The sequence below is a fragment of the Peribacillus cavernae genome (assembly GCF_003989135.1).
In the GTDB taxonomy this organism is placed as follows: Bacteria; Bacillota; Bacilli; order Bacillales; family DSM-1321; genus Peribacillus; species Peribacillus cavernae.
In genome coordinates this window covers 1-52954 of record NZ_RYZZ01000028.1, presented here as the reverse complement: position 1 = coordinate 52954, position 52954 = coordinate 1, and the positions used below count along the sequence as shown (strand labels likewise).

Annotated in this window: 54 protein-coding genes and 1 rRNA gene; 1 reads left to right on the top strand and 54 read right to left on the bottom strand. The window is 42.5% G+C overall.

Annotation, left to right across the window (positions count from 1 at the left end; translation table 11 throughout):
• Positions 1–459 precede the first annotated feature (459 nt).
• The 42 genes from lysS to metG form a co-directional block, all read right to left on the bottom strand.
• Positions 460–1944, bottom strand: coding sequence for a lysine--tRNA ligase (lysS, locus tag ELQ35_RS16515; protein WP_126866151.1), 1485 nt, complete (start codon positions 1942–1944; stop codon positions 460–462).
• A gap of 210 nt (positions 1945–2154) precedes the next feature.
• Positions 2155–3153 (bottom strand): tRNA dihydrouridine synthase DusB, encoded by a 999-nt coding sequence (dusB, locus tag ELQ35_RS16510; RefSeq protein WP_126866140.1) that lies wholly within the window; start codon positions 3151–3153, stop codon positions 2155–2157.
• Between the two features lie 32 nt (positions 3154–3185).
• Positions 3186–3398: a helix-turn-helix domain-containing protein gene (locus ELQ35_RS16505; protein ID WP_126866138.1), complete on the bottom strand. Its 213-nt coding sequence runs from the start codon at positions 3396–3398 to the stop codon at positions 3186–3188.
• The gene (gene folK / locus ELQ35_RS16500; RefSeq protein ID WP_126866136.1) at positions 3350–3877 is read right to left on the bottom strand and encodes a 2-amino-4-hydroxy-6-hydroxymethyldihydropteridine diphosphokinase; all 528 of its coding nucleotides are present in this window, start codon (positions 3875–3877) and stop codon (positions 3350–3352) included. Before folK ends, ELQ35_RS16505 begins: the two co-directional genes overlap by 49 nt.
• 1 nt (position 3878) lies before the next feature.
• On the bottom strand, positions 3879–4238 hold the full coding sequence (gene folB / locus ELQ35_RS16495) for a dihydroneopterin aldolase (RefSeq protein WP_126866134.1): 360 nt from the start codon (positions 4236–4238) through the stop codon (positions 3879–3881).
• Entirely contained in the window at positions 4231–5067 is an 837-nt protein-coding gene (gene folP, locus ELQ35_RS16490; RefSeq protein ID WP_126866132.1) for a dihydropteroate synthase, read from the bottom strand. Before folP ends, folB begins: the two co-directional genes overlap by 8 nt.
• Before the next feature lie 16 nt (positions 5068–5083).
• Positions 5084–5944 carry an aminodeoxychorismate lyase gene (pabC, locus tag ELQ35_RS16485; RefSeq protein WP_126866130.1) on the bottom strand — a complete coding sequence of 287 codons (861 nt, stop codon included), beginning with the start codon at positions 5942–5944 and terminating at the stop codon, positions 5084–5086.
• 125 nt (positions 5945–6069) lie between these two features.
• On the bottom strand, positions 6070–6678 hold the full coding sequence (gene pabA, locus ELQ35_RS16480; protein ID WP_126866128.1) for an aminodeoxychorismate/anthranilate synthase component II: 609 nt from the start codon (positions 6676–6678) through the stop codon (positions 6070–6072).
• Positions 6675–8117 carry an anthranilate synthase component I family protein gene (locus ELQ35_RS16475; RefSeq protein WP_126866126.1) on the bottom strand — a complete coding sequence of 481 codons (1443 nt, stop codon included), beginning with the start codon at positions 8115–8117 and terminating at the stop codon, positions 6675–6677. The genes pabA and ELQ35_RS16475 overlap by 4 nt, the downstream gene beginning before the upstream one ends.
• Positions 8118–8240: 123 nt before the next feature.
• Positions 8241–9164, bottom strand: coding sequence for a cysteine synthase A (cysK, locus tag ELQ35_RS16470; RefSeq protein WP_126866124.1), 924 nt, complete (start codon positions 9162–9164; stop codon positions 8241–8243).
• Positions 9165–9365: 201 nt separating this feature from the next.
• Positions 9366–10244, bottom strand: coding sequence for an Hsp33 family molecular chaperone HslO (hslO, locus tag ELQ35_RS16465; RefSeq protein ID WP_126866122.1), 879 nt, complete (start codon positions 10242–10244; stop codon positions 9366–9368).
• 25 nt (positions 10245–10269) lie between these two features.
• Positions 10270–11052 (bottom strand): type III pantothenate kinase, encoded by a 783-nt coding sequence (locus ELQ35_RS16460; protein ID WP_126866120.1) that lies wholly within the window; start codon positions 11050–11052, stop codon positions 10270–10272.
• A 180-nt stretch (positions 11053–11232) separates the two neighbouring features.
• Positions 11233–13293, bottom strand: a complete 2061-nt coding sequence (gene ftsH / locus ELQ35_RS16455; RefSeq protein WP_126866118.1) for an ATP-dependent zinc metalloprotease FtsH — start codon at positions 13291–13293, stop codon at positions 11233–11235.
• Between the two features lie 117 nt (positions 13294–13410).
• Entirely contained in the window at positions 13411–13953 is a 543-nt protein-coding gene (hpt, locus tag ELQ35_RS16450) for a hypoxanthine phosphoribosyltransferase (RefSeq protein ID WP_126866157.1), read from the bottom strand.
• Positions 13954–13955: 2 nt separating this feature from the next.
• Positions 13956–15377 (bottom strand): tRNA lysidine(34) synthetase TilS, encoded by a 1422-nt coding sequence (tilS, locus tag ELQ35_RS16445; RefSeq protein WP_126866116.1) that lies wholly within the window; start codon positions 15375–15377, stop codon positions 13956–13958.
• Between the two features lie 121 nt (positions 15378–15498).
• The gene (locus ELQ35_RS16440; RefSeq protein WP_126866155.1) at positions 15499–16491 is read right to left on the bottom strand and encodes a protein kinase domain-containing protein; all 993 of its coding nucleotides are present in this window, start codon (positions 16489–16491) and stop codon (positions 15499–15501) included.
• A complete protein-coding gene (locus tag ELQ35_RS16435; RefSeq protein WP_126866114.1) occupies positions 16460–17197 on the bottom strand; it encodes a vWA domain-containing protein in 738 nt (245 codons plus the stop codon). The genes ELQ35_RS16440 and ELQ35_RS16435 overlap by 32 nt, the downstream gene beginning before the upstream one ends.
• 112 nt (positions 17198–17309) lie before the next feature.
• Positions 17310–19784: a stage II sporulation protein E gene (spoIIE, locus tag ELQ35_RS16430; protein ID WP_126866112.1), complete on the bottom strand. Its 2475-nt coding sequence runs from the start codon at positions 19782–19784 to the stop codon at positions 17310–17312.
• Between the two features lie 427 nt (positions 19785–20211).
• Positions 20212–20658, bottom strand: coding sequence for a S1 domain-containing RNA-binding protein (locus ELQ35_RS16425; RefSeq protein ID WP_126866110.1), 447 nt, complete (start codon positions 20656–20658; stop codon positions 20212–20214).
• Positions 20659–20737: 79 nt separating this feature from the next.
• On the bottom strand, positions 20738–21124 hold the full coding sequence (locus ELQ35_RS16420; RefSeq protein ID WP_126866108.1) for an FtsB family cell division protein: 387 nt from the start codon (positions 21122–21124) through the stop codon (positions 20738–20740).
• Between the two features lie 12 nt (positions 21125–21136).
• Complete coding sequence (gene yabQ, locus ELQ35_RS16415) at positions 21137–21769, bottom strand: spore cortex biosynthesis protein YabQ (RefSeq protein WP_126866106.1); 633 nt, start codon at positions 21767–21769, stop codon at positions 21137–21139.
• On the bottom strand, positions 21766–22074 hold the full coding sequence (gene yabP / locus ELQ35_RS16410) for a sporulation protein YabP (protein ID WP_126866104.1): 309 nt from the start codon (positions 22072–22074) through the stop codon (positions 21766–21768). Before yabP ends, yabQ begins: the two co-directional genes overlap by 4 nt.
• A gap of 66 nt (positions 22075–22140) precedes the next feature.
• On the bottom strand, positions 22141–22413 hold the full coding sequence (locus tag ELQ35_RS16405) for an RNA-binding S4 domain-containing protein (protein ID WP_126866153.1): 273 nt from the start codon (positions 22411–22413) through the stop codon (positions 22141–22143).
• 23 nt (positions 22414–22436) lie between these two features.
• On the bottom strand, positions 22437–23912 hold the full coding sequence (yabN, locus tag ELQ35_RS16400) for a bifunctional methyltransferase/pyrophosphohydrolase YabN (RefSeq protein WP_126866102.1): 1476 nt from the start codon (positions 23910–23912) through the stop codon (positions 22437–22439).
• Positions 23913–24064: 152 nt separating this feature from the next.
• A complete protein-coding gene (spoVT, locus tag ELQ35_RS16395; RefSeq protein ID WP_126866100.1) occupies positions 24065–24601 on the bottom strand; it encodes a stage V sporulation protein T in 537 nt (178 codons plus the stop codon).
• A gap of 192 nt (positions 24602–24793) precedes the next feature.
• Positions 24794–28327 (bottom strand): transcription-repair coupling factor, encoded by a 3534-nt coding sequence (mfd, locus tag ELQ35_RS16390; protein ID WP_126866098.1) that lies wholly within the window; start codon positions 28325–28327, stop codon positions 24794–24796.
• A 129-nt stretch (positions 28328–28456) separates the two neighbouring features.
• Complete coding sequence (gene fin, locus ELQ35_RS16385; protein ID WP_126866096.1) at positions 28457–28687, bottom strand: anti-sigma-F factor Fin; 231 nt, start codon at positions 28685–28687, stop codon at positions 28457–28459.
• A 100-nt stretch (positions 28688–28787) separates the two neighbouring features.
• Complete coding sequence (gene pth / locus ELQ35_RS16380; protein ID WP_126866094.1) at positions 28788–29348, bottom strand: aminoacyl-tRNA hydrolase; 561 nt, start codon at positions 29346–29348, stop codon at positions 28788–28790.
• Between the two features lie 202 nt (positions 29349–29550).
• Complete coding sequence (locus ELQ35_RS16375) at positions 29551–30183, bottom strand: 50S ribosomal protein L25/general stress protein Ctc (protein WP_126866092.1); 633 nt, start codon at positions 30181–30183, stop codon at positions 29551–29553.
• A 305-nt stretch (positions 30184–30488) separates the two neighbouring features.
• Positions 30489–31442, bottom strand: coding sequence for a ribose-phosphate diphosphokinase (locus ELQ35_RS16370; RefSeq protein WP_126866090.1), 954 nt, complete (start codon positions 31440–31442; stop codon positions 30489–30491).
• A 17-nt stretch (positions 31443–31459) separates the two neighbouring features.
• The gene (glmU, locus tag ELQ35_RS16365; RefSeq protein WP_126866088.1) at positions 31460–32833 is read right to left on the bottom strand and encodes a bifunctional UDP-N-acetylglucosamine diphosphorylase/glucosamine-1-phosphate N-acetyltransferase GlmU; all 1374 of its coding nucleotides are present in this window, start codon (positions 32831–32833) and stop codon (positions 31460–31462) included.
• A gap of 241 nt (positions 32834–33074) precedes the next feature.
• Positions 33075–33368 (bottom strand): septation regulator SpoVG, encoded by a 294-nt coding sequence (gene spoVG, locus ELQ35_RS16360; protein WP_126866086.1) that lies wholly within the window; start codon positions 33366–33368, stop codon positions 33075–33077.
• A 117-nt stretch (positions 33369–33485) separates the two neighbouring features.
• Positions 33486–33860 (bottom strand): RidA family protein, encoded by a 375-nt coding sequence (locus tag ELQ35_RS16355; RefSeq protein ID WP_126866084.1) that lies wholly within the window; start codon positions 33858–33860, stop codon positions 33486–33488.
• A gap of 32 nt (positions 33861–33892) precedes the next feature.
• Positions 33893–34717, bottom strand: a complete 825-nt coding sequence (gene purR / locus ELQ35_RS16350) for a pur operon repressor (RefSeq protein WP_126866082.1) — start codon at positions 34715–34717, stop codon at positions 33893–33895.
• A gap of 62 nt (positions 34718–34779) precedes the next feature.
• On the bottom strand, positions 34780–35649 hold the full coding sequence (ispE, locus tag ELQ35_RS16345; protein WP_126866081.1) for a 4-(cytidine 5'-diphospho)-2-C-methyl-D-erythritol kinase: 870 nt from the start codon (positions 35647–35649) through the stop codon (positions 34780–34782).
• 288 nt (positions 35650–35937) lie between these two features.
• Positions 35938–36114 carry a small, acid-soluble spore protein, alpha/beta type gene (locus ELQ35_RS16340; RefSeq protein ID WP_126866080.1) on the bottom strand — a complete coding sequence of 59 codons (177 nt, stop codon included), beginning with the start codon at positions 36112–36114 and terminating at the stop codon, positions 35938–35940.
• 120 nt (positions 36115–36234) lie between these two features.
• Positions 36235–36486, bottom strand: coding sequence for a biofilm formation stimulator Veg (gene veg / locus ELQ35_RS16335; RefSeq protein WP_126866078.1), 252 nt, complete (start codon positions 36484–36486; stop codon positions 36235–36237).
• A 345-nt stretch (positions 36487–36831) separates the two neighbouring features.
• Positions 36832–37710 (bottom strand): sporulation peptidase YabG, encoded by an 879-nt coding sequence (gene yabG / locus ELQ35_RS16330; RefSeq protein WP_126866076.1) that lies wholly within the window; start codon positions 37708–37710, stop codon positions 36832–36834.
• Between the two features lie 145 nt (positions 37711–37855).
• Entirely contained in the window at positions 37856–38746 is an 891-nt protein-coding gene (gene rsmA, locus ELQ35_RS16325) for a 16S rRNA (adenine(1518)-N(6)/adenine(1519)-N(6))-dimethyltransferase RsmA (protein WP_126866074.1), read from the bottom strand.
• On the bottom strand, positions 38739–39302 hold the full coding sequence (gene rnmV, locus ELQ35_RS16320) for a ribonuclease M5 (protein ID WP_126866072.1): 564 nt from the start codon (positions 39300–39302) through the stop codon (positions 38739–38741). Before rnmV ends, rsmA begins: the two co-directional genes overlap by 8 nt.
• Positions 39303–39464: 162 nt before the next feature.
• Positions 39465–40232 carry a TatD family hydrolase gene (locus tag ELQ35_RS16315; protein WP_126866070.1) on the bottom strand — a complete coding sequence of 256 codons (768 nt, stop codon included), beginning with the start codon at positions 40230–40232 and terminating at the stop codon, positions 39465–39467.
• A gap of 253 nt (positions 40233–40485) precedes the next feature.
• Positions 40486–42483: a methionine--tRNA ligase gene (gene metG / locus ELQ35_RS16310; RefSeq protein ID WP_126866069.1), complete on the bottom strand. Its 1998-nt coding sequence runs from the start codon at positions 42481–42483 to the stop codon at positions 40486–40488.
• A 637-nt stretch (positions 42484–43120) separates the two neighbouring features.
• On the opposite strand from metG, the gene ELQ35_RS16305 reads away from it, so the two are divergent.
• Positions 43121–43405 (top strand): transition state genes transcriptional regulator AbrB, encoded by a 285-nt coding sequence (locus tag ELQ35_RS16305; RefSeq protein ID WP_126866067.1) that lies wholly within the window; start codon positions 43121–43123, stop codon positions 43403–43405.
• A 136-nt stretch (positions 43406–43541) separates the two neighbouring features.
• On the opposite strand, the gene rsmI is transcribed toward ELQ35_RS16305, so the two are convergent.
• From rsmI to rrf, 12 genes are all read right to left on the bottom strand, one after another.
• Positions 43542–44432 (bottom strand): 16S rRNA (cytidine(1402)-2'-O)-methyltransferase, encoded by an 891-nt coding sequence (gene rsmI, locus ELQ35_RS16300; protein ID WP_126866065.1) that lies wholly within the window; start codon positions 44430–44432, stop codon positions 43542–43544.
• A complete protein-coding gene (locus ELQ35_RS16295; protein WP_126866063.1) occupies positions 44410–44697 on the bottom strand; it encodes a GIY-YIG nuclease family protein in 288 nt (95 codons plus the stop codon). The genes rsmI and ELQ35_RS16295 overlap by 23 nt, the downstream gene beginning before the upstream one ends.
• A complete protein-coding gene (locus tag ELQ35_RS16290; RefSeq protein ID WP_126866061.1) occupies positions 44687–45427 on the bottom strand; it encodes a tRNA1(Val) (adenine(37)-N6)-methyltransferase in 741 nt (246 codons plus the stop codon). Before ELQ35_RS16290 ends, ELQ35_RS16295 begins: the two co-directional genes overlap by 11 nt.
• Before the next feature lie 135 nt (positions 45428–45562).
• Complete coding sequence (yabA, locus tag ELQ35_RS16285; RefSeq protein WP_126866059.1) at positions 45563–45934, bottom strand: DNA replication initiation control protein YabA; 372 nt, start codon at positions 45932–45934, stop codon at positions 45563–45565.
• A gap of 17 nt (positions 45935–45951) precedes the next feature.
• Positions 45952–46779, bottom strand: a complete 828-nt coding sequence (locus tag ELQ35_RS16280) for a PSP1 domain-containing protein (protein WP_126866057.1) — start codon at positions 46777–46779, stop codon at positions 45952–45954.
• Positions 46772–47779: a DNA polymerase III subunit delta' gene (gene holB / locus ELQ35_RS16275; protein WP_126866055.1), complete on the bottom strand. Its 1008-nt coding sequence runs from the start codon at positions 47777–47779 to the stop codon at positions 46772–46774. The genes ELQ35_RS16280 and holB overlap by 8 nt, the downstream gene beginning before the upstream one ends.
• Before the next feature lie 15 nt (positions 47780–47794).
• Entirely contained in the window at positions 47795–48235 is a 441-nt protein-coding gene (locus ELQ35_RS16270; protein WP_126866053.1) for a YaaR family protein, read from the bottom strand.
• Between the two features lie 25 nt (positions 48236–48260).
• Positions 48261–48590 carry a cyclic-di-AMP receptor gene (locus ELQ35_RS16265; protein WP_126866051.1) on the bottom strand — a complete coding sequence of 110 codons (330 nt, stop codon included), beginning with the start codon at positions 48588–48590 and terminating at the stop codon, positions 48261–48263.
• Positions 48591–48739: 149 nt separating this feature from the next.
• Positions 48740–49378, bottom strand: a complete 639-nt coding sequence (gene tmk, locus ELQ35_RS16260; protein ID WP_126866049.1) for a dTMP kinase — start codon at positions 49376–49378, stop codon at positions 48740–48742.
• Positions 49379–49446: 68 nt separating this feature from the next.
• Positions 49447–50886, bottom strand: coding sequence for an aminotransferase class I/II-fold pyridoxal phosphate-dependent enzyme (locus ELQ35_RS16255; protein ID WP_126866047.1), 1440 nt, complete (start codon positions 50884–50886; stop codon positions 49447–49449).
• Between the two features lie 163 nt (positions 50887–51049).
• Complete coding sequence (locus ELQ35_RS16250) at positions 51050–51256, bottom strand: sigma factor G inhibitor Gin (RefSeq protein WP_246026101.1); 207 nt, start codon at positions 51254–51256, stop codon at positions 51050–51052.
• Positions 51257–52563: 1307 nt separating this feature from the next.
• A 5S ribosomal RNA gene (gene rrf / locus ELQ35_RS16245) occupies positions 52564–52680 on the bottom strand.
• Between the last annotated feature and the right edge of the window lie 274 nt (positions 52681–52954).

Genomic DNA, 52954 nt, shown 5'->3' with positions numbered 1-52954 from the left:
CAAACTCTCCGAAGAAATGTCTGACTTGCTCATTTGCTTTTAAAGTGTATGCTCACCTTTAAAATTAACGTTGGCGCTTTGTTTTGTTCAGTTTTCAAAGAGCAAGTTCTTATGGCTTCTCTTAGAAGCGACTTTATTAATATACCATTTTACCATCATATGAGTCAAGAGGTTTTTAAAAAAATTTGTAAGTTTGTAATCTCTGTGCAACTCATTTGCAACAACAGATATAAATATACCATCATTATAATAAGTGCACAATATCTTTTTTAAAGTTTTTCTAACATAATAAAAACCCTAATAAAAACAATCGCTCTTTGTTTATTTTTTCGGCAACGATTTATTTTTCATAGATATTTAATCCATAAAAAAACCGGTCCACACAAGTCTCTTAGAGTCGAGTAAATTGCTGACTTTCCTCTAAAAAACTTGAAAGACCGGCCCTGGACGATAATGTTATTACCGATGACGCATTAATGGGAATAACAATACATCACGGATGGATGGTGAATTGGTCAGCAGCATGATTAGGCGATCCACGCCTATACCGAGCCCGCCTGTTGGCGGCATGCCGTATTCTAGCGCTTCGATAAAGTCATCATCCATCTCGTGCGCTTCATCATTTCCTTCCTCGCGTTCCTTTAATTGAGCCTCAAAACGCTCGCGCTGGTCAATTGGATCATTAAGTTCAGTGAAGGCATTTGCATGCTCACGACCTACAATGAATAACTCAAAACGATCCGTAAAACGAGAGTCTTCCTCGTTTTTCTTAGCCAGCGGGGAAATTTCAACCGGATGTCCATAAACAAAGGTAGGCTGAATCAATTTCTCTTCAACTACCTGTTCAAAGAATTCATTCACGATATGGCCGAATTCCATGTTTTCTTTCACTTCAATTCCGTGTGCTTTGGCTAACGCATGAGCCTCTTGCTTGCTCATTTGCTTCCAGAAGTCTACGCCAGTGTACTCTTTAACGGCATCTACCATGTGAAGTCGTTTCCACTCAGGCTTTAAGTTCACTTCGTATTCACCATATTGAACAGTAGTAGACCCTAGTACTTCCTGCGCGATATGAGCGATGAGGTTTTCCGTTAAGCTCATGATATCCCCGTAGTCAGCGTAGGCTTCATATAGTTCGATCATGGTAAATTCGGGATTATGTCTCGTGGATACACCTTCATTACGAAATACGCGGCCGATTTCATAGACTTTTTCCAATCCACCCACGATCAATCGTTTTAAATGGAGCTCAATTGCTATTCTCATGAATAATTCCATATCAAGCGCGTTGTGATGAGTAACGAACGGACGCGCGGCTGCTCCTCCGGCGATGGAATGCATCATCGGCGTTTCAACCTCCAGATAGCCATGGTCGTCTAAGTAGCGGCGCATCGCCTGAATGATACGGCTTCGCATAATGAAAGTTTTTTTGCTTTCCTCATTTGTCATTAAGTCAACATAGCGCTTGCGGTATCTTTCTTCGACATCCTTTAGTCCATGGAACTTATCTGGAAGCGGACGAAGCGCTTTTGTTAAGAAGATAAAATCATTTGCTTTTATCGAGAGCTCGCCAACCTTCGTTTTAAAGACGGTCCCGCTCACACCAACCAGGTCGCCAAGGTCAGTCTGATCAAAAACTTTATAGTTTTCTTCGCCGACAGCATCGACACGGACATAAATTTGAATTTGGCCGCTGATATCCTGAATATGGGCAAACCCAGCCTTCCCTTTACCACGCTTAGTCATTACCCGTCCAGCCAGAGTAACCTCGATATTTTTGTCATCTAATTCTTCTTTACTTAAATCACCGTATGCTGTTGCAAGCTTTTCAGCAAGGTGTGTGCGGTCAAATCTGCGTCCGAACGGATCTTGTCCATTGTCTCGCATAGCCTGCATTTTCTCACGCCTTACTTTGAGCTGGTCATTTAATTCCTCATGACTCATGATCATCATCTCCATCTTTATTATCGCTGCTTTATATAGTAGTTCGATCGCCGAACTTTGCATTCCTTTTATATTTTCACACAAAGTAATCGAATCGAACAGTCTTTTATCTCAAAAAACTCTGTTATTTGCCCATATAAAAACTGCCAGGAGTACTGGCAGTTCGGATTAAGCGTATTATAGGTAAAGGTGCAGATAATGTCAAATGCCTTAGACTGCCTGAATGTTTTGTTCCTTTGCCTCTACTTCTTCGACAAGTCCATGAAGAAGCGTTACAACATCTTCTCTTGTGTTACACTCATTAATGCCTTTTCTTGCTCTTGCGTTGCCGCCGATTCCTTTTAAATACCAAGCCGCATGCTTGCGCATTTCACGGACTGCAACGTTTTCGTTCTTCAGGGCAATCAAGCGATCCATATGCAGGAGGCAGACATCGATTTTTTCACGTGCCGTTGGCTCATCCATTAATTCGCCTGTTTCGAGGTATTTAATCGTACGATAAATCACCCATGGATTGCCGAGTGCAGCGCGGCCGATCATAACACCATCAACACCTGTTTCTTTTAGCATCCGTTCCGCATCCTGTGGCGTTTCAACATCACCGTTACCGATGATTGGAATGTTGACAGAGTTTTTGACTTCACGGATGATACCCCAATTTGATTTTCCTTCATACATTTGAACACGCGTTCTTCCATGCAGGGAAACAGCTTTCCCGCCGGCCCGTTCAACTGCCTGAGCATTCCTGACCGCATAAATATGATCTTCATCCCAGCCCATGCGCATTTTAACGGTGACTGGCTTATCAACTGCATCTACCACGGCAGAAACCATTTCATAAATTTTATCAGGGTCAAGAAGCCATTTTGCACCTGCATCACATTTTGTGATTTTCGGTACCGGGCAGCCCATATTGATGTCAATAATATCAGCATTGGTGTTTTTATCGACAAACTGAGCGGCCTCGACCAATGATTCCTTTTTTCCGCCAAAAATCTGCAGGCTGAGCGGCTTTTCTCTTTCATCTATATAAAGCATATTCATCGTTTTTTCATTTTTATATACAATCCCCTTGTCGCTGACCATCTCAGCACAAACAAGGCCAGCACCGAATTCCTTTACCGTTAAACGGAATGCGGAGTTGCAGACCCCTGCCATCGGTGCGAGGACGACCTGGTTTTTCATTTCAATATCGCCAATCTTTAACACGTTATGTTCCTCCTTTGTTGAAGTGAATTCTATTATTTAACTTCCGGCGGCCTTAGCTCATCAAGTGAAACATCAAGCATTTCAGCCACCTCTACCAAAAAACCATCCGTCGGTTTTCGGCTTCCCCTTTCGACTTCACCCAGCAGCGAAACGGAAACGCCCATTTCTTTCGCAAATCCTTCCTGCGTATATCCCTTTAGCTTTCGAAAAGCGCGAATGCGTCTGCCCCATTTTTCCGCTTCCATAATCGAACTCCTTCTTTATCCTTTATCTCGTCCAGAACTTCATGCATTGGTGTCTCCATCTTCGGAAGCATGATGTCTGGGTCTAATTCCAGCAAGGGAATGATTACAAATGCTCGTTCTAGCATCCGAGGATGAGGAACAGAAAGATTCTCTGTTTCAATATTTTCGTGATTATACAGCAAAATGTCAAGGTCCAATGTACGAGGGCCCCAGTGTATTTCCCTTTTTCTCCCAAGGATTTGTTCTACCTTTAAACACTTTCCCAATAATTCTTCAGGTCCATAGGATGTTTTCACCTTGAGAACAGCATTTAAAAAAAGGGCCTGCTCAAGATACCCTACCGGATCTGTCTCATACAGCGAGGAGATACCGACTGTCCGAATCCCTGCCTCCTGGTTCAAAAGCTGGATGGCTTTTTTGAAAAAATTGACACGGTCGCCGATATTAGACCCCATTGAAATATATGCAATATTCTCCAATCTACCGTCCCCTTCTAATTTCCACTGCAACCGATTTGTAATGTCCGGGAATCGGCGGGTCTGGCTTGTATACCTTAAGGGTGCAAAATTGAATTTCTTTATATTTCGACAGAATTTCGGAGGCAATATTCTCGGCAATGGACTCCACCAGCTTGAATGTCTTACCCACCACGATATCTTTGCAAATCGAATAAAGCTCTCCGTAGTTTATCGAATCCTCTAGATTATCACTTCCACCGGCCTTTGATAAATCCAATTCAATCTCCAGATCAACGACAAACCGCTGTCCAAGCCTGTTTTCCTCAGGAAACACGCCATGGTAGCCGTAAAACTCCATCTGATTCACAAAAATCTTATCCATTATAGTCACCCTTTCCAACAAGAGCATCCATCATTTTAGCCATACGAGAGATTTCCTTAACATCGTGTACTCGCATGATCTGGCAGCCTTTCTGGATACCGTAGCACACAGTTGCACCCGTGCCTTCCATCCGCTCTTTCGCTGGTAAATCGAGGGTGTGCCCAATCATTGATTTTCTTGATGTACCGAGCAGAACAGGATAACCCAATGATACCAGCTTATCAAGATTTCGCATCATTTCCAAATTTAACGCTAGGTCTTTCGCAAAACCAATTCCCGGATCGAGGATGATATTTCTATCAACAACCCCTGCCTTCTTCACAAGTGCTACGCTTTCGTATAAGTCATAAAAGACGTCACGGACAAAATCAGAGTAGGTTTGATTGTCACGGTTATGCATCAGGATGATCGGCACCCCATATTCACCGGCTACTTTTGCCATTTGATCATCGGCTTTCGCACCCCAGACATCGTTAATGATATGGGCCCCCGCTTCTAATGACTGACGCGCTACCTCAGCTTTATATGTATCTATCGATAGGGGGATATCAATCCTATTTGAAATGGCTTCAATAACCGGAAGCACGCGTTCTAATTCTTCCTCCTCCGAAACGGCCGTATGATGAGGACGGGTCGATTCACCGCCGATATCAATGATGTCTGCTCCATCCCTAACCATCTGTTCTGCATGCCGCAGCGCAGTATCGATCTGATTATACCTTCCGCCGTCGGAGAAAGAATCAGGAGTAATATTCAAAATCCCCATAATTAAAGTCTTTTTTTCGTAGTCCAGTGTATAAGGACCGCATTGAAGAATCGACGAGTTCATATTTGTCTCCTTATAATTATATTTCATTCCTGCTATAGAGCAAAGTCCGATATGTTTGATAAGCTTCAAATAAAAAGCTGGTACCCGTTCCGCTCCTTCCTTGAAACGATCCTATGCCTTTAATTTCACCAACAGAGAAAATTTCCTGAATCGAGTTCGTACAAAAAACCTCATCAGCAGTGCCGATATCCTCTATTTTATACAACCCTTCCTGAATTACAAAACCCGATTTCTTTGCAAGCTTCAGTACGAATTGGCGTGTAACTCCATTTAGAATGCCCGTTTGAATCGCCGGGGTATACAATGTATGGTCTTTTACCCAAAACAGGTTGGAGGCAATTCCCTCGGCAAGATATCCATCTTCATTTAAAAAAATTCCTTCAGAATCCGGATTAGCCGTTATCTCCCGTTTTGCAATCATATTATTAAGATAATGGTGGGACTTTAACCGTTCGGATGTCTCCGGTTTATTTCTGCGTGTTTTTAAAAGAATTCCCTTCTTTTCCTGCAGTCCTTGCGGTACTATCATTTGCTGCATGAACAGAAGAATGTTCGGTCTTTGATACGGCGACGTTTGAAGTCCTACAGGCGCAGCCCCTGCAGAAATATTCAATCTGATCCGGGCATCTCGCAATCCATTTTCATACAGAAGCTCTTGCAATATTTTCTCTATCTCATGACGGGAACACACATAGAGGATATGCAATTCTTTCAGGCTGTTATTAATCCGGTTGATATGATCATCCAGCAAAAAGGGATGCCCATCATAAATACGAAACGTCTCAAACACACCAAGCCCATATAAAAATCCATGGTCAAATGGTGATATGTGTGCCTCACCCTCGTTTACAATTTGTCCATTCACGTGCATATACATAATATATATCCCTCTATTCTATAAGAAAGGCGCATGCGTCTTTTAAAAAGGAACGTCGACTAGCACCAGCCACGTTTTGCGGCTACGTCAGAGCTAGACACCAATACAAGTTGAAAAAGCTATGCTTATTTAGTAAACAGCCTATCAAAGTTCTCCTTTTGCCTCACCCGATAAACTTCCAGAAAGTTTTGCAAGAGTTGCTTACCGCTTTCGGTCATAATCGACTCGGGATGAAATTGTACCCCTTCAATGGGAAAGTCTTTATGCCGAATCCCCATAATTTCTCCGTCTTTTGTCCAGGCTGAAACCTCAAAGCCATCAGGGAGTGAATCCAGGTCGATGATCAACGAGTGATAACGGGTAGCTGGGAAAGGATTAGGGATATTGGCATACGCTGTTTTTCCATCATGATATACCAGAGAGGTTTTCCCATGCATCAGGCGATCCGCCTTAATAACCCTCCCGCCAAAAGCCTGGCCGATTGATTGGTGACCAAGACACACTCCAAAGATGGGCATCTTTCCTGCGAAAGTTGCAATGGCTTCAAGACTTATTCCAGCTTCATCGGGGCTGCATGGCCCAGGTGAAATCATTAAAAACTCCGGCGCAAGCTGTTTGATCTCCTCAATCGTGATTTGGTCATTGCGCCTTACAAGTAATTTTTCTCCGATTTCACCAAGATACTGGACAAGGTTATAGGTAAATGAGTCATAATTATCAATCATGAGAATCATCGGTTTTCCGCCTTTTCTGTTGCTGTTGCTGTTTCTGTTTCTGCTCTTTCTTTGGCTTTCTGGAGCGCCATCGCTTTTTTCAGTGATTCCTTATATTCAGATGCCGGGTTTGAATCGATGACAACGCCAGCCCCCGCTTGAATATGGGCGATTCCATCTTTCACAAGCATCGTCCTGATGACAATATTCAGTTCCATGTCTCCTGAGTCGCTTATCCATCCGATTGAGCCTGTATATATTCCACGGCGGACAGGTTCAAGTTCTTCAATGATTTCCATCGTCCTTACCTTAGGGGCCCCGGTTATTGTCCCTCCTGGAAAGACGGCATCAATGACGTTAAAAGCATCCTTGCCTTCAGCAAGCTTTCCCAGTACATTTGAAACAATATGCATGACATGAGAATACCTTTCTATAACCATAAATTCATTCACTTTGACACTGCCGTACTCGCACACTCTACCAAGGTCATTCCGTTCTAAATCAACAAGCATCACATGTTCAGCACGCTCTTTTTCATTTTCAACCAGCTCCCTTGCAAGCCGGTCATCTTCTTCAGCCGTTTCCCCCCTTGAGCGGGTTCCTGCAATCGGCCTTGTGCTGACCCGGGTATCTTGTTTCTTAACCAGAAGCTCAGGTGAACCGCTGACAATTTGAAAACTTGGAGTATGAATATATGCCATATAAGGAGAAGGGTTTAACAGCCTTAATTGTTCATAGACATCGAGCGGTTGTGCAAAAAGAGGGCTTGATTGCCGGACCGATACATTCACTTGAAAAATATCTCCTTCGGAAATATAATTCTTGATTTTCTCTACAGCCTCTTTAAATTGATCCTCTGTAAAAGAAACGCTTTCTTGAAGCGGTTTAATATATGTCTCCGTATTGCGGCTTTCAGGCTCAGCTTTCACCGACATCCATTGATGTTTCATTGATTCCAGCTTTTCCAATGCCATGTCTTTTTCATCTTGGCCACAGGCATACATGAACCATAGCAGCTGTTCCTGATGGTCGTAAACAATCACTTCATCAAACGCCAGAAAATAAATATCAGGCGTTTCTAAGTCATCTTTTGCAGCAGCAGGGAGATTTTCTATATAACGGACATAGTCATAGCTGATGAAGCCCATGACACCGCTTTGAAAGTCCGGGTAATCGTCATTCTGTTTGCTTTTTCTCTCTGCCATCCATTCCTTTAAAGAATGTAGCGGGTTTCCTTGACGATGCTCTGTCCGTCCATCAAACTCTCTTATTGTCAGCAAATCAGCTTTACCGGACAGCTCGGCGACCGGATTTAGGCCTATCATGCTGAAGCGGCCCCCTCTTCCACTTTCGAGCATCATGTGGGTAGAGACAGAAGAGGATAATATTTTGTAAACGTGAAATACGTCATTGTGATCAAATGGGATATTGATTGCAAACACTTCCCGTTGTTTCTCCAACTCATTCAGCCCCTGTATCTTAATTAGACAATCATAGTTAGAGTTTACTAATTAACGGAGGAAAATTAAATAAAAAAAGCAAAGTCCATTGAAGGGCTCTGCTTTTTTCTTTATTCGCCTTTATTATTCAAAGTTATAAAGCGGTGTGCTCAGGTAGCGTTCTCCATTGCTTGGGATGATCGCGAGGACTTTTTTGCCTTTGCCGAGTTCTTTTGCCACCTGTACGGCGGCAGAAATAGCAGCTCCGGAAGAAATTCCGCCTAAAATTCCTTCTTCTTTTGCAGCACGGCGGGCATATTCAAATGATTCATCTGTTCCGACCTGAATAACTTCATCGTATAACTCAGTATTTAAAATCTCGGGGATAAACCCTGCACCGATACCTTGTATTTTATGAGGACCTGGTTTCCCGCCAGATAAAATTGGTGAATCCGAAGGCTCAATCGCATAAATCTTCACTTCGGGATATTTTTCGCGCAACACTTCACCAGCGCCAGTAATAGTCCCTCCAGTTCCGATTCCTGAAATAAACGCATCGAGCTGGTCACCCATTTGCTCTACTATTTCCTTACCCGTTGTCTCATGGTGTACCTTAGGGTTTGCTTTGTTCTTAAACTGCTGCGGCATAAAGTAGCCGTTTTCATTTGCAAGTTCTTCCGCTTTTGCAATGGCACCCTTCATCCCTTCAGGGCCTGGTGTCAATATCAGTTCTGCCCCATAGGCACGAAGTAGATTGCGGCGCTCTATACTCATTGTTTCCGGCATAACCAAAATAGCGCGGTAGCCCTTTGCAGCGGCCACCATTGCCAAGCCAATGCCTGTATTGCCGCTGGTAGGTTCAATAATAGTAACGCCTTCCTTTAAATCGCCGCTTTCTTCCGCTGCTTCAATCATTGAAAGTGCGATACGGTCTTTGACACTGCTTCCAGGATTCATGTACTCCAGTTTTAAATAAATGTCTGCGCTGTTTTCATCTGGAATTCGGTTCAATTTTACAATTGGTGTTTGTCCGATTAAATCGACTATTGAATTTACTGTATTTGCCATATTCTCCACTCCTAATACCGAGTATTTTTATTGGTTTTATCTAAAATTTACAGCTTTCATACACCAATGTCAATATGTTTGCATTATTTGGTCTAATCGTTGTTTGCAGCTTTTTTATTTTGACGGTATCTCAGTTCATCATTTCAGGGAATCGACCCTACTTTTTTCTTTTTTCCTCCATCTGCTCTTGGATGTAAAAGGCTATTTTGCTTCCTTTTCCAGCTCTTCCAACTCACACTTGGAGAATTGGTATTTTTCATTACAAAAATGACAGTGGGCTTCTGCGTGTCCTTCCGTTTCGATTATATCGCGGATCTCTGCTTTCCCTAAGCTGACAAGAGCATTCCCAATCCTTTCACGTGAGCACTGGCACTTAAATTCTACCGGCATTTTTTCAAGGACCTTCACGTTTCCATCCCCTAATACCTGTTCAAGGATTTCCTCGGGTGTTAATCCTTGTTGAATCAATTTAGAAATGGGAGGGATTTTGCTCAGCCGATCTTCAATTTGACTGATTGTCTCATCTTCTGCTCCAGGCATTAACTGAATGATGAATCCCCCTGCAGCAAGGATTGTATTGTCGGGATTAACCAAAACGCCAACGCCAACAGATGAGGGTACCTGTTCCGAAGTTACAAAATAATAGGTAAAGTCTTCTCCAAGTTCCCCGGAAACAATCGGAACCTGTCCCGTGAAATAGTCACGGAGGCCTATATCCTTTACAACAGACAAAGTCCCTTCTGTTCCTACCGCCCTCCGAACATCCAGTTTTCCTTTTTCATTTAAGTCAAAATGGGTCTGTGGATTGGTGACATAACCCCGTACTTCTCCTTTTGCATTGCTATCTACCAAGATGACACCAATCGGGCCCCCTCCTTCGACTTTTATCGTCAGCTTATCCTCCCCTTTAAGCATCGCGCCCATCATTAAGCCGGCACTTATTGATCGGCCCAGTGCTGCAGAAGCGGTCGGCCAGGTATAATGGCGCCTTTGTGCTTCCCCTACTGTTTCGGTGGTAGAAACAGCGTAAGCTCTTACCTGTCCTTTATAACACAAAGCCTTTACTAAATAATCGTTCATCCTATATGCCCCTTTCCAGGGTGTATTACCTGCTTTTATGTTGGTCTTTATTTCTTTTATAAATCAACTGCAATCCTTTTAAAGTCAAAAACGGGTCGACAATGTCAATTGTATCCGATTCGTTGGCAATTAAATGGGCGAGCCCTCCGGTTGCTATTACTGTAGGATCGATTAGGCTTTGCTCTTTCATTCTGCCGACAATCCCCTCAACCTGGCCTACATAACCAAATAAAATGCCTGCCTGCATTGCAGCTACCGTGTTTTTGCCGATAATATCCTCAGGCCGCGCAATCTCGATCCGGGGAAGCTTTGCAGCCTTTGAATAAAGCGCCTCTGTCGAAATGCCAATTCCCGGCGCAATAGCTCCGCCCATATATTGTTTGTCTTCATTAATGTAACAATACGTTGTAGCCGTACCAAAATCGACGATGATCAGAGGGCTGCCGTACTCCTGAATCCCAGCCACTGCGTTAACAATCCGGTCTGCGCCTACTTCCCTTGGATTTTCATATTTAATGTCAAGTCCTGTCTTGATTCCAGGGCCGACAATAAGCGGCTTTGCTTTAAAATACTTTTTGCACATACGCTCTAAAGCATACATTATCGGTGGAACTACTGATGAAATGATAATCCCATCGATGTCGCGAAAGGACAAGCCTTCGTGCTCCAATAATGACTTAATGATCATTGCGTATTCATCTTCGGTTTTATGGCGATTCGTTTCAATTCGCCAATGATAGTTTAGTTGATCCTCATTGTATACGCCTAATACTGTATTTGTATTCCCTGCATCCAAAACAAAAATCATTATCTCATCACTCCGCCAAAGTTATTCACCCACATCATACCATACTTGTTTTTTTCTCCGTTATCAAGAAAAGCGCAAGCGCCTTGTAAAAAGGAGTCCTCTCTAAATATGTCTAGCCTTTCCTAAATAGAAAAAAAGGCATCTCCGTTTTCGGGAAATGCCTTAATAAGAATGTAATGATTATTTTTTTGGCTCATCTTCATTCGGGAAGGAAAGCGGCTTATCCTGCGGATTTCCTTCTTCAATTCCAGGTGGGTTTGTATCTTCATCCCTTACTTCCATTGGGTCGGGATTTCTTTCATCCAGCGGCTTAAGAAGTGCTTCCTTTTCTTCCTTCTTAGATTGGATCGTTACCTTCATATCGTCGTCACTATCCAATCTGCCATTGATAGCTGTATAATCACGATCCGGTAATTTCCCGGTGTCAAAGAGGCTCTTAATTTGTTCTGCATCAAGAGTTTCAACTTCAAGAAGGGTATTGGCAATGATATCGAGTTTACTCCTATTTTCGGTGATAATTTTTTTAGCACGATCGTAGGATTCCTTGATAATGCGCTGGATTTCCAGGTCTATTTCATAGGCAATAGCATCAGAGTAGTTTTGATCATTGTTGAAATCACGGCCTAAGAATACCTGCCCCTGTGTCTGGCCGAATTGAATCGGTCCAAGCTTATCGCTCATTCCGTATTCGGTCACCATGCTTCTCGCGATGCCTGTAGCGCGCTGGAAGTCATTGTGAGCACCTGTACTCGCTTCCCCGAAGACGACCTCTTCGGACACACGTCCTCCAAGGAGACCGGCGATTTTGTCCAAAAGCTCCGGTTTTGTCATAAAGAAACGATCTTCCTTAGGAAGCATGACAGCATAGCCGCCAGCCTGCCCTCGTGGAACAATGGTAACTTTATGAACGATTTCCGCCTCATCCAGTACCAGACCGATAATCGTATGGCCGGCTTCGTGGAACGCCACAATATTGCGTTCTTTTTTGGAGATAACCCTGCTTTTTTTGGCGGGACCGGCGATTACGCGGTCTGAGGCTTCATCCAAATCAGACATATCGATTTTCTTTTTATTTTGGCGGGCAGCCACCAACGCTGCCTCATTCAATAGGTTTTCAAGGTCGGCACCTGAGAAACCAGGTGTACGCTGGGCAATCGCTTTTAAATTAACACCGTCACTTAATGGCTTATTACGAGAATGAACCTTAAGCACTGCTTCACGGCCGATAACATCGGGACGGCCCACTGTAATTTGTCGGTCAAAACGGCCTGGTCGGAGTAACGCGGGATCAAGAATATCAGCACGGTTAGTAGCCGCGATGATGATGACTCCTTCATTTCCGCCAAAGCCATCCATTTCGACAAGCAATTGGTTAAGCGTTTGCTCACGCTCGTCATGACCACCGCCTAGACCCGCACCACGCTGACGTCCAACTGCATCAATTTCATCAATAAAAATAATACATGGAGCATTTTTCTTCGCATTTTCAAAAAGGTCACGAACACGGGATGCACCAACCCCGACAAACATTTCAACAAAGTCGGAACCACTGATCGAGAAGAACGGAGTACCCGCTTCCCCGGCAACGGCCCTTGCAAGCAGGGTTTTACCTGTACCAGGAGGTCCCACAAGCAGGACACCTTTTGGAATACGGGCACCCAGTTCGGCAAACTTGCGTGGGTCTTTCAGGAATTCAACGACTTCAACCAATTCCTGCTTTTCTTCATCCGCACCCGCGACATCCTTAAAACGCACCTTTTTCTTCTCATCGTTATATAACTTAGCTTTACTTTTCCCGAAGTTCATGACACGGCCGCCGCCGCCTCCCTGAGCCTGGTTAAGCAAGAAAAAGAAAAGAATAAAGATAATGACAAACGGAATGATGGAAGTGAAGAATGTTACCCAGCCATTTGATTCCTTTGCCGGCAATACTTCGGTTTTGTCCACCTTATTATCTTCAATAGCCCCGCTGATACGCGCCTGCGTAGCTTCGCTATCTGTCACATAAGTAAGGAAAAACTTGTCTTTCTCATAATTCTCAAGCTGCCCCCGCACCTCATACACATATCGTTCAGGCTGCATCGTGAAATTTGTTACTTCTCCCTTATCCAAGTGTTCAAAAAATTCATCCTGGGTAATATTAACAGTTGGCTCATTGTTATTGTTAAAAATACTTACAATCCCAATGATGACCAAAAAGATGAGTAAATAAAATATGGTATTACGGAAGATCCGATTCATTCCTTACCTCCTCCCACTTTAAAACAAACTATAGTAAATATTATCATAGAAAATAATTGTATTACAATTAATTAATACATCTTTAGATAATCAGATAAACATTGAGGTGAAAGCAGTCTATTTGCTTTCGTAAATTTCCGGTTTCAATACACCAATATAAGGAAGATTGCGGTATCTTTCCGCGTAATCGAGCCCGTATCCCACTACAAATTCGTCAGGTACGGTGAAGGCTGTATAATCAGGTTTAATATCCGCCTTCCTGCCGGTTGGTTTATCCAGGAGTGTGACAATTTTAATCGACTTCGCTTTTCTATAACGGAATAATTCCACTAAATAGCTAAGCGTTAAACCACTATCGATGATATCTTCAATAATCAAGATATCGCGGCCTTCTACTGAGGTATCGAGATCTTTGATGATTTTAACCTCACCGGTAGATACGGTCGAACTCCCGTAGCTTGAAACATCCATGAAGTCCATTTCCAGATGGGAATCAATATGTTTTAACAATTCCGCCATAAATGGCATTGCGCCCTTTAACACGCCGATTGCCAGCGGGAAGCTGTCTTTGTACTCATCTTCGAGCAGTTTTGCGAGCTCTTTGATTTTCCCCTGAATCTCTTCCTCAGTGATTAATACCTTTTCAATGTCATTTTGCATGGTCATCCGTTTGATTGCCCCCTAGAAGATGTAAGCTTTTTATATTCTAAATAAATAAAAGACGGTTCATCATCGTACCCTGCCAGTCCCTGTTCCGATTTCTTCAACCCCGGAAGCCAGATGACCTCTTCTTTTTGATTGGTAACAACAGGCCAGACATTACGCTCTGACAATGGGATTTTTTCGTTTATGAAAATATCCTTCAGCTTTTTTGAGCCGCCCAATCCTTTTACAGACATTCTGTCCCCGTCCTTCCTGGTACGGACCATTAATGGGAGATCGGCTTTTGCTGCCCGAAAGATAAAAGAATCATTCCCTTCTGATTCAGGGATTTTCTCTTTTATATAATGCGCTTTAATTTTATACCCATTCGGGAGAATAGTATCACCGGGAATTTGTACCTGCAAAAAAAAGTTCGGGCTTTTTTTTTGGAAAAATCGAAAGATTCCTGTGTTATATGATTTTTCCGCAATCAGTCCATCCGGGAGATGCAATTCAGCTGATGGTTGAGGACTCATAAATAAAGCTGAAAGCTGGTCAATATGTAATGCTGAAAGCGATGAAGGTCTCTCTATATAAAGATAGTTTAATATTAGTTGAATAGCTCTTCTTTGTAAAGGTTTTGGCATCGCCAAAAGGGGTTCAATCTGTATCGACGCATACCCGTTCTTCCGCTCAATCCAAACGGTTTCCAATCGTTCACCGGCAAGCTCCAACAGGTACGCCTCATCCTCAAAAAGCTCTTCGCTGAATCTCTGATAGTGTTCCTGTACTTTTGGATTCTCCCTTTTCAGGAATGGCAGGACCGATAAGCGAAAACGATTACGTAAATAGACATCTTTTTCATTGCTGGGGTCGATTCTGGGTATCAAGGCGTTTTGCTTGGCATATTCAGAAATTTCATCCTTGCTCGCTGGAAGGAATGGACGAATGACAGTGCAATCATGAAGTGGTCTTTTCGCTGGTATTCCAGCCCTTGCCATACCCGTTGCCCCGCGAGTTATCCTCATCAGCATCGTTTCGACCTGATCATCGCCATGATGTCCTAAAGCCAAAACAGATAGCTCGTATGTATCCATCACTTCTTCAAAAAAGGCATAACGAAGCTTTCTTGCGGCACTTTGCATGCTTTCGCCAGTGATATCCATATATTGGGGAACGTTGATCCGCTTTCCTTCAAACGGTATCCTCCATTCCCTGCAAACCTTTTCGACAAAAAGGTAATCCCGATAAGACTCGTCTCCCCTGAACATATGGTCAACATGTGCGGCTACCAGTTCAAAACCAAGCTCTTCCTTTATTTCATGAAGAAAATGCAGCAGGACAAGGGAATCGGGCCCTCCGCTCACTCCGGCAAGCAGCTTTGACTTTTCAGGTATTAGATCATGTTTATAAATGTAATCAAGAATTTTTTTCTTAAACATAGGATTCTACCTCTGGCTTTCAAAGGCGACTGGCGAGCAACTTACTTGCCCGTCCCTAATAATACGTTTCAAAGTTAAATTGGTTTCAAATATAGCGAGAAAAATTAACACATTAACTATATCATAGTAGCTGGCCATATATGTACAAAATGTATAATAATGAAACGATTGTCACCAATAGGACTGTTTCAAGAGCGCCGTATTTACGTTTGATTCTGCTTTTTTGCTTATAGTTTTGAGCCCTTCTCGCCTGCCGTGTTTTCGACGCATTTCCAGTCTGTCCCGATACTGGCGCCTTTTTTTTACTGGAATGTCTGCTTAAGAACCCAATTAAATCATTTCGCATCTCATCAGCAGAAGAATACTTTCCTGAAAGAGCTTTATCCAGTATAGGTTGATAAGTCAATAAATCTTTGTTTTGCTTAATCATTTCTTTAAGCTGTGTATATCCTTCTCCTTTTTTCTGAAAACGTTTTGGATAAGAAGAATTGATCATAATCATCGCTACAGCAAACAAATCATATTGTGGATCGGCCTTCCTCGAGCCCATTCCCCAGTATCCCCTATCAAAAAACTCAGTGAACTCTTTTATAGATCTTCCTGTTAGAGTTGTCCCCCCTACATCTATACAGCGCACTTTATAAGCAGGAAGGGTAACAATCAGATTTTCCGGCTTCAAGTCACCAAAAATCCACCCCTGTTTATGTAACACTGACAAACTTGATAATAGCTGAAGCATGAAAACTCCCATCCATGATGTTCCTTTTTTCTGAATGAAATCGAGATAACCATCGCCCTTTATATATTCCATTACATAAAACGGCATCGTTTTACCATTTTTCACATAATCATCCGCTTCCAAAAAAGAAGGCCCGAGGACGGATCCCTGGACCTTGGAAAAGGCTTTAAGAATGTTCATCTCAGAGATGATCGACACGCCATTGTCACTAAGCTTTAGCGCTACATATTGCCTGTTGTTTTCTGCCAGATAGACAATGCCGTTGGCGCCGAATCCTAATTCCTTAATTATTTTATAGTTGTTTTTATGCCATTTTCCTGTAATGACACTGCCAGGCAGAGTCTTACACTGATTCCTCAAAGTATTGTTCATCATCATCTGATAACAATCCCCTTAATGAACGTTTTTGATCAAAATAATCAAGGGCTTCTTTAATGGCTGGTCCGGTTGGTGTAATCCCGCCAGTAGTGAGCTTTGGGAAAACCTTTGTCAACACCTCAAGCTTTGGAGTCCAATTGAGAAGTTTTTCGACATCATTCTTTTTCCCGGGAAATACAAAGACAGAAAATTGATTATCTCCTAGTCGGGCATTCATGCTTAACGACAGGTCCAAAAGAGCATCTTTTACGGTAGGAAGCTTGTGTTTCATGCTTGCACTTGTATCGACAAGAACCAATACTTCCAATTTGCTCGTTTCACCGAGCTCATCGACGACCTCCATTACTTCTCCGCGTTTTTCCGGCGGCAGGTCTTCCATTGTTACCGAGTTGCCGAGAATCTGCTGCAGTTCTTTATTGACAACTCCTTGGATGGTTTGTGTCATCGCTTTCCTCGTTACCATCTGTACGGTTTGAGAAAGCGCCTGAGAATAAACAATTTGACTAACGCCACCACCTGAAAGAGCAACAGATTCAATTTCCTTCATTCCGTTCTCATCGATCACATCATTTTCCATTACACCGATCACATTTACCGTTATCCCTTGCTCGCGGGCAAGCGCTGCCATCGCAGCCGGGTCTTCCCCTTGATTCGAGCAGCCATCGGTAATCAATAAGATTTGACGCAGAGTTCCTGGTTTCATGACAATCTCCCCTTCATCAATAGTGTTACCATCCTTGACTAAAAGGGAAGATTTTATACTAGATTCATTTCCTTTTCGTTTGTTCCTGTTGCCTGCTCGTAAATAATCGGCGTTATGCTCTTTTTTGAAAAGAATTGACCGGAATCGAAGCCCATTTTGGGGTATTATGTTTTATTTTTGCGGTGACGATTGTCATATCGTCATCAATCATTCCCCGGGCCCGGATGACCTCCTCCAGAATTAGATCTGCTATTTCCTGTGGCTCATCGGTTTGCAATTCCTTAATTTTGCGCTTCATCCAGAAATCAAAGTTTTCCACATGATTAGGCGCTTCGAAAATGCCATCGCTCATCATGATCAGTAAGTCACCCGCCTTTAATTCTTCACTCACAACATCTACATCAAATTCCTGAATGATCCCCATAGGCAGATTACTGGATTCAATTTTAATAACCTTGTCGCCCCTTTTGATGAAGCTCGGGATCGAACAAATTTTTAAAAACTTTGCTTTTGCATCCTGCAGGTCTATCATCGCTAAATCAAGCGTAGAAAAAATCTCATCTGTTGTCCGCAGTGATAGTACCGAGTTTACTGATTTTATCGCTATTTTTTCTTCTATTCCGGATAATAAGAACTTTTGAAGCAGCTTCAGTGTCTCTGTGCTTTCAAAATGGGCTCTCTCCCCATTCCCCATTCCGTCGCTAATGGCTATCGCATATTTACCGCCGCCTATTTCCATCGTTGTGTAACTGTCACCTGATACCAAACCGCCACCCATAGCCGCATGGGCGACCCCTGTTTCTACGGCATATTTTTTTGCCGTCCTGAACACAGCATGGCATTGTCCGCTTGGATAGGCTGCACATTCTTCTGAATGCACAACGATCGTTTCCCCGATTATATCTGACAGCATCGGAGCGATGAGCTTTTCGCACTCTCCTCTTCCATGGCAATAGGGGACGCTCATTTCAATATCGACATTTCCCTGCTCAAGGCTGTAAATTTCCACATGTCCAACTGTTAAGCCAAAATCCTGGATTGCCTCCAAGATTTGTTCCTCCTGAAGATCATGGTTTTTCCTTTCCCTTTGAATCTCCTTAGCAAAGTCATCCATCACGGCAGAAACGCCGCGAAGCTGGTCCGCCACTAACTTTCTGCTCTCCTTCACTTGTTTTTTCATTTTTTGATTTGCCTGGTAAAACGTCATCTCCTGTGATATGGCTGCAATAACCTGTGGACTGCGCGTGCAGTATTTTCCCCATTCTCTTGCTGTATTCTGCGGCAGCACACCATCATTTTCATACAATTGATGCATAATTTCCTGCATACCTTCATAGGTTGTATCGAAGTTATTTGACCAGCATTGTTCTTTTTTAAAACAAACCTGGCATGTTTTTTCCGTAACATTGCTCAGGAAATAGTCCAATTCCTTCTCGTCCTCCTCTTCCGCTTGCCCCCGTTCATCTATTTGTGTAAAACTATCCGATAATGCTTCAAAAACATTGGAAAATTGAGTAACCCGTTGTGCGGTGACATCTCTCATCCTTCTCATATACTGTTGTTGCTCATTGGAATGCTCCGATGTTCCGGGAATATGCTTGGCAATCTTTCCGATGATTGATGAAGGCGTCAGCAGAAACAGCAGAACCGATGAAAAAGATTCGTACATTGTAAGCATGATATTATTTGACCCTTCTCCATATAAACCAATCAATAAGGTGGCAATCAGGAGGCCAAATGATACCCCCATCTTCTTCCCTTCTTTCAAAAGTCCGCCAAGCAATCCCGAAAAGGCAAGCAGGCTCATCTGATAAAGGCTGGCAATACTGGCCAAGCTGAAAATCAGGCCCGTAACGACACCAACTGTCGATCCGATCGCTGCTCCTCCGGCCAATCCGAATAACAGAACGAGATATCTTGATAATATATGTTCAATGGATAGATCATAGATTGCCCATCCGATGGTTCCGGTCATAACGGAGGCTAGCAAAATGATAACACTTACAATTTCTTCGGTTTTCAATGCCTGTGTTCTTTTTTTAACAGATAATAAGGGGATGCACTGTATGAAGATAAGCGTTAAAATCATCGCAAGCCCTGCCTCGACCCCGATCATCATTCCATCATATATTTGAATGCTGCGATTCCTAATGTAATGCTCCGCTAAATTAACTAGAGCAAGAGAGGCAAATACATAAATCGCCATCGTTTTAAATTGTCCTTCCAATCCGGGTTTTTTGATTTTATAGATGAGCATCAAGAGAAGGACGGACACAAACATCGTGATTCCATTTGAATAATGTACGGTAAGCGATCCGGCAACAAGTCCAAGCAGCGATAGCGGTGCTTTGTCACGGCGCATAAGATAAACAGCGGCGAAAAATGGCAATCCAAATGGGGCTAGCTGAGATAGAATAAGGGCTCGTCCCAGCAGAAAACCAATGATAACCAGTACAAATCCCTTCCTCAAAAAAATATCTTCTACTTTCGCTTGAAGATGATTGAACCAATTGATTGCATCTGTTTTGGCTTCCTGTAAATGAACGTCAGCAATGGGCTCTATTACGTTACGTTCAATCTTTTCCATTGAGAAACACTCCCATTCGATTTGTTGTCTTTTATTATAAGTATCCTTCTTTTATAACTTTGTCACAATCTTGTAAATACAGATGAGAAAAGTTCGACGAATTTCTCTTCGATTATCCATAACGGAACAGATTTTTGGAAGAAACAAGAAAAAAATAATGGTAAGATGTTTATTTTGGATAAGAAAAGGACATTTTTTATCTATTTTTTGTAGATAAAAACAGTAATAATTTTCTGCCACGGCAAATGGTAAATTTTTTGTTGATAATTAATTCTGTAATAAAAATCAGGCAATAGCTATTATTACAACGGTGCCTATGCTAAAAGACGTAAAAGTAAAAGAAGGCAGACTCTGGTAAAGAGCCTGCCTTTATATATAAAAATTTTTTTATTTGAAAATTGCTAAACCTTTGTTTTTCAGCAGCAGTTTATCCGCGCCTTCCTCCTCTGCCTCCCCGTTTTGTTTCGGTATTGCGCTTGAGAGAAGATAAGCGCTCTTCACTATCTTTTAAGAAACGCGCCATTTTTTGGTCGAAGTTTTCCTTCGGCTGGAAGTTTCCCTTTGAACGAAAGTCTTTGGAACGATTATCATTTCCTCTTCCCTGGCGTGGGCGCCCAGAATAAGATTGTCCTTCCGGTCTGTCTTTAGCTTTCTTGATAGACAAGCCAATTTTACCGTCTTTCTCAACATTGATGACTTTCACTTCTACCAGGTCGCCGACTTTAAGGTGATCGTTAATATCTTTCACATAATTGTCAGCAACTTCACTGATATGAACAAGTCCTGTTGAACCTTCAGGCAACTCAACGAACGCCCCAAAATTAGTAATGCCTGTTACTTTACCTTGTAACTTGCTGCCTACTTCAATTGACATAAAAAAAATGTTCCTCCTTAGAAATGTTAAAGATCACTTTACATTATATTATAACGAAAGGAAAAAAACAGTGTCAATATTAGTCACTGTCTCCCTTCTTTTTAGGCAGATTAAAGATAATTTCACCCTTATCAGATAAAAAATAGTCTCTGCGGGCCAATTTGGCTATATAATCATCGTCATTAAGCTTAACAATCTCTTCGTTTAAAAGTTCTTCGTTCTTTTCAAGCTTAGAAAGCCTGTTTTGCAGTTGCTCCTGCTTATCTTCCTTTTCCTTCAGAGTAGCTGCTTGCGATATCAGAGCAGTGACAGCCAGGACAGAAATGACAGCAGCACATACTGCATAAAAAGTCAGCCGGCGTACAAGGCCGCGCCTCTTTTTCCCCACCGTTTGCATCTTCTTTTCTTGTTGGAAGACATAAGGGGATTCGATTTTTGCCACTTTCTTTTTCCTGAGGCTACCCATTTTATCCACTCCTCAATCAGATTTGTTTCTCCATTTCGCTGCGACTCTCTTTATTACATTCTTTAAACTGTTAAAAAATCCTGTACCTTTATTATAAAACTTCCCGACGTTTTTTGTAACAGATTTCGGCAAGTAATTCCAAAATACCTTTAATATCCAGATAAAAGGACGGATAATCATCGATAACACCGAGTTTATCAGCTTAAAAATAAACTGGATCAGAGAGTAAATTCCTTTTCCCAAGCTGACAAACAGGAAAACAATACCAGATATCAACCATTTGATCGGATGATAGATGAGAGTTTGAAATGATTTTACGATAAACTTTGAAGTCGTGATGAAAAAGTGGATCACAGATTCCAGAAATCTGTTGAACGCGCTTTTAAATAGCGCCTGATAAGCAGAAAAACCACATAACAGGGCTAGAAATAAATAAAAGCGCAATTCACCTTCATTTACTAAAAATAGCACATAAAAGATTAGCAGGCCTTGAACGACCCAAAATAAGAAATCGTTTATGAAGACAAGCCAGCTTTTTCTCTTTGACCTCTTTAAAAAGCGATTATACGTATCAAGGGCAGCCCCAAAGTAACTGCCCATCCCAATCATCGCCACCAGAGTGTAAAATTGTACGGATAACGTCATTTGAACAACTTGCCAAAGAACCCTTTAGCTTTTTCCCCTGAATGATCGTCCAAGTAAATCAAATCATAAATTTTTCCTTTGATTGAAACGATTCCTTTATCTACGTCCAGGTTCTTCATTTGCAGGTTTTGTCCGCGGATTGATAAAAAGCCCATCACCGTCTCTAAAAGAAATTCCTCATTATCGAAGCTTTCCACTTGTTTAACACCGGTTATCTCCAATAAACGGCGCCCTCGCATGATAACATCATGTTCCTGTACTGTTCCCTTTGTACTGTTTTGTGCCGGGTCAAAATATTGGCTCATCTTCATCCCTCACAGTAACACATTTTTCTTTAAGTATATGTGTCAGTTCAGGAAATAGAACAAGCCCTACAGACCATTCCCTTCGGCTGTTTTTTCTTCCTTGATTACTGTGTACATATCAGCCGCTTCCTCTTTTTTGGTTGTATCCTGGATTCGATTGATGACCACCGTTACCTTTTTTTGGCCGAACTGAACAGACAATTCATCGCCGGCCTGCACAGTCGAGCTTGCTTTTGCCTGCTGCCCGTTAATGGAAACCCTTCCTCTATCAGCTACTTCCTTTGCTAGTGTGCGGCGCTTGATCAGACGGGAAACCTTCAAAAACTTATCCAGTCGCATCGACATGCTTTACCCCTCCTTTCTCAATATCCCTTTGCTTTTGCCTCTTCCCAGAAATTGTCCAATTCAGACAAGGAGCAATCACCGAAGCTTTTACCGCTTTGTTTTACAAGTGATTCAATATATGTAAACCGATTATAGAACTTTCGATTAGCCGCGTTCATTGCTTCCTCTGCCTGTATCCCATAGAATCTCGCTACATTCACAAGCGTAAAGAATAAATCGCCAAGTTCATTTCTGATATTCTCTATATTATCTTCTTTCTTAAACTCAACTTCAAGTTCGGTTATCTCTTCTTTCACCTTATCCCAGACACCTGTTACATCCTTCCAATCAAACCCGACTTTTGCTGCACGTTTTTGCAGCTCAAGTCCCCGAATGAGGGCAGGCAGAGATTTACCGACTTCATCCAGCAATGACTTCCCTCTTATCGTTTCGCCAGCTTTCTCGTCCGCTTTTATCTTTTGCCAGTTTTCCAATACCTCTTCTGTACCGCTTACCTTCACAGCCCCAAAAACATGCGGATGGCGGCGCACCATTTTTGCCGAAATTCCCTCAATTACGTCATCGATCGTAAACATTCCCTCGTCTTCTGCTATCTGGGAATGAAGCATGACTTGCAATAAAACATCGCCCAGTTCGCCAATAATTCCCTCATCATCTTTTTCATCTATTGCCTCTATCAATTCATAGGCTTCCTCTATTAAATAAGGCTTTAAGCTTGCATGGGTTTGCTTTTTATCCCAGGGACAGCCATCCGGACCCCTTAAGCATGCAATGATCTCCCTCAGCTTAGGAAAGTCCCTGTAACGCTCCGCTTCATTTTTCACTGGTGGAACATATACACTTGTGAGGTTGCTTAATTCATCCATTTGACGGTCCAACTCGTACAGAACAACCTTCTTTACGACCTCTTCTTTACTTCCCGCAGCCTTAACGAGATAAACCTCATGTTCATCGGGGAGTTTTTCCATCAAGGTAAGCTTCACCTCAGAGGCCACTAGGGAATCATAAACCTGCCCAATAATCATGTGCTGGTTTATATGCAGATCATCTCTTACTAATGCGGTACCGTCCAATAACTGAAACCCGTCTATCGGATCGATTTTCACAGCCTGGAACAGCGCATCAAGAAAACTATGGCCACCTTCTATTGTAATAGAAATATTCCGTTCCGGGCCTTTTTCTAATAAAAGCTGAACGGTTTTTTCAGCAACCATAGGGTGTCCCGGAACGGCATAAATGACTGATTCCCGTTCAGCCCTTTCAAGGAGCATTTCTGAAATCTCTTCATATACGGCTTCAAATGCAGCGTGTTTTTCGTAGATTTCATCAAAGCTCTCGAAGACGACTCCTTCCGCGCTCAATTCCTTAATGACGGGGTGATCGATTGTTCGTACGAGACATACGGAAGCCCGCTTCAGCTTCTTATAAACGCCTAATGGAAGCTGATCCAGATCCCCAGCTCCCAAGCCAATGATGGCCAGATCATTCTTCATTATTCCGATTACTCCCTTTCCCTTTTATGTTTCACCACATAAAATTAAATCTGTAGTTTCCTATACAATAAGAAAAGCGGAAGGCCCACAATAAAGGGCAGCTTACGGCTGCCCTCACTTCAAACGTATGTAAGACGGGCGGAGCCCGCCTTTTAGGATTCCATTTGTCTTGCAAGAAATCCTGCTGCTGTTTCGACCGCTTTTTGTTCAACCTCGCCGACCATTCCCTCCTTGGAGAGAATGATGACTGCTCCAATCGGATCGCCATTCGCAACGATCGGACCGATCGTATAGGATTGAACATCCTCATCGATTCCATCTATTAAATTAATGCTTCCTTTCGGGGTTTCAATCAAGGAATTACGGTTTTCCATCGACTTTTCAACTAAATCGCTGACACTTTTATTCAGATAATCTTTCTTGGAAACTCCGGCGACCGTAATATACGTATCACGGTCACAAATCAATACAGGATTACCAAGGCTATCAAATAAAGCTTCTGCATATTCTCTTGCAAAGTCTCCTAATTCACTGATCGGAGAATACTTCTTAAGGATTACTTCTCCATCCCTGTCCACAAAAATCTCTAATGGATCCCCTTCACGGATGCGAAGAGTTCTACGGATTTCTTTTGGAATAACAACTCTTCCTAAGTCATCAATTCGGCGAACAATACCAGTTGCTTTCATCTTGTGTTGCCCCTCTTTCACTAATTGATTTTTTTGGTGGCGATTCCACCCTTTTAAAAAAAATGATACCATACTAGAACTTATTATTTTTCATATGGAAAGTTCTATACATTTTGATTGAATTTTTCTTTTCTTGAGTTGTCCTTCCCATTATAGGCAAACAGAAGGATATAGCCGTAGATATCTTTCGCCTCATGCTATTGTTTGATTCTCCTTTTTTACAAGCAGCAAGCCTTTAACAAGTTCAAACAATACATGAAGCCACTTTTCAGCCGCTATGCCTTTTGTGTGCAGAACGAGCTTCATTCTGCTGCCATCCATCCCAAGACCAACCGTACGTCCATATTTTGAACTTAATTGAAAAACCTTTTGACCATTTATATTGCTGCTTGCTTTTTCTGAGATGAGTATGGAAATATCCTGTTTTGCCTGCCTAATGCTTTCAATACCTGCCTGAGAAGCATAAATCTTAGCCTCTGCAATAAGAAATAAATAGGCAACCTGGTCCGGATATTCCCCAAAACGGTCGAGCATTTCTTCCTGGAGCTCTTCGAATTCCTCAAGAGATGAAATACCCCTGAACCTTTTGTACATTTCAATCTTTTGGTGTCCGTCAGAAATATAAGAGTCAGGAATGTAGGCATCTACATCCAGGTCAATTTCAAGTTGAGGTTTTTCATCTAAGGGTTTATCGTTCTTCCGGGCTTCCACTGCTTCTTTCAGCATTTGCGAATATAAATCAAAGCCTACAGAATCGATAAATCCGTGCTGTTCTGCCCCCAGTAGATTCCCTGCCCCGCGAATAGATAAATCGCGCATCGCAATTTTGAATCCTGAACCCAATTCGGTGAATTCCTTAATTGCCTGAAGCCTTCTTTCAGCGACTTCCGCAAGGACTTTGTCCTTTCGATATGTGAAATAGGCATAAGCAATCCGATTGGAGCGGCCCACTCGGCCACGGAGTTGATAAAGCTGCGAAAGTCCCATTTTATCCGCATCATGCACAATCAGTGTATTCACATTTGGTATATCGACACCGGTTTCGATGATAGTCGTGCTTACCAGCACATCATATTCCCCGTCTAAAAAACCATACATAACCGATTCCAATTCTTGCTCGGTCATTCGCCCATGAGCATACGCAACACGTGCATCCGGGACTAACATGGAAATTTCTTCTGCTTTTCTTGCTATATCTTCTACCCTGTTATAAAGGAAATAAACCTGGCCTTCCCGCGCTAATTCTCTTTCAATCGCTTCTCGGACCAAGCCGCCATTGTATTCCATGACATATGTTTGGACCGGAAAGCGATTTTCCGGGGGAGTCTCGATGATTGATAAATCCCTTACTCCGAGCATGGACATATGAAGTGTTCTTGGAATAGGCGTCGCTGTCAAGGTTAAAACATCCACGTTTGTTTTCAGTTGTTTAATTTTTTCCTTGTGGGTCACACCAAAACGCTGTTCCTCATCAATGATCAACAGGCCGAGGTCACGGTAATGAATATCCTTTGACAGAAGCCTGTGTGTCCCGACAACAATATCGACTGTACCAGCTTTTAGTCCCTTAATCGTTTCTGTTTGCTGTTTCTTCGTGCGAAACCTGCTTAAAAGTCCGATATTTATCGGATAATCCTGGAAGCGCTCTCTCAGAGTTTCATAATGCTGCTGCGCCAAAATAGTTGTCGGGACAAGAAAGGCTGCCTGTTTCCCATCCATGATCGCTTTAAATGCTGCCCTGATGGCCACCTCGGTTTTTCCGTACCCTACATCACCACAAAGAAGACGGTCCATTGGCCGTTCGCGTTCCATATCTTTTTTGATTTCGTTGATAGAGCGCAGCTGATCTTCTGTTTCATTGTAAACAAAAGCGGTTTCAAACTCTCTCTGGACATCGCCATCCGGCGAGAAAGCATAGCCTTTCGCTGCCTCACGGTCTGCGTACAGCTTGATTAGATCATCCGCGATATTCTGAACAGACGATTGTACCTTGCTTTTAACCCGCTTCCATTCACTTCCGCCCAATTTGTAAAGCTTTGGCTCTTTCCCTTCAGACCCGACATATTTTTGAACCAGGTCGATCTGGTCAACCGGAACGTATAATTTATCATCGCCCTGATAACGGATATGAAGATAATCTTTATGAACGCCGTTAATGCTTAACGTTTCAATCCCAAGGTATTTCCCGACCCCATGGTTAACATGAACGACATAGTCACCGACCTTGAGCTCGGAATAGCTTTTAATTCTCTCCGCATTGGAAAGCTTCTGCCTGCGGACGGATCTTTTGGTTTTTTTATTGAATAACTCCTGTTCGGTAATCACCGCGAATTTCTGCATCGGCAGCTCAAAGCCAGTGTTTACATTTCCTTGCAGGATTTGGACCTTTCCGAAAATGAGCTTTGAGCCTTCAGAAAGTTCTGCTGCTTCAATTTCATAATCGGCAAGCACCCTGTTTATCTTTTTGGCCCTTTCTTCATCGGGCGCGAGTACGACTACAGCGTATTTCCCCTTTTTCCACCGTTCAATTTCTGATTTGAACACATGCATCTGCCCATGGAAATTCTGCATCTGCTTGCAGGTGAAGTTCAGGATATTCTGTGGATTGGTATGCGGCACATGCCGCAAAAACAGGGACAGATACACAAACGGCCGGCCAGATCCAAGAATTAATTCTGGAAGCTTGTGGGATAACTTTACATCATGAACAATCTGTCCTTCACTTAGCAAATCGGTATACCACTCTGCTTCTTCTTTTTCAAGTGATTCATTGATTTCTTGAATCCTGCTGATTTCGTCTAGTATCACCAGCCCGTTTACTGGGAGATAATCTAGTAAACTAGCTGGTTTTTCATAAGCCAGGCTAAGATACTTGAAAATCTGCTCAGGCTTTGTACCATTCTTAAGCTGTTCCAATTCGTAATCGATAGTCTGGACCATTTGTTCCTTTGTTTTCTCATTCTTTACTTTCTTTAGGCTCTTACTTAACCCCGTTTCCAGCTTTTCAGCCATGCTTTCAATATGTTTCGGCTCCAGCAAGGCTTCGGTCATGGGGCCAATGAGAACCGATGACAGCTTCTCCATGGAACGTTGATCTTCTATCGAGAAAGATCGAATGGAATCTATTTCTGTATCAAATAACTCGATTCTGACCGGGTTACTCTCTGTAATTGGATAAAGATCAATAATCCCGCCCCTTAAACTGAATTCACCCGGTGTCGAAACCATTTCAGCCCTTTGATAGCCCATTGCTATTAAAGTACGCAGTGTTTCGTCCAGATCAAGGTCATCTCCAACTGTAAATGTTATTTGGTACTTTTTCCAGACATCTTTTGGGGGCAGCAGTTTACGCAGTCCTGGAATCGGCACAATCACAATCCCCTTTATGCTTGCCGACCAATAATTCAATGCCTCAATACGCTGTGCCCGGAGTTCGGGACTAGCAACACTCAGCTCTGCTGCGATGAGTTCATTTGCCGGATAAATAAATAATTCATCCTCAGGTAAAAAACCAGATAAATCCTCATGAAACTTTTGGGCTTGTAAAAGATTGTGCGTAACTATCAAAATAGGCCTTTTCGTTTGTTTATATATGGATGCAATCAGCACTGATCTCGAGGAACCGGATAACCCGGCTACCAGTTGTTCTCTCAGTCCTTCATCGATGCCCGTAATCAATGATTGGACATCATCGTGTTTTGAGAATAAATCCTTCAATCCATTCATATTCGCCCCTCCTCTCTTACATAATAACCGTGTCTACCATTTTTCCATTGCCCGCTTTTCTATGAATGAGCTTTAATCAAAACCAAACAAACGGAAAAAACGCTTTGGTTTTACCAAAGCCCCTTCCGCTTAATGGATAATATAATCATTTTGGTGCAAATCGGGATTTTTCTGCAATGATTCTTGACAGTCCTCACATATAGCTTTCACACGGATATCTCCTGCAGAATCATAAACAATCATTTCTTGCCGATCTTCATTAGTAAGCTGATTAAAACCCAACTGCTCTGTTGCAAGCATTTGTTCCTGCAGAGTTCCAATTTTTGTGCCGCAATGCCTGCAATAGTAATGGAGAGCCATTCCTTAACCCCCTATTCCCGCTTATTATTTCTAGTATAAACCGAAACAGGAAGGTCTTATTCATGGCTCAGCTAAATAGTTCCGTATTCCCGGAAACTCTTTATCCGTTATATTCATTCATTACTTGTAAAAACGGCCTCTGTGCCGATTCCCCGCAAGCTTTAGTACATTTTTCAATGACATTGCCCATTTCGCCCCACTCTTCCTTAGAAAAGCGGCCTAAAACGTAATCTGTCACTGACATTCTCCCGACCGGACGCCCAATGCCAATACGAATCCGGTTAAATTCCTGACTTCCAAGATGTGCAATCGTCGATTTGATCCCATTGTGACCGCCGGCACTCCCCTTTTGACGCAGACGGATTTTTCCGACTGGCAAATCTAGATCATCATATAAAATGACGACATCCTCTATTGACGCTTTAAAAAAATTCATGACAGCCGCAATCGATTCACCGGAAAGGTTCATGTATGTCAGCGGCTTAAGCAATAATATCTTTTCGCCCCCCGCTGTTCCGGTTCCGTAAATGCCTTTATGCTTCGCCTGATCTAAAGGGATATCCCACTTTTTTGACAACTCATCTATGACTTCAAAACCTATATTATGTCTTGTTTGATTGTATTGTTTCCCGGGATTTCCTAAACCAACAAAAATCTTCATTTTTCACACTCCGTCAAAATTGTACCCTTCTTTACATCCTCACACAAGCGGCTTAAGACCTTATTCTTAGAACAAAAGCGTAAGCGCCTTGTAAAACTGCATAAAATTCTATCTGTTGTTGCCCATATAAGTATAAAAGACGTAACCCATTTAGGTTACGCCTATTATACCATGATTATTTCAATTATTCGCTTGACTCCGCTTAAGAAGAAGCAGGCGTTTCACGTCCCTCTTCATTTTCAGGGACTTCTCCATCCTGTTGTTCACCGCTATTGATTTCTTCTTCCTGCCTAGGAGCAAGAACAGAAGCAATCACTTCCTCATCTTCATGGTTGATGCTTATCTTATAACCCTTTTTCATATCGTCAATCGTGATGACATCTCCTACTTGTAATTCGGTAACATCTACATTGATCGTTTCCGGGATATCTTTCGGTCTTGCCGACACGGAAACTTCATGCAGAGACTGCTGAAGGACACCGCCATCTTTGACTCCTTTTGCCTCGCCGACCAGATTAACCCTCACTTGCGCTTCTAATTCAGCTGACATGTCCACGATTAAAAAGTCCACGTGATAAATTTCATTTTTTAATGGGTCTTTTTGATAATCAGTAAGCATTACATTATGAGTTTTCCCATGGACATCCAACGAAATAATTCCGTTTCTTCCTACTTCCTTTATCGTTTTATGAAAGTCTGCACCATTCACCGAAATGGCCGTACTGTTATTTTCACTTCCATAAACAACAGCGGGTATTTCCCCATTTCCTCTTAACTGTGTTAAAATCGACCGGCGATTGCCTTTTCGTTCTTTAGCTGCAAGTACGTTACTCATATTTCTTCACCTTCCCAATCTACATGTTTGCTCTTACTTAATAAATACCCTAATATGCACGAAACTAAACATATTTTTGAAAAAGGACTTGCGCAGAAGGCGCTGACGTCGACGTTCGCTACAGGACGTGGCGGCTATTAGTCGACGTTCCTTTTTACAAGGCGCTTCCGCTTTTCTATTTGTCTAGCTCCAGCGCCTAGCCCCTCGAGGTCATAAGTCAATCATCTGATGGGGAGAAAACCGCTCCCCATACAGATGCTCGCCTTATGCTGGTCGGGGCTGAACAAGGCGCTTCCGCTTTTTTATTAATCAAATAGTGTGCTGACCGATTGCTCTTCATGGACGCGGATAATCGCTTCACCGATTAATGGAGCAACTGACAATTCAACAATTTTCCCTATCTTTTTTTCTTCAGCAAGAGCAATTGTATTCGTAACAACTAACTCTTTGATTCTAGAGTTCTGGATACGTTCAATGGCTGGTCCGGATAGAACAGGGTGAGTACAACACGCATAGACTTCCGTCGCACCATTTTCGACCAAAGCATTTGCAGCCAGAGTAATCGTGCCGGCAGTATCGATGATATCATCAATTAGAATAGCCGTTTTTCCTTCGATATTACCAACGATATTCATAATCTCTGCAACATTTGGGCGTGGACGGCGTTTGTCTATGATTGCAATCGGCGCTTTCAGGCGGTCTGCCATTTTGCGTGCCCGGGTTACACCGCCATGATCTGGAGAGACAATGACAATGTCGTTTAGATTTTTCGCTTTAAAGTAATCCGAAAGAATCGGAACACCCATTAAGTGGTCGATCAGGATATCAAAAAAGCCTTGAATTTGCGGAGCGTGAAGGTCAAGTGTAATAACACGAGTCGCGCCCGCTGTTTCCAATAGATTCGCTACAAGCTTGGCAGTGATCGGCTCGCGTGCTCGCGCCTTGCGGTCCTGGCGGGCATACCCGTAATATGGCATAACGATGTTGATCGTTTTTGCAGAAGCACGCTTAAGGGCATCGATCATGATTAAGACTTCCATTATATGTTCATTAACAGGCTGGCTTGTAGATTGAATGACGAACACATCACAGCCTCGAATGCTTTCTTCAATGTTGATCTGGATTTCACCATCGCTAAAACGAGTTACTGAACATTTACCAAGCTCTACGCCAATTGATCTAGCTATTTCTTCTGCTAAGCAAAGATTGGAATTTAAAGAAAAAACCTTCAAATTAGGATCTAAATACTGATTCGACATGATGAACCTCCACTGGGTTATTTATTGAATTTTATATTTTGGACATAGTTTTCTTTATTGACTTGACGAGCGCGAGCGATCGATAAGGCTTGTCCCGGAACATCTTCAGTAATGGTAGAGCCGGCTGCCACATAAGCTCCCTTTCCCACTGTAACGGGGGCGACTAAATTGGAGTTGCATCCAATGAACACACCATCTTCAATTTTGGTCAAATACTTGTTCTTCCCATCATAGTTCACCGTTATCGAACCGCAGCCAATATTCACATCTGTACCAACTTCCGCATCCCCAATGTAGCTTAAATGAGAAGCCTTACTTCCTCGGCCAAATACCGACTTTTTGATTTCGACAAAGTTTCCAATCTTCACATCATCATGTATATCGGATTTTGGCCGAATATGCGCAAATGGACCAATTGCGACATCAGATCCAATTTTGCTGTCATGGGCAACAGACTGGCGGACAACTGTTCGGTTGCCAATCTCACAATCCTTGATTTCAGCATTCGGCCCAATGATACAATCTTCACCGATTTGGCTGTTTCCTTTGATCATGGTGCCTGGATAAATGACTGTATCCTGCCGGATGGCTGCATCTGCTTCTATATACGTATGATCTGGATCAATGATTGAAACACCGTTCCTCATGTGATATTCATTTATACGTCTTTTTAAAATCTGTTCGGCCTGGGAAAGAGCTACCCGGTCGTTTACTCCCAGCGTTTCCTCAAAATTATCAGTTTGGAAAGCTGTAACCATTTTACCTTCGGATTTAAGGATTTCGATTACATCCGGAAGATAATACTCGGCCTGAACATTGTCATTTGATACTTCCTTTAAAGCTTGGAAAAGCGATTTATTATCGAAACAGTACGTCCCGGTATTTATTTCATTTACTTTTCTTTCCGCTTCAGTTGCATCTTTATGTTCAACAATTTTCTCAACGAAGCCGTTCGTATTGCGAATTACCCTTCCGTATCCGGCTGGATTGCCGGTTGTAGCTGTCAAAACAGTCGCCTTCGCTTCCATTTTTTCATGCTGCTTGATAAGCGCTGCCATTGTTTCAGCTTTGATAAGCGGGGTGTCGCCGCAGACGATCAATGTGGTCCCTTCTTTACCCGCTAAAACACTTTCTGCCTGCATTACTGCATGTGCCGTTCCTAACTGCTGCTCCTGAAGAGCGTACTGACATGCATCCCCAAGCTGATCTTTAACCAGCTCTGCACCATGTCCGATTATCGTAACAATTTTTTCTATCGTAAGTTCATTGACTTGATCAATCACATGCTGTACCATAGGTTTTCCGCAAACCGGATGTAAAACCTTGTAGAGCTTTGATTTCATTCTGGTACCTTGTCCTGCGGCCAAAATTACCGCATAGCGATTACTCATAATAAGCCTCCATTTTACCTTTTTATCCATTAAAAATATTATATGAAAAATGGAATGTTTTCAAGGCAACAGATGAAAGTACAAATTTTTGACAAGAAAAGCGGAAGCTCATTGTTCTAAAGGGATGTCGACTAAATGGTTGGGGGGTATCTGAAAAGAAGGCAGAGTAAATAGTATGTAAAACTCAATAAAAAGAGCCCTACTTAGGAAGCAGGCTCTCGATGCAAAAAATTCTTATTGATTAGGAAGCTCCAGCTTCTTCTAATTCTACTACTTCTATTTCCCCTAAACGGTGGTATTCCGTCAATACTGCTTCCTGGATTTTCCCACGAGTTGAAGAATTAATGGGATGAGCGATATCGCGGAATTCTCCGTCCGGAGTGCGTTTACTCGGCATTGCTACGAATAAACCGTTATTACCGTCAATTACACGGATATCATGAACAACAAACTCATTATCCAACGTGATAGAAGCAATCGCCCTCATGCGTCCATCTGTTGTTACGCGGCGTAATCTTACGTCAGTCACTTCCATTCTGTTCACCACCTCTTCAACATAATTAAAACTTACCCTACATATTCAACAAAAGGACAATATAATCCTTCTATATAAATGTAAAATTTTTAGAATTGTACAAAAAAAAGCCCGTTTTCATTTAACGAGCGCTACAACTTCTATTTCGACGAGAGCATCTTTCGGGAGGCGTGCCACCTCTACACAGGATCTTGCTGGTTTATGTGCTGAAAAATATTCACCATAAACATCATTTATTATAGAAAAGTCATTCATGTCTTTAATAAAAACAGTGGCTTTGACAACTGTCTCGAATGTTGCTCCCGCTTCTTTCAGAACAGCCTTTAGGTTTTTAAATACCTGATGGGTTTGCTCCTGAACATTACCCGTAAGCATTACCCCATCGGCAGTCAGCGGAACTTGCCCGGAGCTGAAAAATAGATTATTCACAACGATTCCCTGTGAATATGGTCCAATTGCTGCCGGTGCTTCCTTTGTATATACTGATTTCATTTCTGGTCCTCCTCTATTTTCCACGGCCAGCCTTAACTGGTTTTTGTAAAATAGTTTCCGCGGCTGACATTAATCTTTTTATCCTTTTCATCTACATCCGATAATTTGATCAACGAAAGATACTGTTCAATCAGCCGTTCCTCTGTATTTTCCGATTCAACCAAAACGGCAATTCCGGCAACAGTTGCGTGGAACTCCTCTAACAAACTGACCATTCCGTTGACAGTACCGCCGGCTTTCATAAAATCATCGACAATTAACACATTTGAACCTTCAGCAAGGCTTCGCTTGGATAAGACCATCGTTTGAATCCGCTTGGATGAGCCGGAGACGTAATTAATCGAGACAGTAGAACCCTCTGTGACTTTGTTATCCCTGCGGACAATCACAACCGGGACATTCAAATGATTGGCAACCGCGTACGCAAGCGGAATCCCTTTCGTCGCCATCGTCATGATCAGGTCGACTTTTTTATCAGCATAAGCGGCTGCAATGATCCTGCCGACCTTATTTACAATCTCCGGCTGACCGAGAATATCCGTCATATATAAATATCCCCCTGGCAATAGTCTTTCGGGGCTTGAAATAATCCCGCACATTTCGTCAATAAAGCTTAAAGCCTCATCCCTTTGGATACTAACTATAAATCTTACACCGCCAGCCGCACCGGGAACAGTCTTAAGCGTTCCTATCCCACGTGATTCAAACGTTTCTTTAATAATCGTTAAATCTTCGCTGATGGAAGATTTAGCGGAACTGTACCTTTCAGCAAAATAGGTGAGTGAAACAAGCCGGCCCGGATGTTCTAATAAATAGTTCGTCATGTCCACCAGCCTCTCGCTGCGTCTAAACTTCATGGCTGCACCCCCTTTTGTTTAATTCCGAATATTTAAAGATAATATATCATTATTGTACGTGCTTATTCAAGACTATTTCGATCCCCAAGCATTCTAACCGCGTAAACCTGATGGCAAAATCCCCTTAACCCGTTATAAATGCGCTGCATCCGTGAATCATGTTCCACCAGCCCGAACACTGTCGGGCCGCTTCCGCTCATTAACACTGCATCGGCACCGAATGTCTTCATTTGTTCTTTGATGTTGGCAACTTCCGGATAAAGCGGCAGCGTTACCTGCTCGAGAATATTCCCAAGATTTCCGCATAATTGGTGATAATCATTATGGATAATGGCTGAAATCATCTCTTTTACATAAGGATGGCCAGCATTTTCCAGTTTAAGCCGTTTATACACATCTGCCGTCGAAACACCGATTGTCGGCTTGGCGAGAATAACCCAGCATTTAGGGGGGACAGGCAGATGGGTAATTTTTTCCCCTCTGCCCTTCGCTAATGCGGTTCCGCCGTAAACACAGAATGACACATCCGATCCAATTGCCGCACCGATATCAGCAAGCTCATCCAATGATAAACCAAGATGCCATAGCCGATTTAAGCCTCGTAATGTGGCGGCGGCATCACTGCTTCCACCGGCAAGGCCCGCCGCTACCGGGATATTTTTTTCAATCGAAATGGATACACCTTTATTTATGCGATATCGCTCTTTTAATAAAGCAGCCGCTTGATAAGCCAGGTTTCGGTTATCATCCGGAACAAAGCGATTATGGGATATGATTTGAATTCTGCCGTTTCCTGCCTCTTTAAGTTCGATCCTATCTGCCAGATCCACAGTAGTCATGACCATTTCTACTTCGTGGTACCCATCCGGCCGCTTAAAAAGCACATCAAGCGCTAAGTTAATCTTAGCCGGTGCTTTCTCCATAAGCTTCAATATTTCCACCTACTTTAACGTTCTTAAAAGTTCTTGTCCTATTTTATCACATCTGTATCCATTCTAAAGGTTTTTCCCGGTTATTTGCAATGCTAGGACATTGAATTTTACAAGGAGAGGAACATCAATCAGCTTCTGTAATCCAATCCAAAACGATCCTGAAAATGTAAAACGGGCCGGACTCCTCATACAGCCCGCAGTAGAGGAAATCTGGCCCGTTATTCGTTATTTGTCTCAGCATGAGTAGTAATTGACTATATCGATAACCAGTTTACCCGCGTGAAAACGTTAGCGTTTGTCTATCATTTGACTTTGCGCCTTTTCAATTGCAAGCTTCACCATGTTTCCGGCATCACGGGCTCGTATTCCGCCCCAGCCCTCTTGTTGGACTGTATCGTAAAACCCAAGCTCTTTTGCCAGTTCTTCTTTGAATCCCTCTGACATAATGCCTTTTCTTCTGCCCAAATAGAACAACCCCTTTCACATGCTGACACATTATTAGCTTCTCTCATCATGCCGTTTTCATTTAAGCCTTTTTTTGGACAAACTAAAAGGCACCAAACTAAGTTTGCTGCCCACAAAGATTTACATCTCTTGTTGCTTATTCAAAAATGTTAATTCTACGGTTTCCGTTAATACGTCAGCATAGCTGTATGAGACTCTTTCAAATGCATTCTCATCCTGGTCGAGCTCAATTACGAATACAGCCGGATAAGTTTCCGCTAACGTTCCAAAACGTTCAATCGTCTTTCTTCTTCCGCCGTTCGCTTTTAAAAGCAACCGATTTCCTAGATTGGAGTCCAGCGCTTTTTTAATATCAGCTAAAGTTTTTGGCATTTCGGTCCACCTCACTGAGTGTAGTATATCACAAACTCTAACCTAAAGTCAAACAAAATAATAAATTATATCAGCACTTAAATTTGTTTGTCAATGGTTTTTTTTACGCAAATTTCGCCGATTACCCAGCATTGCGCTTCCAGTACTGCAGCTTTTAGCATCCATTTGTAAGGAATGACTTAGTGGAAGCAGATCGGAATGACCTATCAGCGGTAAGAATACTACGTTAGAATCTTCATTTAGTATAGATCCAAAATTGAAAAAATATGTAAAGGATCGGTAATATTCTCTTCTGCTTTTTTTCGCTGCTAAAACCAATAGGCTGCAATCATGATCATGCAGCCATCATTCTTCCTTCGAAATATGATAAGGCAACCCCGTACGGAGAACTCCTTTTGTATCGATTCCTCCCAATCCCTTTTCGCCTGTTAAGGTATTGCGCAGGACATCCCAGACATGGATATATTCCCTGAATGAGGTAAAGCTTATCTTTGCTACGATATAAACGGGATCGAGCGCATGGATATTCACTCTTTCCGGTGAACTTGCAAAATTAGCTCCCGCCTGGATCAGCGATTCAAAATGGGACTGGCAGGCTCCGGCAAAAATGATTAATTGATCCAGGCTCGGGATCTTCTTTCTTGCTTCGAGAACTGTTTGAGCAAAATGCATGGAATGCCGATATGCGTGTAAGTCCTTTTTCTTCCCTTTTGATTTTGAATAGGAGTCGTGTCCAGTGATTACCAATATGTCCGGCCGGTAATCATCGATGAGCGTACCGATTCGTTCCGGCATTTCCTTTTCATTGCAATAGATTCCTTTTACTGGAATCCCGATTTTCTCATATACATCAAGGCATTTTCTTAAGTAAGAAGGATCTCCATCAATATGAAGCACCCTGCCGGGGATCTGAAAATAATCGCCTCTATAGCGATAGCCATTGCTTGATTGATATTCACTCTTTTGCTTTAATAACTCTTTGTCTTGTGAAAAAAGCAGAAATGACTGTTCCTGAAGAGCATTGTTCGTCTTTTGACGGCTGCTCCTTTCTTCATCATTAATTACAAGTAAGTCCTGAAATGGGGCATCAGCAACTAAACGAATATCTTCGCCATAAAGGATCGCTTCCTGTTTTCCCTGGGTAACCCTAATATCAATAATACGAAATAAGACATCGCATTCGTAGGATTTCCGTCCGACTATATCGTTCACTTCTATACGCATGGACTCACCTCTAGACAAGATGCATTTTACTGCCCTGTCGGAATCATTATTCTTGATAGGCTATGCGTCCGTCGACAAATTGGTGATGTATTTCTAAAACAAAAGAGCCTTTGTCTGGCTCCTGCATTTTGAATAGCTATTCTGTTTAAGTCATATCTGCTTTAAAAAAGCCATATAATTCGCTGCTAAGTTTGCCAAACTCTTCAATCGACAATGTTTCCCCTCTTCGGGCAGGGTCTATCCCGCTTCGTTCAAGAGCCTGGAGGATGCTCGCCTTTTTGGCCTTTCCATCCGGTAGCTGGCTTGTTAAGTTATTCGAAATTGTTTTGCGCCGCTGTGCGAAGCTTGCTCTTGTTATAGTGAAAAAAAACTCCTCATCGATCACTTCCACAAGCGGTTGTTCCCGTCTTTTGAGCCTGATTACGGCAGAATCAACATTTGGCTGTGGAACAAATACCGTTTTAGGTACAATCATGACCGTTTCTGCTTCGGTATAATACTGAATAGCGATGGACAGCGACCCGTACTCTTTTGTACCCGGCCTTGCGGCAATTCGATCAGCCACTTCCTTTTGCAGCATGCAAACGATCCCGCGAATAGGAAGGGTGTCTGTAAGCAGCTTTAAAATGATCGGTGTGGTTACATAGTATGGAAGATTGGCCACGACCATTAAATCCTCGATCCTTTGGAACTCATCACTGATGACCTGGGCCACATCTGCCTTTAAAATATCCTCATGTATGATTTTGACATTATCGTACGGAGAAAGGGTCTCCTCTAAAATCGGGAGCAGCCGCTGGTCTATTTCAAACGCCACCACCTTTTTACTTCTTTTTGCCAACTGCTCGGTCAATGCCCCGATTCCCGGTCCAATTTCAATCGCACCGCTTTGCCCTGACAATTCGGCATGATCCACAATTCTAGTTAAGATGTTGGTATCGATGAGGAAGTTTTGGCCTAACCTCTTCTTGAAAGAAAAGCCATATTTCTCGAGTATTCTTTTTGTTCTGACGGGAGTTGCAATATCCTTATCCATGTCTTTCCTCCTGCTTAATCTGTTCTAATGCCTGATGAAAGGCTTGTTTTGAAATTTGAAACATCATCAACCTTTTATGGAGCTGTTTCCCATTGGCAAAACCAATTTTCAAGATCAGCCCGAGTTTCTCTCTCTTCTCCCTTGATCCTGGTCCACCAACCAGACCCGCCTCCATCAACTCCTGCTGGGTAATTTCTTCTTTTGCTTCTTCATCCATGGTTTGTGCTTCTATTAAAGCAGTCCTGATTGCTTCCGGTGAGGCGTGCTCCACGCCAATTCCTCTTCCAGACTTGGGAAGAGCCTCCTTTTTCGAAATAAAAGCATGCTTGCAGCCATTCACTTGCTCTGCAATTGTATTTCTTATCTTTTGTCCTGGATAATCGGGATCAGTAAAAATAATAACACCACGTGTTTTTTGGGCTAACTTTACTTGCTCTATTACGGCTTCACCAACTGCTGATCCATTTGTTTCGATTGTGTCGGCATGGACAGCCCTTTTTATCGCCACTGTGTCGTCCTTGCCTTCGACAACAATAATTTCCTTTATCTTTTTCATCATTTCCTCCGAATGCGAAACCATTTTCTCTTTCCCTTCAACAAACGTTATCTTTTTTGGTAATAACCGCAAAGTTAACTGGTTCTTCCACTACATCGGTGACTTTTTCAACTCGGATGACGTTTTCGGACAAACTTAGCGGCAAACCGGCAGCATAATCTGTCAGTTGATGCCGAATAATTTTTTTGCGTTTTTTTCCGTAGCCTCCGCCACTTCCTCCATCGTCACATTTTTAATTTCGGCAATTTGCTCCGCAACAAGCTTGACAAAGGACGGTTCATTTCTTTTTCCACGGTATGGATGGGGAGCAAGATAGGGACAATCAGTTTCGATCAGAAGACGGTCAAGTGGTATTTCGGCAGCCACCTCTTTGGGCTTCTTTGCATTTTTGAATGTAACCGGCCCTCCAAGAGATATGTAAAAGTTCATTTCTACACATTCCTTTGCCGTTTCGGGACTTCCACTAAAACAATGCATAATGCCTCCGACTTCAGCAGCATTCTCCTCTTTTAGAATCTCTACTATATCAGCAGTTGCTTCCCGGTTATGAATAATGATAGGCAGCTTTACCTTCTTAGCAAGCTGGATTTGCTTCCGAAATACCTCCTTTTGAATTTCTTTCGGAGATTTATCCCAATGATAATCAAGGCCCATTTCGCCAATAGCCACCACTTTAGGATGACGTGTAAGCTCTTCAATCCATTCCAGATCCGCTTCAACCATGTCAATAGCATCCACGGGATGCCAGCCGACACTCGCATACATAAAGTCATATTGTTCTATCAACTCCATCGCACGCCTAATAGTTGGACGGTCAAAGCCTACCACCACTACATTTGATACGCCTGCCAACTTAGCTCTTTCAATGACTTCTTCCAAGTCTTTCTCAAATTGGTCTGCATTTAAATGTACATGTGTATCAAATAACATCGTTATCGTCCTTTCAAGCATTAATGTATTACGTAATAGAAGCTTTCATGTTTCTCATTTGAGCAGCAAATATATTACATTCTTAAAAGTAAATGTACATTATGAAAGACAATTTGTCTTGAATCTGTTTATTTTGCTTATTTTTTTTCAAACTAACCATTCTTGCGAAGGACAGAGTGAGTCGGTCAGAGGCCTAAAAAAATAACATAAAAATGTTCCATGTGAAACATTTCTATGTTATTGAGGGAATATTCTATTTTACTTTAGAGCCATTTGGCAAAGAGTCATCAACAGTTGTCACAGCCAGTTTTCCCTCGGAGCTTCCGGCAAGGATCATACCCTGGGACAGTTCTCCACGGAGTTTCACAGGTTTTAAATTGGTCACACAAATGACTTTTTTGCCTACTAGCTCATCCGGTTTATAGTATTGCGCAATTCCTGAGACGACCTGTCTTTTTTCATAGCCAAGGTCAAGTTGAAGCTTTAAAAGCTTGTCTGCTTTTTTCACTGGTTCGACTTCAAGCACTTGTGCGACACGCAGTTCAACTTTCATGAAATCATCGATCGTAATTTCAGCCACTTCGGGAATTTCCTCTGGTTTTGTTTCTTCTTTAGATTCTTCTTGTTTCGCTGAACCGCCTTGCATTTGCTCTTTAATATATTGAATTTCTTCCGCCATCTCTAACCGGGGGAAAATCGGGCTTCCTTTCAGAACCTTCGTCCCGGCTTGGATTTGGCCGAATGCTTCAAGACTGTCCCACGCTTTTAATGTTTCATTGGTGATATTTAGCTGCTCAAAAATTCTCCCCGGGGTTTGCGTCAGGAAAGGCTGCAGCAAAATCGCAATTCTTCTTAATGATTCTGCTAAATGATACATCACATTGGCCAGTTCCTCACGGTTCGCTTCGTCTTTGGCGAGCGTCCATGGCTGTGTTTCATCAATATACTTATTCGTTCTGCTGACAAGCTGCCAAACGGTTGTAAGGGCAACGGAAAACTCCATCTTTTCCATTGCTTCTTCGTATTTAGCGACCGTTTCTTGATTCATCTCCAGCAATGACTTTTCAAACTCACCTTCGGAACCCTTATAGTTGGGAATAACCCCATCAAAATACTTATCAATCATTGCGACCGTCCGGTTCAAAAGATTGCCAAGATCATTAGCAAGATCAAAATTAATCCGTTCCACAAAGCCTTCCGGAGTGAAAACTCCGTCTGAGCCAAATGGTACCTCACGAAGCAGGTAATAACGAAGCGCATCAAGGCCATAGCGGTCAATCAGTGTTACGGGATCGACTACATTCCCCTTCGACTTGGACATTTTGCCATCCTTCATCAGCAGCCAGCCATGGGCGAAGACTTTTTTCGGAAGCGGCAGATCCAAAGCCATGAGCATGATTGGCCAATAAATGGTATGGAAGCGCACGATTTCTTTTCCGACAATATGTACATCTGCTGGCCAATAATTTAAATACTTGGAATCATCATCGGTGCCGTACCCTAACGCGGTAATATAGTTCGATAAGGCATCAATCCATACATAAATCACATGCTTCGGATCCCCGGGCACTTTTATTCCCCAATCAAAGGTAGTCCTTGAAACAGCAAGGTCCTCAAGTCCCGGTTTGATAAAATTATTAATCATTTCATTTTTACGGGACTCCGGCTGAATGAACTCAGGATTTTCTTCATAAAATTGAAGCAGACGATCGGCATAATTACCCATATTGAAGAAATAGGATTCTTCCTTGACGAGCTCCACGGGATGTCCGCTATCCGGACTTTTGCCGCCGACAACCTTGCCATTCTCCTTAATTGGATCAACTAATTGGAGTTCTGTATAATAGGTTTCGTCGGGAACTGAATACCATCCTTCGTATTGATCTAAATAGATGTCTCCTTGATCAAGCAGCTGTTTAAATAACTTTTCAACAACTGTCTTATGACGATCCTCAGTCGTACGGATAAAATCGTCATAAGAAATATCCAGCTTGCTCCAAAGTTCCTTGATCCTGGAAACAATATTATCGATATATGCCTGCGGCGTGATTCCTTCTTCTTCCGCTTTCCGCTGTATCTTTTGGCCATGCTCATCTGTCCCTGTTAGATACATGACATCAAAGCCTCTCATTCGTTTATAGCGGGCCATTGCATCGCCGGCAACTGTTGTATATGCATGTCCAATATGCAGGTTTCCGCTCGGATAATAAATCGGGGTAGTGATATAAAATGTCTTTAACTTATCCTTCATTATGTTCCCTCCAGTTTTCTTCAACAAAATATACCTAAAAATTTAAGAATGTGCAATAGTTAAGAAGCTTCACGAATGAAATTTAACAAATTACTCTATTTATAAGTCTGATAGTTTGTAAATAAATCCCATTGTCCTTATAATACTTATACACCTGTCATTTTAGCAGTTTCCTGTTATCTTAAAAATGATTCTTATTCAAATAAGAAAAACGCAAGCGCCTTGTTCAAGAGGAACGTCAACTAATATCCGACACGTCCTGTGCGTCGGAGCTAGGCTGCTTGCGCCAGACCAGTTCATATTGAAAAAGTTATACTTTCTTATCCTATAAAAAAGGGCTTTGTAGTCTTTTGTCGATATTTGTCGAACAGAGGAGGGGGATTTGAATATGAAATTTACTAATCTATTAAAGGATTAGTGGACACTACCTTTAACTTTTTTTAACATCTTAAAGTTTATGGTGACAAACCCTGATTTAAAGCCGCTTCTAGCTCTCTTTTTTAATTGAAGAATTAGGAAATAAAAATCATTGACGGATTTGGGAATGGCTGGTATTATTAGTTTGAGAAGAAAATTGTCGAATAATGACGAAAAAAATAAAAAAATAGGTACTAGATTCTGAGAGGAGAAAAACAAAATGAAATCTACTGGTATTGTTCGTAAGGTTGACGAATTGGGACGTGTGGTCATTCCGATTGAATTACGCCGCACATTAGGCATTGCCGAAAAGGATGCTTTGGAAATTTACGTGGACGATGAACGCATCATCTTGAAAAAATACAAAGCTAGCATGACTTGTCAGGTTACTGGAGAGGTCTCTGATGATAACCTTACTTTTGCTGGTGGAAAGTTAATTCTAAGCCGTGAAGGTGCAGAACAGCTTCTTAAAGAAATCCAAGGAAACTTCGAAACCGCTAAATAATCAACTATGAAAGGCTTCCCTCATCGGAAGCCTTTTTTCATTAAATAGGAAAACCAGCTTATCAACATGACTGGTGTCTAGCTTCAGAAATCAGGATTTTTCTCGTGCGCCGTGGCTTAGCCAGTCACAACGGCAATCAGGGCGCTTCCGCTTTTCCTATATGATACGCTTGATAGACTTCCCTTTTACTGATGCCTCGGTCCTTTGCCACTTGTTTAATCGCTTCTTTTGAACTGAGGTTTTGTTCACCTATATAATGGTTGACATGTGTCTCCAGTTCCATGCTATCCCACCAGTTCTCTTGATTGATTTCCTCCGATATCCCAGAGCCTTCAATAATGAGGCAAAATTCCCCCCTGATTTCCGTTTCAGACGCCCAGGTCACCATTTCGCTGAGAGTGCCACGGATAAATTCCTCGAACTTTTTAGTCAGCTCTCTGCACAGGACAATCTGCCTGTCTCCCACAATCTCAAGCATTGCTTTTAATGTTTCTTTTAAACGGTGCGGGGATTCATATAGAATCCATGTTGAATGAACTTTTTTGAGAGTTTCCAATTCCCGTTTCTTTTCCTTTGTACTTCGCGGCAGGAAACCGTAAAAATAAAACGGCTGCGGCGAAAGACCTGATGAAATCAGCGCCGTTAATGCTGCATTTGCCCCCGGCAAGGGAACTACGGTAATTTTCTCTTCTAACGCTTCCTTTACCAATTCATAGCCAGGATCTGAGATTGTTGGCATTCCAGCATCGCTGACCAAAGCAACCACTTGTCCGGACAGAAGCCGGTTGATAATATGTTTTCCACTTGCCTGCTTATTGTGCTCATGATAGCTGATTACCGGCGTTTCAATTTCGAAATAGTTACAAAGTTTCTTTGTGTTTCTCGTATCTTCCGCTGCAATCACGTCGGACTCCTTTAAGATTCTTAATGCCCGATAGCTCATATCCTCGAGATTGCCGATCGGTGTCGGCACTAAATACAAAGCCGGTTTGTCTCCCTCGTTTTCAAAGCTTTTCTGCTGCCACATCTGCTGGATTCGCCTCCTTTATAATAAATTTTTCTTTTTCTTTTTTTTCCAATTGTTTAAAGCGGTATTCTGCCTGCAACGCTTCTGTTTTTGTCGCAAAGCCTTCATGATACACAAGCTCAACAGGTCCGCGTCCCCGTGTATATTTGGCACCTTTGCCTTCGTTATGGAGCTTTATCCGTTTTTCCAGATTATTCGTATAACCTGCGTATAGACTATCGTCAATACAGCGCAATACATAAAAAAAATGCTCATTATTCTCCATACAAAATCCTTCTGATTTCCGGGTTATATTCATGTTTATCATTATAGACGACAACCGGCGGCAGCACTTTTAAATCCGGGCTTCCATCTTTAATGCCCTCTACAAGGATGGCATTCGCCTCTTTTCCCTCTTTTGGGTAAACAAATTGCAGCCGTTTCGGCTCCAATCGATACCTCCGCATCAAACTCAAAATATCCATCAAACGGCCCGGTCTATGTACAAATGCTGCTTTCCCGCCCTGACGCAAAAGCTTGCTGCTGACGCGGACGACATCTTCCAGCGTACAAAGAATCTCATGCCGCGCAATTGCGTAATGCTCATTTTGACTAATTTCATCCTGTGAAGGAGTAGGGAAATAGGGAGGATTGCATGTTACGACATCAAACTTGTCATATCCGATCTCATTGGGAATGTCCTTTATATCCCCGTGAATCATTGTAATCTGTCCTAAAAGCTGGTTATACTCCACACTTCGTTTTGCCATGTCAAAAAGTCTGTCTTGGATTTCAACTCCGGTAATCTTTCCTTTTGTCCGGGTACTCAATAATAAGGGTATCGCTCCATTGCCTGCACATAAATCGACAAGATTGCCTTTTTGGATGGGTATTTGAACAAATTTAGACAGAAGCACGGCATCCAAAGAAAACGAAAATACCGTTGGACTTTGAATAATGCGCAGCTTTTCTGCCAGCAAATAATCGAGGCGTTCATCCCCTTTTAATTCAAGCACGTCTTTATCCTCCTCCGGCTGACAGCTTTTTCCACGTCCTGATTATAATTCAGCAAGAAAAAGAGGCTGATTCAAAAGAAAGGTGCAGACTCCCCGTTAGAGGGCGTCAGACCGCTTATGAGTCATCCCCTGGATTTATTTTTTATTTAAAAATGATAAGCAGAACAGGCAATCGCCCTCTTTTCTGAGGCTTCCAAAATGAAGGTTGCAAATATGAAACCCTTCTTGATAGAGGCGGGCCAAGTTATCATAACCTTCCCCGATATCAGGAATCTTTTCGCTTTTGGAGGCCAGCCGGTTCTTCGACTTCCTTGAACCATTTTCTGAAGAGCCTTTAGCGTCTATATGGTCTAATCTACGCCGTAAATGCTCGTTTTCAAGCTTGAGCGAATGGTTCTCTTCCAGTATCTCCGCTAAATGTTGCTTTAACTCCCCGAGCTGGGCAGTAAACTTACCGATTTGGGTTTCCATGCTAGTCACCGAATCAAAAATTTCTTTCTTATCCACGCTCTCACACCACCTTACTAATCTGTGGCTTGAATAGAAACGGCTTCCTCTTTTAGAATCTCATCTAAAGTATACTCTAATACTCTTTCTTGTTCGATTAATTCAACCTGAAGTACTCGTTCTAGAATATTAAGCCCAACTACCTTGCCTTTTCCACCAGGGGTCTTTATCATTTCACCCAAGTCAGGAAGCATTTCCTTAGCACTTTCATACTCATCATTTTCATATTTCAAACAGCACATTAAACGGCCGCATAGTCCTGATATTTTCGTTGGATTCAACGATAGATTCTGATCTTTTGCCATCTTAATCGATACAGGTTCGAAGTCGCCAAGGAACGTGGAGCAGCATAACATTCTGCCGCAAGGCCCAATTCCTCCAAGCATTTTCGCCTCATCGCGAACACCAATCTGGCGCAGTTCGATCCTGGTTCGGAAAATGGCTGCAAGATCTTTAACTAAATCCCGAAAATCGACGCGTCCGTCTGCCGTAAAATAAAACACGACTTTATTCCTGTCAAATGTATACTCAACATCAACAAGCTTCATGTCCAGCTGATGCTCTTCAACCTTCTTGCCGCATGTATCGTATGCCTCATTCGCAGCCAACTTGTTTTCTTCGACAATCAGCCTGTCCTTGGCATCTGCAATTCGAAGCACTTTCTTCAGTGGCAGCACAACATCGTTATCATCTACCTGCTTCCGGGTTATTACCACCTTACCGAACTCTACTCCGCGGACTGTTTCGACTATAACAAATTCATCCTTGGGAATCATAAGCTCGCCCGGTTCAAAGTAGTATATTTTGCCCGCTTTTTTAAAGCGGACGCCTACAACATCATACAAATGATGATCCCTCCTGCAAATTCAGCACAAGCTGTTCCATCAACAGCTGTGGATTTGTATTGGACATCAGCTTCCTCTTCGCTTCCAAAATAAAGCCCATTTTGTCAGCAAGGCTCCTCTGGGAAAGATGAAGAGCGTGAGATTCAAATTCCCCGAGTTTATTTTGAAAAATAACCAGGTTCCGCTTGTCCAACTGAATGTATAGTAAATCCTTATAGATTAAAAATAGTAAGTCCAGACCCCTGTCTAACTGCTCTTTTTCCTTAAAGTGCAAAAACCATTCCTCATGAAGATAAACAAGCGCCTTCATTGGGTTTGTTTTTAACACTTCATATAATTTTAACACTATTTTTTGGGCTTGTGCAAACCATTCCTCGGCACTTATCTCCAAACCTTCATCAAAGTTATGGGTGAGCATGGAAATGACAGAAGCGGTTTGCCCATCAACACCGTGTTCTATTAGCCTTTTCTTTACATTTTCCGGAGAGAGAGGCTTAAACGGTAATATTTGGCACCTGGATAGGATGGTAGGCAGCATCCTTTGAATCTGCTCAGTCATCAAGATGGCAACCGTGTCTGACTGCGGTTCTTCCAAAAATTTGAGCAAGCTGTTCGCGGCCTGTATCGACATCTTATCAGCATGGACAATCCGATAAATCTTTCGGTTTAACTCAACACTTTTCATTGAGAATTCTTCCTGGAGGTTTTTAATCTGTTCTTTTTTTATCGAAAGTCCCTCGGGCTCGACAATATGGACATCGGGATGATTTCCACTAGTAATCCGTTTGCAATTAAGGCATTCATTACAGGGCTGATAACCATCTACAGGATGCTTGCACAACAAGCTTTTTGCAAATACAAGGCCTGTTTCCCTCTTTCCTGTCCCCTTCTCTCCTTCAAAAAGATACGCATGGGCCACTCTATCTTTGGTGATGCTGTTTTTCAGCATCGTCATGACTTCGGGTTGAATTGCCTTTAGTTCCTGCCACGTTCCTGTCAACTCAAATCAACTGCCTTATGTATATAAATTAATCAGAAGCCCTTTTATTTCACCGATTTTCCCCAAAATATCAATTGAACTTTTTTCCGTGCGCATGACTTCTTCTGTAAGTTCGACAAGCTTATCATCAATGGTTTCGACAATTTTCAGCGGCCTGCTTCGCCCATATGCATTCCAGCTATGCGATTGCTTCAAGTCCATCCCAAAGTCAACAGCTTCCCGGACAAAACGTTTTACCAGTGTTTTAAACTTGGCTAGGTCCTTAAAGGTGCGGGTTTTGCTAAGCCTTTCTCCCGCACCCTGAATATCGCCCAGTAATTTATTTAAAGCGTCATACTGCATTCTTTGATCCTGTTTTTGGACGAGCTGCTGGAACTTGCCGTCTCCCGACTGAACCTGTCTTGCATCCTGCCTTACTTTATCCATCTTCAAATGGAGTTCTTGATTGATTTTCATTACAATTCCACCATGCCTTCAGTCGTTAAAATTGCAAAAAGTTTTCGATGGGCAGTACAAAGACAGTGGCTCCGCCGACTTCAATTTCGACCGGATAGGGAACGTATGAATCGGCGTTCCCTCCCATTGGGGATACCGGTGCCACTAATTGTTGGCGCGACTGGCAGTTTTCTTTAATGATTTGCAGACATTTATCAACACGGATATCATCGATGCCGATCATGAATGTCGTATTCCCTGATTTTAAAAAGCCGCCAGTTGTCGCAAGCTTGGTTGCCCTGAAATTGTGGTCTACCAACTCGCTTAAAAGGCGATGGCTATCTTTATCCTGAACTACTGCAATGATCATTTTCATCTCTATCATCCTCCGCTCAACAAAAATTATTCTATTTATGTTAGACCTTTTATTTCTTTCATATAACAGTTATCTATACCCTCCAAAGAGTCAAAACAGGCATTTTTGCCATAACTATCTGAAGCGGCTGGATCTCTATAAAAAAGAGTTTATTGACATTTATCCAATTTTTCGAGGAGCTTTGTTTTAGTATCTGCAAAGACCTTCTCAATCTCCTGGGATGCATCTATGATAATGAATCTTTCTTTCCATTTATCAATGGTCCTCAAATAACCTACTCTTACCTTTTCATGAAAATTCAATTCCTCTAAATCGAGGCGGTTCACTTCCCGGTTATCATTCGTCTGGATTCTCTTCAAACCTTCGGCCGGTTCGATGTCGAAATAAAAGGTAATGTCCGGCATGACCCCATCAATGGCAAATTGATTAATACCATAAACCTCTTCCATCCCTAACCCTCTGGCGTAACCTTGATAGGCCAGTGAACTATCAATAAAACGGTCACATAAGACAATCCTTCCTTCTTCCATTGCGGGGATGACCTTTTCGACCATATGCTGCCTTCTTGCCGCAGCATACAATAACGCTTCCGTTCTTCCATCCATTTCCGTGTTCTCTTTATTTAAAATGACTTCTCTGATCTGCTCGGAAATAGGGATGCCGCCTGGTTCCCTGGTCAGCAATATATTATATCCAAGACCTCCGAGGAAGTTTCCCAGCTTTTGCAATATCGTAGTTTTCCCAGCCCCTTCAGGCCCTTCCATTGTGATAAACAATCCACGACTCATCCGATAACCCTCCACGTTCTCTCTATGCGGTATAAGTATACACCATTCATGGCAATCCCAGGTAGGCATTATTCAAATACCCATACCAGCCCTTTTTCCAAATGGCTTCCTCCATGAAACCGCGCTCCCTTAGTGATCACATCTTCAAGCTGTTTCACTTTTACATCCTCTATTAATTCGCCTTCCATTACCAAAGGAACTCCAGGCGGATATGGAATGATCATCTCGGCCGCTACCGAGCCGCTGCTCTCCTCTAGCGGCACAAGCATCTTCCGCTTCTCCTTCATATCCGAATAGCTCAGTTTAAGCTCACTGATTGATTTTTCCTGTCCATAAACAGCAGTTACGCCGACAGGCACAGATAACGGCGTATCCATACCAGCTGCAGCTTCACCTATCCTCTGAACAGTTTCAGAAAATGGATATTCCATTTCAGCCTTTAACAGCGGTAATACAAACAATACATTTTGCGTATCGGCAAGCTCCGTAAACAACCCTTTCGTTTCAAGGGTTTTCTGTAATTGAAAACCTGTTATGCCCTTCTTTGCCCTGATTGTTACTTTTAATCGATCAAGTTCCGCTGATTGTAATAACATAATTCCCGGCAAACGATCTAGCTGTTGCCGGAAGTCAGTAATTTTTTCACCCAGTACCATTTTGTCTTCTTCCGAAAACGAGGCCAAATAGGAACGTGCCAAATCAAGCGATGCCATTATTGGATAGGAAGGGCTGCTTGACTGCAGCATTTGTAAATAAAAGCGGACACGATCAGCATCTATCAGATCACTGTTTATATGTAAGTATGAGCCCATCGTCATCGCTGGGAGCGTTTTATGCGCTGAATGAACAACAATATCTGCCCCTGCCGTTAATGAGGACTGCAAGAAAGGACTGCCCAAAATAAAATGTGCTCCATGTGCCTCATCCACAAGTACAGGGATTTTTCTTTTATGGGCCAGTTCTGTTATTGCTGAAATTTCATCGTTTCCAATCCCATAATAAGTAGGGAATGCCAGAATAACCGCCTTAGTATCCGGATACTTTGTCAATGCCTCATCAACCACAAGGCTGTCTATTCCTCCAGCAACTTCCCACTCCCGGTAAAACGCCGGTGAAATAAATACCGGCTTTACATTTGCCAGCATTAATCCATGCAATATCGATTTATGGCAATTACGCTGAACCAACACCGTATCACCTGCCTTGCAAACGGCCAAAATCATCGCTAGGTTACCAACTGTCGAACCATTGATTAGAAAATAACTTTCACGCACCTTATATAAATCAGCAAGCAGCCTTTGTGCTTCAAGTATCGGCCCTTCAGGTGCATGCAAATCATCGAGGCCGTTCAACTCTGTAACATCTAAAGAGAGCAGAGATTGATAATCCTGCCGTCCTCTCTCTGTAAAAACAAGTCCGCCCTTATGCCCTGGCACATGGTACGATACCGGCTTATTTGACTTATGCTTTAAAAGTACATCGAATATTGGGGTTACTGATTGATTCATCCTGATCTTCCTCTAATAAGTAATACATCCATTCTATCAAACTTAAAGCAACTGGTTTACCATGCTGGGGAAAAATATTGTGTCAAATACAGAATAGGAGCCCCGCTTTCGATAAAACGCATTTATCTTAGTAAGCAGAGACTCCCCCTCTTCAAAAAAAAACTCATGAGTATATTTCAGGGTTATTCACTTTTTTGAGCTGTTTTAAATAATACTTATATTTCGGATTATCCGTATCCGTATGAATGATGTCCTTTTCACATTCCTTACAAATAAATGCCGTATAAAGATGTATCCCCACCGATTTAACTTCTTCACAAACTACACACGCTTCCCCGACTAAATCTTTGGCTGCTGTTGAATTCAACATCTCCACCTCCATACCTACATTCTCCCCAAAAAACGGCTATTGTATACAATTGTTTGAATAGTCTCGGAGAAAGGGTTAATTGCCTATAACAATGTATGTTGCACATTTGCTTTCAGTGTATGTCTGCTGTGAAGTTTTTCGATCTTTTAATACATAGAGCAATTATTTCCTGGGCAAACAAGTAGTTTCAAAAGAATGTGCTGACTTCTGCGTTGCCACATGGATGTGGCGGTTTTAGGAGAAGCTCCTTAATCCCCCAACTACCATCGGCGCTCGAGCTTTCCTTCCGTGTTCGGACTCCTGGATGGCGATGAGCGGCGGATCTCTTCGTCAGCTTCCTTCGCTCCGGTCCTCATACTTCTTGCTCCTCCTCCATTCAATTTAGTGGAGGAATATGAATCTGCCCAAATCATCTATTGTCCGATCATAAATTCCCCTAAACGATCATAAATCTGAATAATCGCTCTTAATTGGGAGAATGGTAGGATTCCGGCAAGATTACTTTGACAACCCATAGGACTTCTCCTCAATATTTCACTTTTCTTATTGGAAAAACTACGATCGATCATAAATTTCGATAATCGCTCTTACATTTGGATTAACGCTCTTAAATCCGAATAATCGCTCTTACCTCTTGAATAATCGCTCTTAACTGGGAATATGGTAGGATTCCGGCAAGGTTTCTTCCACAACCCATAGGAATTCTCCTCAATATTTTCATTTTCCTATTAGAAAAGCTACGATCGATCATAAATTTCGATGATCGCTCTTACATTTGGCCTATCGCTCTTAAATGGGAAAACGGGCTACTATATCCAGGTTTTCGTTTTCTTTATTTTATTTGAAGTTGTATTTTACTTCTTTCGTGCATTTCTCCATCTTCAGTTTTAATATATCAAAAAAGACCAGTCTCATCGACTGGTCTTTCGTTTGCTTGGCGGCGTCCTACTCTCACAGGACTTGCACAGGATGTGCTGACTTCTCCGTTGCCACATGGATGTGGCGGTTTTAGGAGAAGCTCCTTAATCCCCCAACTACCATCGGCGCTCGAGCTTACCTTCCGTGTTCGGACTCCTGGATAGCGATGAGCGGCGGATCTCTTCGTCAGCTTCCTTCGCTCCGGTCCTCATGTACATAGTACATTCCGGTCCTCGCTCTCTCGCTTCCTCGACCTCCTTGCTCCTCCCCATCCAGGTTTACGTTATCTTTATTTTATTTGTAGTTGCATTCTACTTCTTTCGTGTATTTCTCAACCTTCGGTTTTAATACATCAAAAAAGACCAGTCTCATCGACTGGTCTTGCGCTTGCTTGGCGACGTCCTACTCTCACAGGGGGAGATCCCCCAACTACCATCGGCGCTGAAGAGCTTAACTTCCGTGTTCGGAATGGGAACGGGTGTGACCTCTTCGCCATCGTCACCAAACATCGTAAAGGAACTTGTTCCTTCAAAACTAGATAACAGATAAGGCATTTTTGTATCATTTCATGCTGTCTAGCTCCGGCTCCTAGCTTCTCGGCCGTTTCGATCCGTCCCTCCAAATCCAAAACCGGGATTTGCAGTGCCGGCTCTCCGACGGACAGGACGTCCTAGTGTCGACGTTGCCACAGGATGTGGCGATTTAAGTCGACCAACGTCTGTCGAAGCTGTGCAGTCGCCTCCGCTTTTCTATTGGTTAAGTCCTCGATCGATTAGTATC

Coding starts and splice junctions, on each gene's coding strand:
- lysS (WP_126866151.1), bottom strand. CDS start 1,944: ATGAGTCATGAGGAATTAAATGACCAGCTCAAAGTAAGGCGTGAGAAA.
- ELQ35_RS16505 (WP_126866138.1), bottom strand. CDS start 3,398: ATGGAAGCGGAAAAATGGGGCAGACGCATTCGCGCTTTTCGAAAGCTA.
- folB (WP_126866134.1), bottom strand. CDS start 4,238: ATGGATAAGATTTTTGTGAATCAGATGGAGTTTTACGGCTACCATGGC.
- folP (WP_126866132.1), bottom strand. CDS start 5,067: ATGAACTCGTCGATTCTTCAATGCGGTCCTTATACACTGGACTACGAA.
- pabC (WP_126866130.1), bottom strand. CDS start 5,944: ATGTATATGCACGTGAATGGACAAATTGTAAACGAGGGTGAGGCACAC.
- pabA (WP_126866128.1), bottom strand. CDS start 6,678: ATGATTCTCATGATTGATAATTATGACTCATTTACCTATAACCTTGTC.
- cysK (WP_126866124.1), bottom strand. CDS start 9,164: ATGGCAAATACAGTAAATTCAATAGTCGATTTAATCGGACAAACACCA.
- hslO (WP_126866122.1), bottom strand. CDS start 10,244: ATGAACGATTATTTAGTAAAGGCTTTGTGTTATAAAGGACAGGTAAGA.
- ELQ35_RS16460 (WP_126866120.1), bottom strand. CDS start 11,052: ATGATTTTTGTTTTGGATGCAGGGAATACAAATACAGTATTAGGCGTA.
- ftsH (WP_126866118.1), bottom strand. CDS start 13,293: ATGAATCGGATCTTCCGTAATACCATATTTTATTTACTCATCTTTTTG.
- hpt (WP_126866157.1), bottom strand. CDS start 13,953: ATGCAAAATGACATTGAAAAGGTATTAATCACTGAGGAAGAGATTCAG.
- tilS (WP_126866116.1), bottom strand. CDS start 15,377: ATGTTTAAGAAAAAAATTCTTGATTACATTTATAAACATGATCTAATA.
- ELQ35_RS16440 (WP_126866155.1), bottom strand. CDS start 16,491: ATGATGAACAATACTTTGAGGAATCAGTGTAAGACTCTGCCTGGCAGT.
- ELQ35_RS16435 (WP_126866114.1), bottom strand. CDS start 17,197: ATGAAACCAGGAACTCTGCGTCAAATCTTATTGATTACCGATGGCTGC.
- spoIIE (WP_126866112.1), bottom strand. CDS start 19,784: ATGGAAAAGATTGAACGTAACGTAATAGAGCCCATTGCTGACGTTCAT.
- ELQ35_RS16425 (WP_126866110.1), bottom strand. CDS start 20,658: ATGTCAATTGAAGTAGGCAGCAAGTTACAAGGTAAAGTAACAGGCATT.
- ELQ35_RS16420 (WP_126866108.1), bottom strand. CDS start 21,124: ATGGGTAGCCTCAGGAAAAAGAAAGTGGCAAAAATCGAATCCCCTTAT.
- yabQ (WP_126866106.1), bottom strand. CDS start 21,769: ATGACGTTATCCGTACAATTTTACACTCTGGTGGCGATGATTGGGATG.
- yabP (WP_126866104.1), bottom strand. CDS start 22,074: ATGAGCCAATATTTTGACCCGGCACAAAACAGTACAAAGGGAACAGTA.
- ELQ35_RS16405 (WP_126866153.1), bottom strand. CDS start 22,413: ATGCGACTGGATAAGTTTTTGAAGGTTTCCCGTCTGATCAAGCGCCGC.
- yabN (WP_126866102.1), bottom strand. CDS start 23,912: ATGAAGAATGATCTGGCCATCATTGGCTTGGGAGCTGGGGATCTGGAT.
- spoVT (WP_126866100.1), bottom strand. CDS start 24,601: ATGAAAGCAACTGGTATTGTTCGCCGAATTGATGACTTAGGAAGAGTT.
- mfd (WP_126866098.1), bottom strand. CDS start 28,327: ATGAATGGATTGAAGGATTTATTCTCAAAACACGATGATGTCCAATCA.
- fin (WP_126866096.1), bottom strand. CDS start 28,687: ATGGCTCTCCATTACTATTGCAGGCATTGCGGCACAAAAATTGGAACT.
- pth (WP_126866094.1), bottom strand. CDS start 29,348: ATGAAGATTTTTGTTGGTTTAGGAAATCCCGGGAAACAATACAATCAA.
- ELQ35_RS16375 (WP_126866092.1), bottom strand. CDS start 30,183: ATGAGTAACGTACTTGCAGCTAAAGAACGAAAAGGCAATCGCCGGTCG.
- ELQ35_RS16370 (WP_126866090.1), bottom strand. CDS start 31,442: ATGTCGAATCAGTATTTAGATCCTAATTTGAAGGTTTTTTCTTTAAAT.
- glmU (WP_126866088.1), bottom strand. CDS start 32,833: ATGAGTAATCGCTATGCGGTAATTTTGGCCGCAGGACAAGGTACCAGA.
- spoVG (WP_126866086.1), bottom strand. CDS start 33,368: ATGGAAGTGACTGACGTAAGATTACGCCGCGTAACAACAGATGGACGC.
- ELQ35_RS16355 (WP_126866084.1), bottom strand. CDS start 33,860: ATGAAATCAGTATATACAAAGGAAGCACCGGCAGCAATTGGACCATAT.
- purR (WP_126866082.1), bottom strand. CDS start 34,717: ATGAAGTTTAGACGCAGCGAGAGGCTGGTGGACATGACGAACTATTTA.
- veg (WP_126866078.1), bottom strand. CDS start 36,486: ATGCCAAAAACTTTAGCTGATATTAAAAAAGCGCTGGACTCCAATCTA.
- yabG (WP_126866076.1), bottom strand. CDS start 37,710: ATGCGTATAGAAGTGAACGATATAGTCGGACGGAAATCCTACGAATGC.
- rsmA (WP_126866074.1), bottom strand. CDS start 38,746: ATGGATAAGGATATTGCAACTCCCGTCAGAACAAAAAGAATACTCGAG.
- rnmV (WP_126866072.1), bottom strand. CDS start 39,302: ATGAAAAAGATAAAGGAAATTATTGTTGTCGAAGGCAAGGACGACACA.
- ELQ35_RS16315 (WP_126866070.1), bottom strand. CDS start 40,232: ATGTTATTTGATACACATGTACATTTAAATGCAGACCAATTTGAGAAA.
- metG (WP_126866069.1), bottom strand. CDS start 42,483: ATGAAGGATAAGTTAAAGACATTTTATATCACTACCCCGATTTATTAT.
- ELQ35_RS16305 (WP_126866067.1), top strand. CDS start 43,121: ATGAAATCTACTGGTATTGTTCGTAAGGTTGACGAATTGGGACGTGTG.
- rsmI (WP_126866065.1), bottom strand. CDS start 44,432: ATGTGGCAGCAGAAAAGCTTTGAAAACGAGGGAGACAAACCGGCTTTG.
- ELQ35_RS16295 (WP_126866063.1), bottom strand. CDS start 44,697: ATGGAGAATAATGAGCATTTTTTTTATGTATTGCGCTGTATTGACGAT.
- ELQ35_RS16270 (WP_126866053.1), bottom strand. CDS start 48,235: ATGAAAATCAATCAAGAACTCCATTTGAAGATGGATAAAGTAAGGCAG.
- ELQ35_RS16265 (WP_126866051.1), bottom strand. CDS start 48,590: ATGAAAATGATCATTGCAGTAGTTCAGGATAAAGATAGCCATCGCCTT.
- tmk (WP_126866049.1), bottom strand. CDS start 49,378: ATGAGTCGTGGATTGTTTATCACAATGGAAGGGCCTGAAGGGGCTGGG.
- ELQ35_RS16255 (WP_126866047.1), bottom strand. CDS start 50,886: ATGAATCAATCAGTAACCCCAATATTCGATGTACTTTTAAAGCATAAG.
- ELQ35_RS16250 (WP_246026101.1), bottom strand. CDS start 51,256: ATGTTGAATTCAACAGCAGCCAAAGATTTAGTCGGGGAAGCGTGTGTA.